This is a genomic window from Pseudoalteromonas sp. NZS100_1 (assembly GCF_015864285.1).
Lineage (GTDB): Bacteria > Pseudomonadota > Gammaproteobacteria > Enterobacterales > Alteromonadaceae > Pseudoalteromonas > Pseudoalteromonas arctica.
On record NZ_JADYXN010000007.1, the window covers coordinates 115,344 to 173,014 of the forward strand.

Annotated in this window: 50 protein-coding genes (2 of these 50 cut by a window edge); 21 read left to right on the forward strand and 29 right to left on the reverse strand. The window is 38.6% G+C overall.

The genetic code is table 11. The features are described from left to right. Positions 1-2,594, forward strand: partial view of an immune inhibitor A domain-containing protein gene (locus I6F66_RS07120; protein ID WP_197208994.1) — the 3' portion only. 403 nt of this gene lie to the left of the window's left edge; only the last 2,594 of its 2,997 coding nucleotides appear in the window; its start codon lies beyond the left edge, outside the window; its stop codon occupies positions 2,592-2,594. 57 nt (positions 2,595-2,651) lie between these two features. Here I6F66_RS07120 and I6F66_RS07125 read toward each other — a convergent pair whose 3' ends face one another. From I6F66_RS07125 to I6F66_RS07150, 6 genes are all read right to left on the reverse strand, one after another. Continuing rightward, positions 2,652-3,659, reverse strand: a complete 1,008-nt coding sequence (locus tag I6F66_RS07125) for an isocitrate dehydrogenase (RefSeq protein WP_007580684.1) — start codon at positions 3,657-3,659, stop codon at positions 2,652-2,654. 206 nt (positions 3,660-3,865) lie between these two features. Next, complete coding sequence (locus I6F66_RS07130; RefSeq protein ID WP_165728002.1) at positions 3,866-5,554, reverse strand: hypothetical protein; 1,689 nt, start codon at positions 5,552-5,554, stop codon at positions 3,866-3,868. Positions 5,555-5,565: 11 nt separating this feature from the next. Then, positions 5,566-5,949: a DUF3192 domain-containing protein gene (locus I6F66_RS07135; protein WP_024591078.1), complete on the reverse strand. Its 384-nt coding sequence runs from the start codon at positions 5,947-5,949 to the stop codon at positions 5,566-5,568. Between the two features lie 69 nt (positions 5,950-6,018). After that, positions 6,019-6,792 carry a flap endonuclease Xni gene (gene xni, locus I6F66_RS07140; protein WP_197208995.1) on the reverse strand — a complete coding sequence of 258 codons (774 nt, stop codon included), beginning with the start codon at positions 6,790-6,792 and terminating at the stop codon, positions 6,019-6,021. 10 nt (positions 6,793-6,802) lie between these two features. Beyond that, positions 6,803-8,146 (reverse strand): nucleotide 5'-monophosphate nucleosidase PpnN, encoded by a 1,344-nt coding sequence (gene ppnN, locus I6F66_RS07145; protein ID WP_007580678.1) that lies wholly within the window; start codon positions 8,144-8,146, stop codon positions 6,803-6,805. Positions 8,147-8,211: 65 nt separating this feature from the next. Next, the gene (locus I6F66_RS07150; protein ID WP_197208996.1) at positions 8,212-9,747 is read right to left on the reverse strand and encodes a GGDEF domain-containing protein; all 1,536 of its coding nucleotides are present in this window, start codon (positions 9,745-9,747) and stop codon (positions 8,212-8,214) included. A 204-nt stretch (positions 9,748-9,951) separates the two neighbouring features. Here I6F66_RS07150 and I6F66_RS07155 point away from each other — a divergent pair, with 204 nt between their 5' ends. The 3 genes from I6F66_RS07155 (at position 9,952) to I6F66_RS07165 (ending at position 16,280) form a co-directional block, all read left to right on the forward strand. After that, positions 9,952-11,739: a M61 family metallopeptidase gene (locus tag I6F66_RS07155; RefSeq protein WP_197118953.1), complete on the forward strand. Its 1,788-nt coding sequence runs from the start codon at positions 9,952-9,954 to the stop codon at positions 11,737-11,739. Positions 11,740-11,919: 180 nt separating this feature from the next. Further along, a complete protein-coding gene (locus tag I6F66_RS07160) occupies positions 11,920-14,010 on the forward strand; it encodes a bifunctional diguanylate cyclase/phosphodiesterase (protein ID WP_197208997.1) in 2,091 nt (696 codons plus the stop codon). Positions 14,011-14,108: 98 nt separating this feature from the next. After that, positions 14,109-16,280: a S46 family peptidase gene (locus I6F66_RS07165; RefSeq protein ID WP_197208998.1), complete on the forward strand. Its 2,172-nt coding sequence runs from the start codon at positions 14,109-14,111 to the stop codon at positions 16,278-16,280. 127 nt (positions 16,281-16,407) lie between these two features. Here the strand turns inward: I6F66_RS07165 and I6F66_RS07170 are convergent, their stop codons facing one another. From I6F66_RS07170 to I6F66_RS07180, 3 genes are all read right to left on the reverse strand, one after another. Beyond that, on the reverse strand, positions 16,408-16,584 hold the full coding sequence (locus I6F66_RS07170) for a hypothetical protein (protein WP_165722958.1): 177 nt from the start codon (positions 16,582-16,584) through the stop codon (positions 16,408-16,410). 432 nt (positions 16,585-17,016) lie between these two features. After that, a complete protein-coding gene (locus I6F66_RS07175) occupies positions 17,017-18,108 on the reverse strand; it encodes a PIN domain-containing protein (RefSeq protein WP_197208999.1) in 1,092 nt (363 codons plus the stop codon). A 26-nt stretch (positions 18,109-18,134) separates the two neighbouring features. Beyond that, a complete protein-coding gene (locus I6F66_RS07180; RefSeq protein ID WP_197209000.1) occupies positions 18,135-19,007 on the reverse strand; it encodes a hypothetical protein in 873 nt (290 codons plus the stop codon). A gap of 373 nt (positions 19,008-19,380) precedes the next feature. On the opposite strand from I6F66_RS07180, the gene I6F66_RS07185 reads away from it, so the two are divergent. Beyond that, positions 19,381-20,652 (forward strand): O-acetylhomoserine aminocarboxypropyltransferase/cysteine synthase family protein, encoded by a 1,272-nt coding sequence (locus I6F66_RS07185; RefSeq protein ID WP_197209001.1) that lies wholly within the window; start codon positions 19,381-19,383, stop codon positions 20,650-20,652. 225 nt (positions 20,653-20,877) lie between these two features. Then, the gene (gene gntR / locus I6F66_RS07190) at positions 20,878-21,888 is read left to right on the forward strand and encodes a gluconate operon transcriptional repressor GntR (protein ID WP_197209002.1); all 1,011 of its coding nucleotides are present in this window, start codon (positions 20,878-20,880) and stop codon (positions 21,886-21,888) included. A gap of 109 nt (positions 21,889-21,997) precedes the next feature. Here the strand turns inward: gntR and gntU are convergent, their stop codons facing one another. Then, a complete protein-coding gene (gene gntU / locus I6F66_RS07195; RefSeq protein ID WP_010552956.1) occupies positions 21,998-23,341 on the reverse strand; it encodes a gluconate transporter in 1,344 nt (447 codons plus the stop codon). A gap of 149 nt (positions 23,342-23,490) precedes the next feature. Here gntU and I6F66_RS07200 point away from each other — a divergent pair, with 149 nt between their 5' ends. After that, positions 23,491-24,024 (forward strand): gluconokinase, encoded by a 534-nt coding sequence (locus I6F66_RS07200; RefSeq protein ID WP_197139402.1) that lies wholly within the window; start codon positions 23,491-23,493, stop codon positions 24,022-24,024. A gap of 55 nt (positions 24,025-24,079) precedes the next feature. Here I6F66_RS07200 and I6F66_RS07205 read toward each other — a convergent pair whose 3' ends face one another. The 10 genes from I6F66_RS07205 to hisG form a co-directional block, all read right to left on the reverse strand. Continuing rightward, positions 24,080-24,268 (reverse strand): DUF1289 domain-containing protein, encoded by a 189-nt coding sequence (locus I6F66_RS07205; RefSeq protein WP_002960277.1) that lies wholly within the window; start codon positions 24,266-24,268, stop codon positions 24,080-24,082. A gap of 2 nt (positions 24,269-24,270) precedes the next feature. Continuing rightward, a complete protein-coding gene (locus tag I6F66_RS07210) occupies positions 24,271-24,828 on the reverse strand; it encodes a hypothetical protein (RefSeq protein ID WP_165727993.1) in 558 nt (185 codons plus the stop codon). A gap of 118 nt (positions 24,829-24,946) precedes the next feature. After that, entirely contained in the window at positions 24,947-25,561 is a 615-nt protein-coding gene (gene hisIE / locus I6F66_RS07215; protein ID WP_165727992.1) for a bifunctional phosphoribosyl-AMP cyclohydrolase/phosphoribosyl-ATP diphosphatase HisIE, read from the reverse strand. Beyond that, positions 25,552-26,331, reverse strand: coding sequence for an imidazole glycerol phosphate synthase subunit HisF (hisF, locus tag I6F66_RS07220; RefSeq protein ID WP_165727991.1), 780 nt, complete (start codon positions 26,329-26,331; stop codon positions 25,552-25,554). Before hisF ends, hisIE begins: the two co-directional genes overlap by 10 nt. Further along, on the reverse strand, positions 26,313-27,047 hold the full coding sequence (locus tag I6F66_RS07225) for a 1-(5-phosphoribosyl)-5-[(5-phosphoribosylamino)methylideneamino] imidazole-4-carboxamide isomerase (RefSeq protein ID WP_010552951.1): 735 nt from the start codon (positions 27,045-27,047) through the stop codon (positions 26,313-26,315). Before I6F66_RS07225 ends, hisF begins: the two co-directional genes overlap by 19 nt. A 33-nt stretch (positions 27,048-27,080) precedes the next feature. Further along, a complete protein-coding gene (gene hisH / locus I6F66_RS07230; RefSeq protein WP_197139404.1) occupies positions 27,081-27,671 on the reverse strand; it encodes an imidazole glycerol phosphate synthase subunit HisH in 591 nt (196 codons plus the stop codon). Then, positions 27,668-28,729: a bifunctional histidinol-phosphatase/imidazoleglycerol-phosphate dehydratase HisB gene (hisB, locus tag I6F66_RS07235; RefSeq protein ID WP_197118966.1), complete on the reverse strand. Its 1,062-nt coding sequence runs from the start codon at positions 28,727-28,729 to the stop codon at positions 27,668-27,670. The genes hisH and hisB overlap by 4 nt, the downstream gene beginning before the upstream one ends. After that, positions 28,726-29,835 (reverse strand): histidinol-phosphate transaminase, encoded by a 1,110-nt coding sequence (hisC, locus tag I6F66_RS07240; protein ID WP_197209003.1) that lies wholly within the window; start codon positions 29,833-29,835, stop codon positions 28,726-28,728. Before hisC ends, hisB begins: the two co-directional genes overlap by 4 nt. Next, positions 29,825-31,126, reverse strand: coding sequence for a histidinol dehydrogenase (gene hisD, locus I6F66_RS07245; RefSeq protein WP_197209004.1), 1,302 nt, complete (start codon positions 31,124-31,126; stop codon positions 29,825-29,827). Before hisD ends, hisC begins: the two co-directional genes overlap by 11 nt. A gap of 5 nt (positions 31,127-31,131) precedes the next feature. Next, complete coding sequence (gene hisG / locus I6F66_RS07250; RefSeq protein ID WP_165727987.1) at positions 31,132-32,031, reverse strand: ATP phosphoribosyltransferase; 900 nt, start codon at positions 32,029-32,031, stop codon at positions 31,132-31,134. Positions 32,032-32,451: 420 nt separating this feature from the next. Between hisG and I6F66_RS07255 the strand changes: the two genes are divergently transcribed. Further along, entirely contained in the window at positions 32,452-32,688 is a 237-nt protein-coding gene (locus I6F66_RS07255) for a hypothetical protein (protein ID WP_165727986.1), read from the forward strand. A gap of 90 nt (positions 32,689-32,778) precedes the next feature. Here I6F66_RS07255 and I6F66_RS07260 read toward each other — a convergent pair whose 3' ends face one another. Both I6F66_RS07260 and I6F66_RS07265 read right to left on the reverse strand, forming a co-directional pair. Further along, complete coding sequence (locus tag I6F66_RS07260; RefSeq protein WP_197209019.1) at positions 32,779-34,635, reverse strand: cytochrome c/FTR1 family iron permease; 1,857 nt, start codon at positions 34,633-34,635, stop codon at positions 32,779-32,781. A 283-nt stretch (positions 34,636-34,918) separates the two neighbouring features. Further along, the gene (locus I6F66_RS07265) at positions 34,919-36,202 is read right to left on the reverse strand and encodes a sodium:proton antiporter (protein ID WP_197209005.1); all 1,284 of its coding nucleotides are present in this window, start codon (positions 36,200-36,202) and stop codon (positions 34,919-34,921) included. 344 nt (positions 36,203-36,546) lie between these two features. On the opposite strand from I6F66_RS07265, the gene I6F66_RS07270 reads away from it, so the two are divergent. From I6F66_RS07270 to I6F66_RS07280, 3 genes are all read left to right on the forward strand, one after another. Then, entirely contained in the window at positions 36,547-38,463 is a 1,917-nt protein-coding gene (locus tag I6F66_RS07270; RefSeq protein ID WP_197118971.1) for an ATP-dependent DNA helicase, read from the forward strand. A 9-nt stretch (positions 38,464-38,472) separates the two neighbouring features. Next, positions 38,473-39,174 carry a tRNA (adenosine(37)-N6)-threonylcarbamoyltransferase complex dimerization subunit type 1 TsaB gene (gene tsaB, locus I6F66_RS07275; protein ID WP_166420524.1) on the forward strand — a complete coding sequence of 234 codons (702 nt, stop codon included), beginning with the start codon at positions 38,473-38,475 and terminating at the stop codon, positions 39,172-39,174. Between the two features lie 83 nt (positions 39,175-39,257). Then, the gene (locus I6F66_RS07280; protein WP_197118972.1) at positions 39,258-39,587 is read left to right on the forward strand and encodes a hypothetical protein; all 330 of its coding nucleotides are present in this window, start codon (positions 39,258-39,260) and stop codon (positions 39,585-39,587) included. Positions 39,588-39,682: 95 nt separating this feature from the next. Here I6F66_RS07280 and I6F66_RS07285 read toward each other — a convergent pair whose 3' ends face one another. Further along, positions 39,683-40,972, reverse strand: coding sequence for an alkaline phosphatase (locus tag I6F66_RS07285; RefSeq protein WP_166420523.1), 1,290 nt, complete (start codon positions 40,970-40,972; stop codon positions 39,683-39,685). Between the two features lie 415 nt (positions 40,973-41,387). Between I6F66_RS07285 and I6F66_RS07290 the strand changes: the two genes are divergently transcribed. The 3 genes from I6F66_RS07290 (at position 41,388) to rnd (ending at position 45,189) form a co-directional block, all read left to right on the forward strand. Beyond that, a complete protein-coding gene (locus I6F66_RS07290; protein WP_165727985.1) occupies positions 41,388-42,239 on the forward strand; it encodes an alpha/beta hydrolase in 852 nt (283 codons plus the stop codon). A gap of 115 nt (positions 42,240-42,354) precedes the next feature. After that, positions 42,355-44,007, forward strand: coding sequence for a long-chain-fatty-acid--CoA ligase FadD (gene fadD, locus I6F66_RS07295; protein WP_165727984.1), 1,653 nt, complete (start codon positions 42,355-42,357; stop codon positions 44,005-44,007). 51 nt (positions 44,008-44,058) lie between these two features. Further along, positions 44,059-45,189 (forward strand): ribonuclease D, encoded by a 1,131-nt coding sequence (gene rnd, locus I6F66_RS07300; protein ID WP_165727983.1) that lies wholly within the window; start codon positions 44,059-44,061, stop codon positions 45,187-45,189. Positions 45,190-45,337: 148 nt separating this feature from the next. Here rnd and minE read toward each other — a convergent pair whose 3' ends face one another. Genes minE through minC form a run of 3 tightly spaced genes read right to left on the reverse strand, consistent with a single transcriptional unit; the run spans position 45,338 to position 47,122 of the window. Next, positions 45,338-45,601, reverse strand: coding sequence for a cell division topological specificity factor MinE (minE, locus tag I6F66_RS07305; RefSeq protein WP_007377619.1), 264 nt, complete (start codon positions 45,599-45,601; stop codon positions 45,338-45,340). Between the two features lies 1 nt (position 45,602). After that, positions 45,603-46,412: a septum site-determining protein MinD gene (gene minD / locus I6F66_RS07310; protein ID WP_165727982.1), complete on the reverse strand. Its 810-nt coding sequence runs from the start codon at positions 46,410-46,412 to the stop codon at positions 45,603-45,605. Positions 46,413-46,417: 5 nt separating this feature from the next. After that, entirely contained in the window at positions 46,418-47,122 is a 705-nt protein-coding gene (minC, locus tag I6F66_RS07315; protein ID WP_165727981.1) for a septum site-determining protein MinC, read from the reverse strand. Positions 47,123-47,277: 155 nt separating this feature from the next. On the opposite strand from minC, the gene I6F66_RS07320 reads away from it, so the two are divergent. After that, positions 47,278-47,565, forward strand: a complete 288-nt coding sequence (locus I6F66_RS07320; protein ID WP_165727980.1) for a YcgL domain-containing protein — start codon at positions 47,278-47,280, stop codon at positions 47,563-47,565. After that, positions 47,558-48,574: a lytic transglycosylase domain-containing protein gene (locus I6F66_RS07325; RefSeq protein WP_165727979.1), complete on the forward strand. Its 1,017-nt coding sequence runs from the start codon at positions 47,558-47,560 to the stop codon at positions 48,572-48,574. Before I6F66_RS07320 ends, I6F66_RS07325 begins: the two co-directional genes overlap by 8 nt. 40 nt (positions 48,575-48,614) lie before the next feature. On the opposite strand, the gene I6F66_RS07330 is transcribed toward I6F66_RS07325, so the two are convergent. Further along, complete coding sequence (locus I6F66_RS07330; RefSeq protein WP_165727978.1) at positions 48,615-49,160, reverse strand: GbsR/MarR family transcriptional regulator; 546 nt, start codon at positions 49,158-49,160, stop codon at positions 48,615-48,617. Between the two features lie 204 nt (positions 49,161-49,364). Between I6F66_RS07330 and adhP the strand changes: the two genes are divergently transcribed. Further along, positions 49,365-50,375, forward strand: coding sequence for an alcohol dehydrogenase AdhP (adhP, locus tag I6F66_RS07335; protein WP_076924691.1), 1,011 nt, complete (start codon positions 49,365-49,367; stop codon positions 50,373-50,375). Between the two features lie 79 nt (positions 50,376-50,454). On the opposite strand, the gene I6F66_RS07340 is transcribed toward adhP, so the two are convergent. Continuing rightward, positions 50,455-52,875: a TonB-dependent siderophore receptor gene (locus I6F66_RS07340; protein WP_197209006.1), complete on the reverse strand. Its 2,421-nt coding sequence runs from the start codon at positions 52,873-52,875 to the stop codon at positions 50,455-50,457. A 244-nt stretch (positions 52,876-53,119) separates the two neighbouring features. Continuing rightward, complete coding sequence (locus I6F66_RS07345) at positions 53,120-54,391, reverse strand: amidohydrolase family protein (RefSeq protein WP_197209007.1); 1,272 nt, start codon at positions 54,389-54,391, stop codon at positions 53,120-53,122. Positions 54,392-54,545: 154 nt separating this feature from the next. Here I6F66_RS07345 and I6F66_RS07350 point away from each other — a divergent pair, with 154 nt between their 5' ends. The 4 genes from I6F66_RS07350 to I6F66_RS07365 form a co-directional block, all read left to right on the forward strand. Next, positions 54,546-56,387 (forward strand): DUF885 family protein, encoded by a 1,842-nt coding sequence (locus I6F66_RS07350; protein WP_197209008.1) that lies wholly within the window; start codon positions 54,546-54,548, stop codon positions 56,385-56,387. A gap of 98 nt (positions 56,388-56,485) precedes the next feature. Continuing rightward, positions 56,486-56,998, forward strand: coding sequence for a YcgN family cysteine cluster protein (locus tag I6F66_RS07355; RefSeq protein WP_197209009.1), 513 nt, complete (start codon positions 56,486-56,488; stop codon positions 56,996-56,998). Continuing rightward, the gene (locus tag I6F66_RS07360; RefSeq protein ID WP_101163498.1) at positions 56,998-57,516 is read left to right on the forward strand and encodes an RNA methyltransferase; all 519 of its coding nucleotides are present in this window, start codon (positions 56,998-57,000) and stop codon (positions 57,514-57,516) included. The genes I6F66_RS07355 and I6F66_RS07360 overlap by 1 nt, the downstream gene beginning before the upstream one ends. Positions 57,517-57,590: 74 nt before the next feature. Further along, positions 57,591-57,671, forward strand: partial view of an ABC transporter substrate-binding protein gene (locus tag I6F66_RS07365; RefSeq protein ID WP_197209010.1) — the 5' end (the start) only. The gene runs 813 nt beyond the window's last position; 81 of the gene's 894 nt are visible here — the first part of the coding sequence; the start codon lies at positions 57,591-57,593; its stop codon lies beyond the right edge, outside the window.

A 57,671-nucleotide genomic window follows, 5' to 3' on the forward strand; every position in this document is an offset into this window, starting at 1 on the left:
CTGATTATTCAACTGAACACTATCAGCAAATGCTTTTTAATACTCAAGGTTATGCGGGCCCTGATGGACAAAGCTTATCAACGGCTGCAGATTATTATAAAGCAGCGTCTGGTAATAGCTTAAACTTTAACGGGCAAGTATATGGCTGGGTAACCGCTGATAGTAATGCAAAAACATATGGTGAACGCCAAGGCAGTACGCGTGATAAAAATGCGCCCGCTTTAGTCAAAGAAGCGGTAGAAAAAGCCGTTGCACAATTTAATATTAATTTAGCCGATTATGATTTAACCGATTTAGATGATATTGATGGCGATGGAATTATTAACGAACCCAATGGCATTATTGACCATGTAATGATTTTTCATTCAAGTATTGGCGAGGAAGCGGGTGGTGGCTACCTAAGCACCGACGCTATTTGGTCGCACCGCTACTATGTATTTGATGAAAGTAGCGGGCCGAGCGAGATTGCAGGCAGCAATATAAAGCTCTTTGGTTATACAATTAATCCAATTGATGCTGGGATTGGCGTGGTGGTACATGAGTTTGGGCATGACTTGGGATTATTAGATGAATACGACTTACAATCTAACACGGTAGGTGAGCCTGTCGCGTCTTGGTCAGTTATGTCGACAGGAAGTTGGGCAGGTTCTCCACGAGGCTCAGAGCCTGTTATGTTTAGCCCTTATGCGCTTGAATATTTACAAAATCGATACCAGGGTAATTGGGTTAATCAGCTCACGCTTGATATGGATGAGATAGATGCTAACGCACAGCAAACATTAATTAATACTGCGAGTACTTCACAACTACAAAGCCAAATAAAAATAACACTGCCATCTCGACTCGAAAAATTTAAAACGCCAGTAGAAGGCGATTTTCAATACTATTCAAATACGGGCGACAATGTTAGTAACAGCTTAGTTAATACAGTAACGCTACCAAACACAACTGAGGCACTTACTTTAAGCTTTATTGCTTATTACAGTATTGAGCGCGACTATGATTTAGTACAGGTAAAAGTAAATGGGGAGCCTATTGCTAGTAATTATACGCAAGCAATTAACCCATACTATGGTGACATTGGTCCGTATATATCAGGTGATTCATTTTTTAATAGTGATGCTAAGCAACCTAACGGCTATTTAACTCATAAGTTTGATTTATCAGCTTATGCTGGGCAAATCATTGATCTAAAAATTGAATACATAACAGATGCGAACACACATTATTATGGTTTTGTTGTGGATGATATGCGTATTGTGCAAAGTGATACTTTAATTTGGCAAAATAATGCACAAGATCAAATTAACACCGAGTTTAATGGCTTTGAAAAAATAGGTAGTTACACATATGCATCGCCATCACATTACTATTTACAATTGCGTTCATACACAGGCGTTGACAGTAGTTTGCAAGCAGAGCAGTACTCACCGGGATTATTATTGTGGTATAGCAATGAATCTCAAGCAGATAACAACACGACAGAGCATCCAGGTAGTGGTTTTGCATTAGTGGTAGATGCTGATCAGCGCTCGATAAATAAAGGCAGTACGCAAACTCCGGCTGCTTCAGCAATTCAAATTCGTGATGCTGCTTTTAGTTTATATCCACAGCGAGCTGGATTAGGTGATGATGATTTATCTGCTATTACAGAGTTTACTGATAAAACCGACTATAGCTTTTCAGCGCAACAGTCATCGGGCGTTGCCCTCCCACAGGTTGGCTTTGGGTTTAATATTATAAGCCAGTCAGCTGATAGTGAAGATATAGAAGTAGAGCTTAATTACGATGTTACTAAAGGTATTAATTTTACCAAAACAGGTTTAATCGTTAATTTTAATGTAGAAGGTTTTGCACTCACGCCTGCGGATAAATTCACGTGGAGTTTTGACGATGGTAGCTCAAGCACAGAGTTAACGCCTACTCATGAATATCAAGACTATGGCACCTATAGCGTTGAGTTTATGGCAAGTAATGATACTTCACAGCAAGTAGCTATAGCTCAAGTTACATTAGTTGAGCCATTATCTGTAAATGAAATTGAATATGAAATAAACCAAGGAATATTAACAGCTCAAGCTTCGTTTACAGGTGGAGTCGCACCGTATACCTATAATTGGCAGCTAGGGGATGGAAGTACTTTAACGACGCAATCGCTCACTTATAATTATTTATACTCTGGTGATTACCAAGTAACGCTTACAGTGACAGATAACGAAGGCACGGAGCAAACTAAAGCGGTTGATGTAACGGCAACTGTTCCGCTTAGCATAGACGCAAACGTTACAGTAAATGATTTAAGCGCTCAATTTAATGCGCAAGTAACTGGCGGCTTTAATAGTTATACTTACAGTTGGGATTTTGGTGATGGCAGTGCGGTATCAAACTTACAAAACCCAAGGCATACTTATCAGACTGGCGGTGCATTTAGTGTAACGTTGAATGTTACTGATACTCAAACAAATGATACTTTTACTAAAGAGTTATCTCTTACAGTGCAAAAGCAACAAAGTAGTTCGGGTTCAAGTGGCGGATCATTGGCAGGTTTATTAGTGTTATTACTTTTATGCTTATCTAGGATAAAGCGCAGCTAGCAAATAAAAAAAAGCCCGCTAAATTAGCGGGCTATTTAAATTAATAACAAATATTAATTATAAACGGTCAATTACTGATTGAGTGAAATCAGTTGTACCGTGGCTGCCGCCTAAATCGCGAGTTGTACGGTCGCCTGATTTAATTACATCAGCAACAGCACTACGAATACGCTCTGCTGTATCGCCCATATCTAAATGCTCAAGCATTTGGATAGACGCTAAAATTACAGATGTTGGGTTAGCTAGGTTTTTGCCAGCAATATCTGGTGCACTACCGTGTACAGCTTCAAAAATTGCAGCGTCTTCACCAATGTTAGCACCTGGAGCCATACCTAAACCGCCAACTAAACCAGCACAAAGGTCAGATAAAATATCACCAAATAAGTTAGTCGTAACAATTACGTCAAACTCTTCAGGTGTCATTACCAGTTTCATACACGTTGCATCAACAATCATTTCATTTGATTCAATTTGTGGGTAACGCTCAGCTACTTCACGTGCTACTTTTAAAAACAAACCAGATGTTGATTTTAAAATGTTAGCTTTATGAACAGCAGTTACTTTTTTACGACCTTCACGTACCGCTAGCTCATATGCAAAAGTTACGATTTTTTCTGCGCCTTCACGCGTAATTATCGATTTTGCTTCTGCTTCATTACCGTCTTCACTTACTATTTGGCCTGCACCTGAGTACATACCTTGCGTATTTTCACGAATAGTAATGATATCAATATCGTCGTAACGCGCTTTAGTGCCAACAAATGATTTAACAGGGCGTACGTTAGCGTATAAACCAAATTGCTTACGAAGTGTTACGTTAATAGACGTAAAACCTTCACCTACAGGCGTTGTTAATGGGCCTTTAAGAGTGATTTTGTTTCTAGCTATTGTATCAACCGTGTCTTGTGGAAGTAACTCACCTGTTTTTTCAAGTGCAGCTAGGCCAGCATCAACAAATTCATAATCAAAGTCGCAACCTGCGGCTTTTAATATTTCAAGTGCTGAGTCGATAATGCTCGGACCGATGCCGTCGCCTTTGATCACTGTGATGGTTTGTTTGGCCATTGACTTTTCCTTTAAAGAGTTTGATTTGCACATAAATTATTACCCTGAGAGGGTAATCGCTTGTTAGATCATTTATGTGAACGTGCTTGAAAATTTAAGGGCGCATTTATATCAACTTATCACCCATTTTGCTAGTTTATACAAGAAATACTGGGTATACACCAAAGTTATAATGGGTATAAAGACGTTAAATAGGTTTCCATAAATTAAATACTATTAAATAACGCGAGAGATTCTAATTTTTGATTAAAATCAGTTGGGTTTTGCCAATTTAGTATTTTCAGTTGTTCGTTTAATGTTTGCAGTTGCCACGCTGTTAGCGCGAGTTCTGGTTTAAAAACACTCTGGGCAACAATTTTAAGTGTGATCCAGAGTTTATGAGAATCAGTTAAGTGTTTTTTAGGTGTTTGCTCTGCTTCTAAAAGTGCCGTTGTCCATGGGTTGTCACTTAATAAATGAGTAAGCTGTTGCGTTAGTTGCTCGTTATTAATTGAATCTACTCCAAAAAATGAGCAAATAGGGGCACTCAATGTTTTATTTGGTGTGTCGTCAATCAGCGTTTTACGAGAAAGCTGTGTACTGCATTGCGTTAATAAAAAATGAGCATAAGCATATAAAGGTAATGTAATGTGTTCAAACTGGTCGTGTTTATTTTTACTGACTAATAAGGCCATTATTTTCACTAAACCATTTAATCTGTTAGTAACGTAGGCTTGCAGAGGGTGTGGGGTAACATTAACTAATTGCTCAAAAACAACTCTTTGAATTATCGCAGGTGCATTATAATAACCGACCATCGATAAACTATGCTTTAAGTCTTTAGCGGCCTGATGCTCCTTATTATAAGGTTTTACTGCCTCACATAAATTAGCAACTACCTGAGGGTGAGCCGCCATTAGCTGGCTTAGCCCTTTATAGCTATATTCGTGCTGTGACTTAATATTACTTATTAGTTCAAGTAAAGACTGTGCTTTATCAACGCCAACCACACTTTTTGACTTAACATGTTCACTGTTAAACACTTTGAAGCTAATGGTTTTATCAGCGCAATGCCATTGTTTTGGGTTGTCGTTAAGGGTTGCTTTAACGCTAAACCAAGCTAATTTATTTGGATTAGTGTTACTAATTAAAATATGTTTTTGCTGCGCATCAGTCGCTAAATAAATCATGGTTTGCTCGGCATAAAAAACGCGGCTTCCCGGTAATAGTGGCCCCAAATGGGCTATAAGTGATTTGATTAGCTGCAGTGCAAACAAATTTGGTGTGCGAATATACAAGTCAGTAAGTGCTTTAAATAAACTCATGTGTTTATTAGCCGTATTACTAGTAATGTTCATACTAATAATATTTGCTAAAGCAATTAGTGTTATGCCCCCATCGTAAAGCATTATTTTAGGAGCACTTACCAATGCTTGTTTATATTTACTTAACTTAGCTAATAATTGCGTAACGGGTTTGGCAGAATCGCCACTGGATAACATTACTTTAGCAGCTAACTGATGACGCATTTTCCATATGTTTTTATCAGAGTCTTGAAAAGGTGTTTGCTCACAGAGCTTGTTTAATTGCGCTCCAACACATAAATGCTCAATGAGTGAAGCCGCTATGTATAGCTCGCTTAGGGCATTGTTATAGTGTTGAGATTTACAAAGTGCAGCGGTTATTACACTCTGACTAACTACTAAGTTGGTGGCATAAGAATAATTAGGATTATAAAGTGTTAAACGAGCTTGTAATGCGAATGGCTGTTCACTATAGAGCACTCTATATTGCTCAGCTAGCTTACTTGCCATGGGGTATAAGGCTGTCCATTTTTGTTTATTGTTATAATAGCTTAAAAACAGCTGCGTATTATTAAGCAGCTGCTCTAAAGTAGTTGAAACAGCTTCATCCATTAAACCTTCACCTAATTTTGTTCTTGATATTTATTATATGCACTAGGCCCCCATAAAAATAGCTGCCCATTTTTAAATAATAACCCAGTACATTCATCCATAGTGGTTATACCGTCAGATGTTTTATGCTGTGTACGGTAAAAAACAATCTGAAATACCTGTTCACCATCTCGTTTGGCATAAGTAAGGTCGGGGCTGCCTAAATAATCAAGCACAGTATTTAGTGTTGTTGGCTGCTCAAGTGACAGTTTTTCGATATAACGTTTATTAAAAGCTTCTCGGTCTTGCCAGATCATAGCCTGAGGATCGTCTTTATAAAAAGTGATCACCAACGCTGCTATCAATGCATATAGCCCTAAACCTAAAATTAAATATCGGATAAATTTTTTCAATATGGTTTACTCTAACTCCGGTAACTAATAATAGTATACGTTTTGTAATGTTTAGAGGCTATTAACTTGCGACTAATTAAGTCTTAACTGCTTTAAACTAAAGCCTAAATTTATATCGGTGCGTAAACTAACCAAGTGCTTTGAGATTACGTACATATCCATATTAGCGGCTAACTTTGCTTTAATACTCGGGCTTAGAGACTCATCTTCGGCCGCATGCTCAATAGAATGATAGTTATTAACTATTTGCTGCGCAGACTTAGTACCTATTCCTTTTACTCCCGGAATATCATTTGTTTTATCACCAGCCAAAGCCCAAAAATCAACGAGCTTATTTTGCTCAACACCAAAACGCTCTTTTATACTTGTCTCATCTAAATAGAGTTTTTTAAAGTAATCATAAACTGTAATGTAGGGGCCTAAATAGGGTAAAAAGCCTTTATCAGTAGAGACAACAGTATTAGCTATTTGATTATTTGATGCCTTAAACGCAAGCGTTGCAATAATGTCATCGGCTTCATCGTTAATAGGCTCAAATACAACAATACCGGTTTCTTCTATTGCGGTTTTAAAGTGCTCTAAGGCACCTTTTAGCACTTGAGGCATTGGGGCACGGGAGTGTTTGTAGTCTTTATAAAAATGATAACGCCAGCTTTTGTCACCATCAAATACCGCAATCGCATGGGTTGCATTGCTTGTATCTAAAAGCTTTTTGCACGCATGAGCTACACGTGCACAGCACGTTTGTATCATTTGCTCATCACTGTGATGTTTTTGATTTGCGTCAACGGCGTAAATGCGCCTAATTAAATTAAGCGCATCAATAAGAAGTAAATGGGGTTTCAAACTATAAAACTCATGCTTTTATTTTGTAACACGGAATATATTTGCTGCCAGGGAGTTTCATACGGCCTTGATCAACAAATGCTTGTAATAACGTATCCATATTTTCCATAAGGGCAGGCTCGCCACTTAAAATGTATGGACCGTTTTGCTTAATGGCTTTAACGCCTTCGTCTTTTACATTTCCAGCTACAATACCTGAAAAAGCTCTGCGTAAATTAGCCGCTAATAACTGCTTTGGTTGATCAAGATGTAAATCAAGACTTGCCATATTTTCGTGTGTTGGGGCAAAAGGTTGTTGAAAATCGTTATCGATTTTTAACGTCCAGTTAAAGTAGTAGGCATCGCCTTCACTTTTACGGTAATCACGAACATTGGCCATAGCCGATCTTAGCTTTTGTCCAACTAACTCAGGATTATCAATAATAACTTCAAACTTATCTAATGCTTCTTTACCAAGCGTCATTTCAACAAATTCACACAGCTCTTTAAAGTACGCTTCACTTTCTTTAGGGCCAGTTAAAATCACAGGCAAACATTGTTTGGTGTTATCTGGATGAAGTAATATGCCTAATAAATATAGCAATTCTTCAGCAGTACCTGCGCCACCAGGAAAAATGATAATAGCGTGAGCTGTTCTTATAAAAGCTTCAAGGCGCTTTTCAATGTCAGGTAAAATAACTAATTCGTTAACAATAGGGTTTGGTGGCTCTGCAGCAATAATGCTTGGCTCTGTTAGGCCTAAGTAACGGTTATTGGTATTGCGCTGTTTTGCATGGCCAATAGTGGCACCTTTCATTGGGCCTTTCATGGCACCAGGGCCACAACCAGTACAAATATTTAATCCACGTAAGCCAAGCTCGTAACCCACTTGTTTTGTGTATTTATATTCAACTTCGTTTATTGAGTGTCCGCCCCAGCAAACAACCATACTTGGCTCGCTATTAACACGCAAAGCACCGGCATTTCTGAGCATATCGAATACCATATGAGTAATGGCTTTTTGCTCTTTTAAATCTTTTTCGTATTTTTGACAAATAAACAAAATATCGCGAATAACAGAAAATATATGCTCGTGAATTCCGGTAATTATTTCGCCATCAACAAATGCGGTTTCGGGTGGGTTTTCAAGCTCAATTTTAATGCCTCGTTCGCGGCTTACTAAACGAATATCAAAATCTTTGTATTTGTCGTATATATCGCTACTTTCGTCGGTATGGCTACCTACATTAAGCACTGCTAGTACGCAGTTTCTAAATAACTTATAACGCTCACTAGCAGAAGATTGCTCTAATAAATCAACTTCTAATTGCGACAGTAAATCTAAAACCCCAGTTGGGTTTAACTGTATTAACATAGACGTTCTCCTTACTGCTAAATCGTAAAAAACTACTTGTCATAAAATTTATAATGGCTATGACATTATTTACTGGTACAAAGTCTATCTCGTCCTGAATTTTTGGCCTCGTAAAGAGCATCATCTGCTCGATCAAATGCCTTTAACAGAGTATCGCCTTTTTTAAACTGAGTTGCACCTACCGAAATAGTGATCTCAATTTGTTTTTCTCTAAATTTAAAAGGTATATTTTTAATTACCTTTCTTACTTTATCCAGAGGTAATGTTGCGTTTTCAAGCGACACACCTGGCATTAACAATACAAATTCTTCACCGCCGTAACGCGCTATAAAATCGGACTTTCTTACCGATTTTTGCAACGCTTTTGATATAACCTGTAAGGTAATGTCACCTGCGGTATGGCCAAATCTATCATTGATAGATTTAAAGTGGTCAACATCAATAACCGCAAGCGTAACATCTGATGGCTGCACATTAAACAAATGCATTTCGTGATTGTAACGTTCATCAAATGCAGCTCGGTTAGGCAGTTTTGTAAGCCCATCAAGTAAACTTTTAAAGCGCTGTTCGTTTAAACGTTTTTTATACGTTGTTAACTTATCTTCTAAAGTAACAATTCGTTTGTTTATTTCACTAAAGCTAGTGCTAAGCATTTCTCTATCTTTTCGTTCTAACTTTTCTTTTGCTAGAAAATCTTCGCTTAGTGATTTTAATTCGTTATCTACAAGTTCTTTTAAAGATGAGATTGACGTTGCTTTTTGTGTTTGTTCGTTGAGGTTTTTTATTTTTAGTTCAATGCTTTTATTTAACGAATCAAACTCAATACTCATCGATTCTGAGTGTCTACTAGTAGAGACAATAGAATTATGTAGATCTTCGAGGGTTTGATTTAATGAAACTAAAAAGCTTTGTGCAGATTTACGCTCTTTGCTAATGTTTTTTACTACGACTTCAATTATGTTAATCGCAACATCGAGTAATGCATCGATTGTGTCACTTTCTGTAATATTATTTTTTATACTATTAATTTGTAGTGTAGCTTCTTCTTCAAGTATAAGTTCGTTAGCTAGCTCAAGTAGTTTTTTTGCACGAGCCTGTTTTACAGGGCGCTGATTATCGGCTTGAGGGTCTTGCTTAGTTAGCAATGCTTCATGATAAAAAAGAATAAGTTGATCAAGTAGCGGAATATAACCATGGGTTGACTGAACGTTATTAATCTCTTGATCGAGTAAATTTCTCAGGGCTCTGCGAGTATCGTCAGGTAAACCTTTAGTTTTTTGTAACTGTTTACCTGCATTTTGTACACTGTTGAATAAATTACGTTGCTGAGCTTGCTGAATCGATTCTTGATTTTTAAGTAATATCAAAGTTTCACTAACAAGGGGGGAGAGGTCTTCAAAGCTCATACCTTTATTGAGTGCACTTCTAAATTTAGCAAGGCGATTATCTAACTCAATATCAAGCCCTTTACAGCTTAGCGAAAGTTTAGCTGCAAAGTCGCACAAAATATCCACTTGATGTTTGCGTGCACTCTCAATAGCCATACGAGCATCAATTGCTTGTTTGAGTTTTTTATCTGTTGGATTAGATCTTTCAGACACCTAAGCGTACCGCCATCAAATTAATTTTATTATCTTCAGTTTACAACAAATTTTTATTATGTGTAGTTATCTAGTAAAAAACTTAGAAATTTTAATAAGCTACTACGTATAAACTCGTATACGGGGCAATTTGTCGTATTTAATTCACTTTTAAATAGGGGCTTGCTAGTCTTGCAGGCAATTAAGTTTCCACTAAGAGTTTCTATGAAAAAGTTATTAGCCCTATCTATTTTAGCTGCATGTTCAGCACCTGTATTTGCCGATGTAAATTATTCTTTAGAAATTTCGCAACCACAACATCATTTAGGCGATGTAAGTGTTGAGTTTCCAAAAACAGCGCAAGCACATCTTGATATAAAACTTCCTGCATGGCGAACGGGTCGCTACGAAATGCTAAACCTTGCCAATGGCATTCGTTACTTCAAAGCTAAAGATGAAGATGGTAAAGAGTTAAAATGGGAAAAAATTGATCACAGTACATGGCGTGTACACCTTAATGAGCCAACAGAAGTTAATGTTGACTACCAGGTGTATGCAAATGAGCTTGGTAAGCGCGCTCGCCACATTGACGACAGCCATGCATTTATAGATGCATCAGGCTTTTTTATGTTTAGTGAATCATTTCGCCAAGAGCCAGTAACCGTTAATTTAGAAGTGCCTAAAAAGTGGCGCTCTGTATCGGGTATGGATAATTTAAAAGGCAAAAATTCATTTAAAGCAGCAGATTACGACGTACTTGTTGATTCACCAATCGAAACGGGTATTAACCAACTACACACATTTGAAGTAGATGGCCGTGAATACGATTTAGTTATATGGGGCGACGGTAACTACGATGTAGAGCAAATGCTTACCGATCTTAAAAAATTAGTTGCTACTGGTAATGTAATTTGGGATGGCTATCCATATGAACGTTATGTATTTATGGTTCATGCTACGTCGGGTGCTGGTGGTGCAACAGAGCATTTAAACTCAACAATTATTCAACGTCCACGCGATAGATTTGGTAGCCGCGAAGATTACCTAGCCTTTATTAGCACCGCTGCGCATGAGTTTGTTCATACGTGGAATGTTAAAGCATACCGCCCTCAAGGTTTAGTGCCGTACGATTACACTAATATGAATTACTCTAAACTGCTTTGGATTGCAGAGGGTTCAACAAGTTATTTTGAAGATCATTTAATGGTTCGCTCTGGTATTGAAACCACAGATGAATTTTTTAAAGTGATGAGTAAAACCATTAATCGTCATTTACAAACACCGGGCCGTGAAGTGCAAAGCGCAAGCGAAACAAGCTTTGATAAATGGATTAACCAAGGTGGCGATCATGCACGTAACTACAGCACTAATATTTATTCAGAAGGTTCATTACTTTCATTAGTTTTAGATATCGACTTGCTAGAAAAAAGCCAAGGTAAAATAAGCTATCGCGACGTACACAAAGCACTTTATAACAATCATAAAATGCCAGCTGGTTTTACAGATGTAGATGTACTTAATATCTTAAAAGATTTAACAGGGCGTGATTACTCAAGCTGGTGGCAAGAAAATGTTGAGTCGCCTGCAAGTATTAACTTTGACGACTTACTTACTAAAGTAGGCTTGAAATTTGAACGTCCTGAAAAAGCAAAAGCGCTTGCAAGTATTGATGCTACCGCTAAAAACACAGGCGAGTTACTTACGTTAAGTTACGTTCGCCGTGGTGGCAGTGCGTGGAAAGCAGGTTTAACTACCGATGATAAAATTGTCGCTATAAACAAACATCACGTAGGTAAAGATTTAAAAACCAGCTTAGAAACGTTTAAAAAAGGCGATAAAGTAACCATTGACTATCTTCGTCGCGATGCTCTTGAAAGCTTAACATTAGTATTATCAGAAGATTTTGATAAGCCTAAAAAAGTAGTTGCTGATAAAGAGGCAACGCCTGAGCAAAAAGCACTATTCAAAGCATGGATTGGCGTGGAACATCCAAATGATGTGACAAAAAAATAAATTCAGTTTTTATAGCGTTTAAATATAGTTAACAATTATTAAAAAAGAGCTTCGGCTCTTTTTTTGTTTTGTATAATGGCGTATATAATGTACATGGAAATTTAATATTAAAATTAAATTTAATTATTATTTAGTATTTCTCTATTATTAAATAAAATTATTTATGGATATAGCCTCAAAATGAAATTAGATAACCCGACTTCAAACTTAACCCATCAATTTGTAATTAACGACTATTTGCATCAATTATTTGATGCGGTAAATGTTATTTCTGTTCAAGGTTATGACAATGAACGTCGTGTTATTTATTGGAATGAAGGCAGTGAGCGACTTTATGGATATACCAAAGAAGAAGCCATAGGACAAAAAATAGAAGACCTTATAATTCCAGAGCCAATGTGTGAGTTAGTTATTAACGCACATAGTGATTGGGTAAAAAAAGATATAGAAATTCCAGCATCTGAAATTATCTTACAAGACAAAGATGGAAACAATGTATCGGTTTTTTCCAGCCATGTTATGTTTACAAATCAATATAATACAAAACAAATGTACTGTATTGATATTGATTTATCTGAGGTTAAAAAGGCACAAGCGGATGCGTCATTTAATGAGCATATGCTAAAAACTATTTTTGGAGCAATTCCTGACTTATTTTTCTTGATGGAAAATGATGGAACTATTATTGAGTATCATGCCAGTAATGAGACCGATCTCTACACCAAGCCAAAGCAATTTATTGGTAAAAAAATGGGTGATGTACTCCCTCAAGATGTAGCCAAAAAATTTGAAACCTATATCAGCCTTGTATTAGAAAAAGAGCAGATGATGAGCTTTAAATACGAGCTAGCTTTGCCCCATGGGCTCGTTTTTTTTGAAGCAAGAATAAATAAAATAACAGAACATAACCAGTTAATGGTTATTATTCGAGATATTACAGAACAGCATAAATCAGATGAAATAATTAGACATCAAGCGTATTATGATAGTCTAACTTTACTCCCAAATCGTTTTTTAGCACTTGATCGTTTGTCGCAATTACTTATTGAAGCACAAAGAAATAACGAGAAAGCGGCAGTACTGTTTTTGGATTTAGATGATTTTAAAAAAATAAATGATTCTTTAGGCCATGAAACAGGAGACAAACTTTTAATTGAATCAGCGCAAAGGCTGCAAGAGGCACTGCGAAAAGACGACACGGTAGGGCGCCTAGGTGGAGATGAGTTTATCGTATTACTACGAGGTATGACTGATCACCATGCAGCGCTAAAAATCACTGAAAAATTGGTCAATAACTTTAGAGCCCCTTTTAAAATTGATGGCCGGGAACATATACTAACAGCGAGTATTGGTGTAGCCATATACCCAGAAAATGGTACAACCGTTGCTGATTTATTACGAAATGCTGACACTGCAATGTATCAAGCAAAATCATATGGTCGTAATACTTATTCATTTTTTACTAAAAAGATGAACGTAATTATTCAGCGCCGACTAGTAATAGAAGAGCAGATGCGTGGCGCCCTTGAGCGTAATGAATTTGAGTTATTCTACCAGCCCCAATTTGACGCCAAAAATAAACACATCATTGGTGCAGAAGCGTTATTACGCTGGCATAACCCTGTGCTAGGTAATGTAACACCCGATGAGTTTATACCTATTGCCGAAAATACAGGATTAATTGTACCTATTGGCAAGTTTGTAATTAGCCAAGCATTACACTTTTTAAACACATGGCAAAGTACCTGTAAACGCCAACAAAAATATACAATGGCTGTTAACTTATCTCCTCGCCAATTTAGAGACGTAGGGCTGCTCAGTTTTATTCAAAACTCATTGAGTGAAGCAAACGTAAACCCCGAAAGTTTAGAGCTTGAAATAACTGAAGGTGTATTGATGAGTTGCCACACTAATGTTGTTGATATACTGACTGAAATTACTGCATTAGGCATTAACTTATCAATGGATGACTTTGGTACAGGTTATTCATCATTAAGTTATTTGAGAGAATACCCTTTTAATGTACTTAAAATAGATAGAAGTTTTATTGATGGTATTGTACTAAACAATGAAGACCGTAATCTCGTAAAGGCAATTATTGCCATGTCGCACAGCTTAGGACTGACAGTGGTAGCCGAAGGTGTAGAAACAAAAGAGCAGCATACATTATTGAACGAATTGGGTTGTGATTTTATGCAAGGCTTCTATTTTAGTAAACCAATACCAGCAAAACAGTTTCTTGATTTTTCGATGAATTTTGATAAAAAGTAAGATTAAACACTCGATTGTAACAATTTATTGCACGGCTATTGACCTTATTGTCCCATCGCGAGTAACCTGTTATAGAAACAAATAAAAAGGATTCTATAATGCGTTTAAAACCTCTTGTAGCTACATTAGTAGCCACATTTTCTTTATCACTTTCAAGTAGTGCCATAGCCGACGAAGGCATGTGGCAACCACACCAACTTCCAGAGTTAGAATCAATTTTAAAAGCCAAAGGGCTTGAAATTGATGTTGAATCTATTTCTAAATTAACCGAATTCCCAATGAATGCGGTAATTAGCCTAGGTGGCTGTACAGCATCGTTTGTATCGCCTAAGGGTTTAGTTGTGTCAAACCATCACTGTGTTTATGGCTCGGTACAATACAACTCAACACCTGAAAACAATATTTTAGAAAATGGCTTTTTAGCTAAAAGTCCTACAGAAGATTTACCTGCAGCGCCGGGCTCACGCGTCTATGTAACAAAAACGGTTACCAACGTAACAGATGAAGTAATTAAAGGTACTAACGAGTTAACAGCAAAAGCACGCTACGACGCACTCGAAAAAAATGAAAAAGCGCTAGTAGCCCAGTGTGAAGCCGACGAAAGCTATCGTTGTAATGTGTATTCGTTTCATGGTGGTTTAGAGTTTTACCTAATTAAGTCACTTGAAATTAAAGACGTACGCTTAACTTATGCACCGGCAATGGGCGTAGGTAAATACGGCGGCGATATAGATAACTGGATGTGGCCGCGCCACACAGGCGACTTTGGTTTTTACCGCGCTTATGTAGGCAAAGATGGAAAACCTGCAGAGTACAGCGAAGACAACGTACCTTACGTACCTGACTCTTACCTAAAAGTAAGTGCCAAAGGCGTGCAAGAAGGCGACTTTGTAATGGTTACAGGCTACCCAGGGCGTACTAACCGCTACCGCATTGCAACAGAGGTAGATAACGTATTTAACGACAGTTACCCTAAAGCACGCGTTCATAACTCAAAATACGTGTCGCTTATTGAAGAAAACTCAGAAGACGGCAGTAAAGCGCGTATTGCTTACGAAAGCACCATTGCAGGTTATAACAACTATATTAAAAACTATGGTTCGATGATCGAAAGCTTCAAAAAAGGCACTATGCTTGAGCGCAAAAAACAGTTTGAGCAAGACCTAACACAATGGATCAATAGTGACGGTGAGCGTAAAGAGCAATACGGAAGCGTATTAGGTGAGCTATCTGAGCTAATTGCGCAATCACAAGAGCACAGTGAACGCGACCGTATGTTAGGTTATGTACATCGCTCACAAATGATCAGCACAGCACGACGTTTATACCGCTTAGGTTATGAAAAGCAAAAGCCAAATAGCGAACGTGAATCTGGTTATCAAGAACGTGACTTACCTCGCATTAAAGCAGGGCTTGAGCGCATGACGCGCCGTTATGATAGCAAAGTAGACAAAGCTATTTTACTGCACTTTTTAGAACTGTATGCAGCACTTCCAAAAGAAGATCGTTTTAGCGACGTTGATAACGTATTTAAAGTACAAAATGGGTTTGATAAAGCAACCCAAAGCGCGTTACTTGATAGCATGTATGAGCAGTCAAGACTCGATAATGCCACTGTTCGCAATTCATTATTTGAGCAATCGTTTAGCCAGCTAAATCAAAGCCAAGACCCTTTTGTGCAGTACGCTAAAGCAATCTTTAAAGTAATGAAAGCTGAGGAAGATAAATCAAAAGCACTTGCAGGTAAATTACAAGCAGCTCGCCCAGAGCTAATGAGCGCAATAATTGCGTTTAACAAAGCTAAAAACAAACCTGTATACGCCGATGCCAACAGCACATTACGAGTAACCTATGGTACCGTAGGCGGCTACTCACCTCAAGATGGCTTGGTAGCAACACCCTTTACATCGCTTGAAGGGTTACTAGCTAAAAACACCGATGTTGACCCATTTAATGCACCTAAAAAGTTACAAGAGCAAATTAAAGCCAAGCTTTACGGTGATTACACGGGTGGCATGAATACAGTACCCGTTAACTTTTTATCAAATGTAGACACTACCGGTGGTAACTCAGGTTCACCAACACTTAACGGCAAAGCAGAACTTGTAGGCTTACTGTTTGACGGTGTTTACGAAAGTATTATTGGTGATTGGGATTATAACCCAGAGCTTAATCGCTCAATCCACGTTGATTCACGCTACATGCTGTGGGTAATGGATAAAGTAGATAATGCACAAAACTTATTAGACGAAATGACAATCGTAAAATAAGTAATTAGTGAGATAAGAGAAGGGCGCTTACCGTAAAGGAAGCGCCTTTTTGTTGGTGTTTGATTCGCTTATATATGACTGGTAAGTGCCATGATCGGATAATCGAAACCTTAGTCGCTTGTTATATTTAAATTTTACGCTCAAAGGCTAGATATAAAGTTGCAAATAAAAAACCACTAAAGCCTTTTTCCATTTTTGATAACACCCACCCATCTCTTGCCAACTCGTTTGCTTTAGCGTTTGCTCTATTTAACATACCACCTGTAGCCCAGATTTGAGAAACTGCAATAAACTTATACTCCATGTAACACTCCTTTAAATATAACTGCTTTATCAGAGGACTCTTTCTCTATTTTTAAGCGAAAACGTCCTTATTTTATGAGCTTCTATTAATAGCAAAAAGCATAAGTTATTGCTAGCTATATATATTATGCTTATGATGGGTTATTTGAACATATAAAAAAGGGGGGAAGTAGTCATTAATTAATTACTCACTCAATGACTGATTCTCGCCCACAGCACGCTTCAGCAAAGTACCACTTGCTGTCATATAAATAGAAATTAGCAAAGGTGACCTCATTTTCTTACCTTTTTGTTGGTGTTTGATTCGTATATTTATGGCTGCTAAGTGCCAATTGCAGACATTGGTAACGCCTTAAGCGGTGAGAAACTGTTTGCTAAAATGTGAAACGAAGTGGAGCCGTGTAAACTGTTACGAATCCGAATTTAAGGTTTTTTAGCTCTTTGCCATTATTTGCTCAATGGTCAAGTTTGAACCCAACTCAGATTCGGTATCATATTCTAAGCTTGCATCTATATATAGACGGAAAATGAATGATAATTTCACAACATCGCCATCTATTTCAATGTTATAAATAGATTTGATGGATTCTATTTCATCTATGTGTTGCTTAAACTCTATTAAGTCAATCGTAACGACCAAATCAACTCTTCGCATTTCATAGAAGCAGCTAATATAAACACTTTTTTCAGGAAGACGGCTGACATAATGAACACTCGGATCCTCTAATCCCTCAAAAATATCAGGAACAATTTCGATAACATCCGTTAGTTTATCCGAAAATACAGATGCACCTAAAAGTCCACTAATATCAATATTTTTCATATTTTTAAGATAATTTTCTGTTTCTTCAATCAGAAAATATTCTAAGTCATCAAGTATTTCTTCACGACTAAAAGCATTTTCAACTTTATCAACATTATCTTTGATAAAATCAAAAATATTTAAGTACGGTTTTATAATTGCTGAAATACCCATTTCATCAATATCTTTTTGCAAATCTTCGTTAAAAGATAACTTCTTGTTTTTCTTTTCAAAAAAATCATGTTTATTATTTGTGATGAAAGCTATTTCACCTTCAACATTCTGGGCTTTTAAATAACTTAAAAGTGAAAGCCAGATCAAAGTGTCACGATAACCTTTCTCTTCACCAGTGAATGGTTTGACTAATCTTAATGCTCTATCAACAACCTGTTTATGTGGCACTTCATCATATGGAATATTTTCAATACTATTAACTTTATATTTTAAGATCGCTTGAACGTCATATTGCGCTATTCCGATACTTTCAACAGTGAAATCAACACATTGTTCGTTAAGTTTATTTACCCTATTAATCAACCTATCAATTTCTGTTGTTGCTTCAAATAGCTCTCTCTCACGAATGTTATTAACTTCCTGAGCGACTAACTTTGATAATAAAAGGTCGAGTTGTTCATTATTTAAGTAATGAAACAATAGTTTAAAATTTGCATTGTCCACGAACCAGTTGTTGTAAAATGCATTTGTGTCTAGAAATACTTTCATGAAAATCTTCTTTTCTTTAAGTGAAACTAAGTGTCCAACATATCCCAATCTTCACCAAGTACCCAGCGTAATGCAGATACTTTTCCATTTAGCATTCCCCACTCAAAGTCATCCCATCCAAGGTTTTCTTTACCAAATTTTGCTTCCACTTTTTTTGCAGATGCTAGAGCACCTTTCCAGATTTCAGGATCAACTTTTTCACCTTGGAACTCAATTTTGTACTTCAAGTTTAAGTGACGGTTGTACCAGACCTTTTGAATCATATCGTCTAATTCTATTAGAATTTCATCTATGCTCCGATCATAATCGTGTTCGTGCATATTTAGAGTGTAATTTTTGAACTCTCCATAATCAGCAGCTAATAAATCTAACTTCTCAGTATAAAAATTTAATTTATGCTCCTGTTGTGCAAAGAATGCTAATTGCTCTTCCTTTGTTAATTCTAAGTCCAGATACTCTAACCTTATGCCATAATTTGACGGCTGATCAAGGATGCTACTTATTCTCTCAAGGTGATAGACCGTGACATCAAAATCAACGAGATTCTCTAACTCATGACGTTGAGACAAAGTAAGTTCCTGATTTGTTATAAATACGAGACCTTTAGCATCGTTTTTTATTACACCATCAGTATCTCCCATAAATTTATTTTTTATTTCAGAGAGCGACTTTTGTCCACGAGGAAAATATACTGCACCGACATATTTGTTGGAGTTTTTAGCACATAAGATATCTTTACCACCATCTCTACCATCTAATGGATGAGAGGGATCAACTGAGTGGTACTGCTCAGATTTAAGGATATGAGCAGAAATTCTTTCTGCTGCTTTCTGACCTTTTGTCCAATTTAGTAAACGGAACCAAGTTTCGTCTCCTTCTGACGATCTTCTATTACTCAACGGTGACTCCAATGTATGAATGTAGTGCTAACAGCTTATAGAACACCATTTTGGTGGTCTATAGCACACCAAAACGGCGTATATTACATACCCTGATAATTTCACCAATAATTACCTTTGTAAACAAGTAATTAAAACAGCTAGGAATTAAGCATGTTATTTTGCCCCAAAACGGCGTTTAATAATGTTATCGGACAAAATTAGGCTTCAACTCAAAGAAGTAGGAATAAATTTAACTTTTTCAATGACCGCTTCTCGCTCTGAGCTGCCTTTAACTTAAATCAAATCAGCTCAACACCCTTTAATATATTTCATGTGCATTTTATAACCAAGAAGTGCTAGGTTAGTGGTAAATTAATTGAAGGAAATAATTATGAAATTAGAGTCATTAGCACTGCACCACGGTTACGAATCTGAGCCTACGACCAAATCGGCAGCCGTGCCTATCTATCACACTTCTTCTTATACATTTGATAATACGCAGCATGGCGCTGATTTATTCGATTTAAAAGTACCTGGAAATATTTACACCCGCATAATGAACCCAACTAATGCCGTACTTGAACAACGTATTGCCGCGATGGAAGGGGGCATTGGTGGGCTAGCTGTTGCCTCTGGGATGGCTGCTATTACCTATGCTATTCAATGCTTGTGCGAAGTAGGCACTAATATTGTAAGCACCAGCCAAGTATATGGTGGTACGTATAACTTATTTGCTCATACACTACCTAGGCAAGGTATTGAAGCACGCATGATTAAAGCTGATGACTTTACCGCGTTCGAGAATGCAATTGACGACAACACCCGCGCTGTTTTTTGTGAATCTATTGGTAATCCTGCAGGTAATATTGTTGATATTGAACGTTTAGCACGTATTGCACATAGCAAAGGTGTGCCGCTTATTGTTGATAATACCGTGGCTACGCCGTATTTATGCCGCCCATTTGAGCTAGGCGCCGATATAGTGGTTCACTCGCTGACAAAGTATATAAACGGGCACGGTACAGCCATTGGCGGCATGATTGTCGACTCAGGAAAATTTGATTGGAAAGCCAACGCCACGCGCTTTGCAATGATGAACGAGCCCGATCCGTCGTATCACAATGTGGTTTATACCGAAGCTTTTGCTGAAGCTGCATTTATCGGTCGCTGCAGAGTAGTGCCACTTAGAAATACCGGCGCAGCGCTTGCCCCTAAAAACGCATCTGACATTTTAATCGGCCTTGAAACCTTAGGCTTAAGAATGGATCGCCACTGCGAAAATGCACAGCACTTGGCTGAGTATTTAGAAAATCATCCAAAAGTGCTTTGGGTTAATTACGCAGGGCTTGAATCAAGCCCGTATAACGAAATGAGTCAAAAAATTACCAGTGGTAAAGCATCCGGTATTTTAAGCTTTGGTATTGCGGGTGGGTTAGAGGCTGGTACTCGTTTTATTGATGCATTAAACATGATTTTACGCTTAGTTAATATTGGCGATGCCAAGTCGCTTGCGTGTCATCCTGCGTCAACTACACACCGCCAATTAAATGATGACGAATTAGCAAATGCAGGCGTAAGCCGCGATTTAATTCGTTTGTCAGTCGGTATTGAAAACATTGTAGATATAATGGCAGATGTAAGCCAAGCGCTCGATAAAGCTTAAAATTACATTAATTAGAAATGCTTGTTCAGCTTTACTGTAAATACAGTATCGTTTGCTAAAAAGGTTTAGGTTTTCTAAACCTTTTTAGACATTCATTTAGCAACAGTGTAAATACAGGCAGTAGGCTAAATATTTATTACTTTAACCCAAATAAAAAGGGCTAAAAGTAGTGGTTTTTCACAATAGTTGGTATGTTACAAGTAACATTTTATTTAATTGTGTGTGATGAAAAAAAACAAACGTTCTTCTCTTCAAGATATTGCCGATGCGGTTGGTGTAACCAAAATGACGGTGAGTCGTTATTTACGTAATCCCGAAAAAGTATCAGGGTCTACTCGCACTAAAATTAGTGCAGCTATTGATACGCTAGGCTACATTGCAAATAAAGCCCCTGATTTACTCTCTAATGCTAAAAGCTACTCTATTGGTGTACTCGTTCCATCGTTAACGAACCACGTATTTGCTCAGGTGATAAGAGGCATTGAAGATGTGACAGGGCCTGCAGGATACCAAACAATGTTGGCCCATTATGGTTACAACCCTGAAATTGAAGAAAAACGGGTTGAGTATTTATTGTCGTACCACGTTGATGGTTTAATTTTATCAGAAACCACACACACAGACAGAACGCTAAAAATGATTGAGATGTCAGGCGTACCTGTGATTGAAATAATGGATACTCATCACTCTCCTATGCAGCAAGCGGTTGGTTTTGATAACGTTAAAGCAGCTTTTGATATGACGACAGCGCTTTTAAATAAAGGCTATCGCAATATTGTTTATATAGGTGCAAGGCTCGATGTACGAACACGCCTAAAATTTCAAGGTTATTCAGATGCTATGTTAGCTAAAGGCTTTATGCCTAAAAGTGTGATGACTGATCAAGCTTCATCTTACAGTTTAGGCGCTGAACTTTTACAAAAAGCGCGTACTGACTACCCAAATACTGACTGTTTGTTTTGTACTAATGATGATTTAGCAATTGGGGCTATTTTTGAGTGCCAGCGAAGCAACATTTTAGTGCCTAGCCAAATGGGGATTGTGGGTTTTCATGGTCATGATATTGGCCAAGCAATGGTGCCTCAATTAGCAAGTGTGATCACCCCTCGTTATCAGATAGGTAATGTTGCGGGAAGAGAGTTGTTGAGCCGGATTAATTCCGATTTGGATACTAGCATGAATTATAAGCAAGTAATTGATACTGGTTATATAGTTCATCTAGGTGAGAGTGTTTAAATACTCAAATTACATGAGCTTAATTACATGATCTTAATTACCTGAGCCTAAATAACAAAAGGCTCAGGTGATTTTTATATGTGTGATGATAACTCTACACACTGTAAATTTACAAAAACAGAGAAATAATCATAGCGACAAGTGCGCCAACAGTACCAATAATGGTTTCCATTACTGTCCATGTTTTAAGAGTTTGCATTTCGCTCAAACCGAGATAGCGACTTGCTAACCAAAATCCTGAGTCGTTTACATGGGAGAGCACAATAGAGCCCCCACCAATAGCGATAGTGACAGCGGCAAGCTGCGCTCCATCAAGGCCTAAAGGCTGAAGCATTGGAATAATTAAGCCACACGCTGTAAGCATAGCTACTGTCGCAGAGCCTTGAATGACCCGCACAGCGGCTGATAATACAAAAGCGAGTATTACAATCGGTAAGCCTGAGCCAGCTAAGTAATTACCCAGTGCCGTACCTACTCCTGAATCAACTAATACTTGTTTAAATACCCCACCGGCACCAGTGACAAGAATAATAATTCCCGCAGGTTGTAAGGCACTACCACAAATTTCCATGATTCTAGCATTAGGGACACCGCGCCTTGCGCCGAGCAAATAAAATGCCATTAGGCAGGCAACTAAAATTGCAGTAAATGGATGACCTATAAAGGCTAACCAATTATATAAATCAGAGTCTTTTTCAACAAAGCGACTACCAATAGTATTTAAACTAATCATAATTAATGGCAAAGCAATCAAACCTAATGCTAATCCAAAACTAGGTGTGCCTTTACCAACTCTTTGGTTATCGTCGATTTGTTCGTGCTGTGGGAGTTCTACATGAATAGATTTAGAAATAATAGAGCCCCAAATTGGACCTCCTATAATCATTGCCGGTATGGCAGCAATAAGGCCAAATAAAATCATATAACCATAGTCAGCGCCTAATTGAGAGGCAACCAAAATCGGCCCTGGCGCAGGAATAAGAAACGCCTGACAAGACGCTATCCCAGCAAGTAGCCCAATACCAATTTTAACAACGCTGCCACCGCCTTTTCGTACCACAGCAAAAACAATACCGATTAAAAGTACAACGGCTACATCAAAAAACAGGGGGAGGGCACAAATAAAGCCCGTAAAGGTAAGCGCCCAATTAGCGTTTTTTTCTCCAAAACGGTGTAAAAGTGTGTGGGCAATACGATCCAGCGCGCCGGTTTCTTCCATTACTTTGCCAAACATGGCACCTAAAGCGACCACAACCGCTACAAAGCCTAGTGTTCCGGCCATTCCCTTTTGAATTGTAGCGGCAATTATTTCAGGGCTCATTCCTGAAAATAATCCTGCAATCATAGAAACAAGGATCAAAGAGACGACAGCATGTAGTCGCACTTTCATTACTAAGAAAAGCAATAAAAATATGGAGCCTGCCGCGGTTAGTATTAATGATAAATCTGACATTTTTCCCTACTTATATTCAGTGTGAATTATGATGTTTAGTGTGTGTTTAACTTCACTTTCGCATTTGTTACGGGTAACATGTTACCCGTAACTCAATATAATATATACATTGAAAATAATTAATTATTAAATTAAGGCGAGGGTAATACATGAGTAACACAAATGTAGGTCGTGTTTATATTGTAATGGGGGTTTCAAGCACAGGAAAGTCAAGTGTGGGTGATGCATTAGCAAAGCGCATTGGCGCTAAATTTATCGACGGAGACGACTTACATCCCAAGGCTAATATATTAAAAATGTCATCTGGGCAGCCTTTAAACGATTCTGATCGTGTGCCTTGGCTAGAAAGAATACGTGATGCTGCATTTAGCATTGAAAAGAAAAGTGAGATTGCGGTAATAGTCTGCTCTGCATTAAAAAAGAAATACCGAGAACAAATATGTGACGGAAATATAGGTATTACCTTTTTACATCTTTATGGTGATTTTGAGCTGGTTAAAAGCCGTATGCAGGACAGAAAAGGGCATTTTATGCCTGTTGATTTACTCAAAAGCCAATTTGAAACGCTAGAAGTACCAAAAGAAGATGAGCCCAATGTTATAAATATAGATATTAATAACTCATTTGAGCAAGTAGTCAAAAGTTGTATTAGCGCAACTAAAATGAATAAGCACAACAAGTAAAAAGTTTTTAGTTAATCAGTTAACTGTTACTTTTAACATTTAGGGGCTTTATTTGTTATGAGTTAGCATCTGCTCGTGGTGTTTCTAAAATCGCTTTTTTTTCATCTTCAGATAATATAATCCAATCAAAAATTTCTTCGTTGGTACGCCCGCAACCAGTGCAGTAACCGCTGCGCCTTTCGCATATTCCTAAGCAATCGGTTTTAAATTTAGATGGTTTTTTGTTTTGATTTAATTGGCGCATTATTAAAGTCCTAACGGTGGTGCAATTTCAAAGCGGGTAGTGAAGCCATTACCTTCTTGATTAGTTGAAAGTGTAATCACTGGGGTTTTAGTATCAAGTACAAAGGTGCTATAAATTGAACTTGCTGTTTCTTTTTGGCTTTCAAACCAGCCTGTATTGGTTAAGCATTGGCGTAATTGTAGAGCTAGTTTTTGATGAGATGTTATTGTTTGCGTTTGTGTTTTAACAGGCGTTTGGCATTGGTAGCTTGCTTGCTCTGACTTATTTAAAGTAACCGTACAGGTTGCTCCAATAATATGAGTATTAGTACGCCATTTATTAGTAAACTGGTTATTTACTTTATCTGTTTTTATTGAATTAAAACCAGATTCATAACCATTTATTAGGTTATTTATGGTGCTGCATTCATCGAGTGTTACTATGGTTTTTACAGACTGATTCGTTGTAGTAGTAGTTGCTGTAGTTGTAGCAGTCTGATTAGTTTTGCCCGTACAGCCCGCTAAAATAAACGCGACAACTAAAATAAATGCGACGAAGGAAGGAGTTATATAGTTTTTCATAGTTCACAGTAACCGATTAATTGAGCCTCGCACTATACCATACATAATTTACTCAACTAAAAGCGAAAAACAAAAAGGCCCATATAAATATGAGCCTCCTTGTTAATCACAACTAATGCTATTTATGGCGACCTTGCAAGCATTTAACTACATCTTCAAGGGCTAAGCCTTGGCGTTGTAGCAATACAGTAAGGTGATAAATCAAATCAGCAGATTCGTTTGTTAGCTCATCGTTATCGTGTTTCATAGCGGCAAGGGCTACTTCTACGCCTTCTTCACCTACTTTTTGACAACTACGGCTTAAGTCTTTTGCAAACAATGACGCTGTGTAGCTTTTTTCAGGGTCGTCGTTTTTACGCGCAACAATCACATCTTCTAACTGTGCTAAAAAGCTTAAACTTGGTTTTGCATCATCACCAAAACAGCTTTGTGTGCCTAAGTGGCACGTTGGGCCTTCTGGGTTGGCAAGTACTAAAATTGAATCGTAGTCACAATCTGTATGAACAGATACTACGTTTAAGTAGTTTTCTGATGACTCGCCTTTAGTCCATAATCGTGATTTTGAACGCGAGTAAAACGTCACTTTATTGCTCTCAAGCGTTACATTTAGTGCTTCGCTGTTCATAAAGCCTTGCATTAAAATAACACCAGAGCGGGCATCTTGAATAATAGCAGGGATCATTTCACTTTTAGCGAAATCGACTTGAGCTTGGTTTTGTTGTGTTACTTGCATAATCTTGCTGCCACTTGGTTATCTGTTAAAAATTGTTTAAGTTCGCCAATGTTAATCACATTTTTATGAAAAACGCTGGCGGCTAATGCACCATCTACTTTACTTTGTTTAAATACATCAACAAAATCTTGCATAGAGCCCGCACCGCCTGAGGCGATTAAAGGAATGTTACATAGCTCGCGAATTTTACTGAGTTGCTCGTTGTCGTAACCGTTACGAACGCCATCTTGGTTCATGCAGTTTAATACAATTTCGCCTGCACCCAAGTCTTGTACGCGTTTAACCCATTCCTCGGTTTTATAACGCGTACGGCTTGATGCATTAGGATCGCCAGTAAGCTGATAAACTAAATACTCGCCAGTAGTTTCATCAAAAAAGCTGTCTATGCCGACTACTACACATTGCTTACCAAACTCATCGTGTAATTCTTTAATAAGTTCAGGGCGTGCAATAGCAGGGCTGTTAATACTTATTTTGTCTGCGCCGTGCTCTAAAACACGCGCTGCATCAGCAACCGATTTAATACCGCCGGCTACACAAAATGGAATATCGATATTACGTGCAATGTTCTCTACCCAATTTACATCAAGAAGGCGTTTTTCAACGCTTGCACTGATCTCGTAAAAAACCAGTTCATCTGCGCCGGCTTCGCTGTAGGCTTTAGCCATTGTTAAAATGTCGCCAACAACTTCATGGCCTTTAAACTTAACGCCTTTAACTACTTGGCCGTCTTTAACGTCTAAACACGGAATTATGCGTTTTGATAACATGCCAATGCCTCCTCAACGCTAAATGCGCCATCAAGCAATGATTTACCTAAAATAACGCCGCCAACACCGAGCTCTTTAAGTTTTTTAATGTCGTCAAGTGAGCTTACACCCCCTGAGGCTTGCACTTTAATTGTGCTGTTGTGGCGAGTTAGATCTTCGTAAAGCTCAAATGATGGACCCGTCATGGTGCCATCTTTACTGATGTCCGTGCATAAAAAGTCAATAACACCTAAGCCCACATAAAAATCAACCAGTTCAAGTAAACCAAACTCAGATTCACTTAACCAACCGTGCGTAGCAGGTGCCCAGCCAGTGGCTGTTTTATTTACATCAAGAGCAATAACAAAGTGCTCTGCGCCAAATTGTTCAATCCAGGCTTTTACTTGTTCGCGTTTTTCTACTGCCATTGAACCAATAACAACTTGGTTTGCACCGGCTTTTAGCCAATCACTTACATCTTGCTCTGAGCGAATACCGCCGCCCACTTGGTACGGTACGTTAAGTGCTTTGGTTGCAGCTTGAATATGTTTCCACTGTTTTTTACTTGGATCGCGTGCACCTTCTAAATCAACAAGGTGCAGTTTACCTGCGCCGCTGTCTGCATATTCTTTTAAACGCGCGCCAAGCTCGAAAGGGTAAAACTGTGCTGTGTCGTATTTACCTTGGTACAAGCGCACAATTTGATTTTGTAATACGTCTAATGCTGGAATAATCACAACTAATCTCTTTTTTGTTAGTTAATGGGCAGCTTACAACTGCCAATCAACAAAATTTTGTAATAAACGTGCGCCAACTTTTGCGCTGCGCTCTGGGTGAAATTGCATGCCCGCGTAATTGTCTTTAGCAACAATGGCTGAAAAGGTTTGACCGTACTGGCCGCTAACTAGTGTGGCGTCGTTTACGGTGTGCGCAAAGCTGTGAACAAAATACACTTGCTCATCAAGCGTTAGCCCTTTAGTTAACGCATGCTCTTTGTTAACGCTTAAGTTATTCCAACCCATATGCGGCGACGTTAAATTGCCTACATCAAGCGCTTTTACTTGCCCTGGTATTTTACCTAGGCACTGTACGTTACCTTCTTCGGTGCTTTCGCACAGTAACTGCATACCTAAACAAATACCCATAAGCGGGCGCTGGTATTCGTTTATAGCTTGTTGCCAGCCGTTATCGACTAGGCGTTTCATAGCAACCGATGCATGGCCAACACCTGGCAATATAGCGCGCTCAAAACCCGCTAATTGCTCTGGTGAAGTAATTACTGTTGGCGTTTGGCCTAAGCGTTCAAACGCAAAGCGTACTGAATTTATATTGGCACAACCGGTATTAATTATGGCAATCATAAACATCCCTTAGAGCTGGCTGTTTGTTGGGTCGTGTCTTGTGCTACTGCCATACGAAGAGCACGTGAAAACGCTTTAAATAAGCCTTCTACTTGGTGATGACAGTTACCATCGCTTACCGATAAAATAAGGCTAATAGCGGCATTATCACTTAAGCTTTTGAAAAAGTGCTCAACCATTTGTACATCTAAATCGCCGGCTTTTTCGCGGCTAAAGTTAGCGTTTAATACAAATGATGCTCGGCCCGATAAATCAATTTGCGCTTCGGCTTTACACTCATCCATAGGAAGAGCAAAACCATAGCGTGCAATTTGCGATTTAGTACCTAGAGCTTGTTTTAGTGCTACACCGAGTGCAATACCAATGTCTTCAACAAGGTGGTGCTCATCTATGTGTAAATCGCCTTTGGCTTTAATGTTTAAACCAATGTTTGCGTGCGTGCGAATTTGATCAAGCATGTGATCAAAAAAGCCAAGGCCGGTGTCAATGCTGCCATTTTTAGTTTGATCTAGGTTTATTGCCACATCAATTTGGGTTTCTTTGGTATTGCGTGTAACACGACCTTCGCGGTTTGCGGTGGTCAATTTAGTTACTATTGCACTCCAATCGCCGTCGTATAAAATACCTTCACAACATAAATTTTGAGCAAGACCAATATCTGTTTCACGGTCGCCAATAACAAAAGAGCGTGCTAAATCAACTTTGCCTGAGCGCATAAGCTCGGTAAGTAAGCCTGTTTTAGGTTTACGGCAATCGCAGTTTTGCTCGTTAAAGTGTGGGCAAATTAATACGGTCTCAAAGTTAATACCTTGGCTTTGCATTATGTCCATCATTTTGTCTTGTGCTATGTCAAAGTCAGCAGTAGGAAAGCTGTCTGTGCCTAAACCATCTTGGTTAGATACCATAACTAAGCGGTAACCTGCGGCTTGTAGTTGCAATAAAGCAGGGATAACGCCAGGTAAAAATGCTAGCTTTTCAAGGCTATCTACCTGTTTGTCGGTAATTGGCTCTTCAATAATAGTGCCGTCGCGGTCGATAAATAAATAGGGGTTACTCATGATACTTCGTTTCCTGCTAAAGATGCTGTGGCCGCTGGCATTTGTAAGCCATCTAACCAAATTTTTACTTGTTCAAGTTCTTGTTCACTGCCAATTGAAATTCGTAGCCAGTCGTCTTCACCGTATAGCGTAAAAGCGCGCATAACTAAACCTTGCTCAAGTGCAATTTTAAAGTAGTTTTTATCGGCTAATTTTAAAGTAACAAAGTTACCTTCACCAGTGAGAATTTTTAATGCAGCAGGGGAGGCGTTGAGCCAATCCACTAATTTAGCTTTTAAGCTATTTAAAATAGTCACTTGGCGACGCATTGATGTAATTGCATCAGGTGCAATTGCTTGCGCTGCAATGCTTGCTACTACGCCAGATACCGGATACGGCGCAATGACTTTACGAATTGGCGCAAGAGTTGCTGCTTGTGCAAGGGTAAAGCCTGTTCTGAGGCCCGCTAGTGCAAAGGCTTTAGAAAGCGTACGCAAAACCACTACATTACTAAACTCATTAATAAGCTTAGTCGCGCTTTGCTCTGGGCAAAACTCTATATAGGCTTCATCAACAATAACTAATGCAGAACCCGCAAGTGCTGTAGCAATCGCTTTGACTTTATCAAGTGGTGTTAGGCTGCCCGTTGGATTATTTGGGTTACAAATAAATACCAGTTTTGAGTTACCCACAGCTGTTACTATTTCGTCAGCACTGCCACTTAATAACAATTCTTGCGTAAGTGCATTAATGCCAACGTTGTGTGTATCGGCGGTTACTTTGTACATACCGTAGGTGGGTAAAAATAACGCGATGCTATCTTTAGCTGGCTCACAATATGTGCGCACTAAAAGCTCAATGCCTTCATCTGCGCCACGCGTCATTAATACATTTTCGCTTGCAAGCTCTGTATAAGCGGCGTAGCGGTCAATAACCAGCTGCGGCTGTGGATCAGGGTAGCGATTTAAATCTTCAATACTCAGTTCAAGATTTTTAGCATACGGGCTTTCGTTAGCATTTAGCCACGTAGTACCGGTTAGCTTTTCACTTTTTGCAGAGCTGTAAGCAGCAAGGGCTGCAATATTTTTAGGTAATAAGCTAGACGCTTGTGCGCTCTCATTGCTCATTTTTAATTGCCTCTAAACGAATTGAAACCGCATTAGCGTGGGCATCAAGGCCTTCTGCATCTGCAAGTGGTAAAATAGCTTTTGAAAGCTCAGTTAATCCACTTTTACTTATTGTTTGTACGGTATACGTGCGGAAAAAATCAAGCAAGTTTAAGCTTGAGTACGTTGCACTGTAGCCATACGTTGGTAATACGTGGTTAGTACCCGATGCGTAATCGCCTGCAGATTCTGGCGTGTAGTCGCCTACAAATACTGAGCCTGCATTTTTAACTTTATCTAGGTATGGTGTTGCATCAGCTAACTGTAAAATTAAGTGCTCTGGTCCGTACTGCGCCGATACGTCAAATGCTTGCTCAATTGAATCAACTAAAATAAGCGATGAATTAGCGAGCGCTTTTTCGGCCGTGTCTTTTCGGCTTAAGTTAGCTAGTTGCCGTGTAAGCGCCTGCTGTGTTTGTTCTATAATATTCTCGCTGTTACATAATAAAATAACTTGCGAGTCTGCACCGTGCTCTGCTTGTGAGAGTAAATCGGCGGCTATAAATTCTGGGTTCGCACGTTCATCTGCAATAACAAGTACTTCAGACGGACCTGCTGGCATATCAATTGCCATACCCGGAATAGTTTGCGCAACAAGCTGTTTAGCCATTGTTACAAAGCTATTACCTGGGCCAAATATTTTGTTCACTTTAGGAACCGATTCGGTGCCATACGCCATTGCTGCAATTGCGCCTGCGCCACCACTTTCTATTAAAGTAGTAATACCGCATAACTTAGCTGCATATAAAATAGCAGGGTTAATGGCTTTATCACCTTGTACTGGTGTAGCAAGTACAACGGTTTTTGCGCCGCTTAATTGCGCCAATACACCCTGCATAATAACCGACGATGGCAGTGGAGCACTGCCACCGGGTACATAAATACCGACTGCTTCGATGGCTTGATATTTCAGTTCACATACAACGCCTGGTTGGGTCGATAATTTAATATCTTTTGGCAATTGCGCTTCGTGAAAACGTTTAACGTTTGCATAAGCGGTATCAATTGCGTATTTAAGCTCTGCACTTAGTGATTGCTCTGATGCGTTAATTTCATCAAGCGGAACACATAAGCGAGGGTTAGATCTATTATCAAACTCTTTAGCCATGCTAAGTAAGGCTTTATCGCCTTGCTCTTTTACGTTAGCTAAAATAGTTTTGCATATAGCTTCAACCTTGGCACTGGCAGAAACTGCAGGGCGCATTAGCGCCGCTGCTTGTACTTGTGAAGATTCCTCATTCCAACGAAGCATGGCACTTACTCCATCATTTTTTCAATTGGCATAACTAAAATAGAGTTAGCGCCTAGGGCTTTTAACTGCTCCATTGTTTCCCAAAATAATGTTTCGCTGCTTACCATGTGAAGTGCTACGTATTCATCGTTACCCGCAAGGGCAAGTAGAGTAGGTTGACCAGAACCTGGTAAAATTTCACAAATTTCATCAAGTTTGTTTTTTGGTGCGTGTAGCATGATGTATTTGCTTTCTTTAGCTTGTCTAACACCACGTAGGCGCGGCATAAGCTTATTGATTAGTGCTAGTTTGTCAGCATCTTGAAGATCTTTATTTTGAATTAAACACGCGTTTGATTCTAAAATTGTTTCGCCTTGAATTAAGCCGTTAGCTTCAAGTGTTGCGCCAGTAGATACTAAATCACAAATTGCATCAGATAAACCCGCACGCGGTGCTACTTCAACAGAACCCGTAAGCATTACTGTACTTGCGTTAATGCCTTCGCGCTTTAACCACTGAGTTAAGATTTCTGGGTAGGTAGTCGCAATACGTTTGCCTTCAAACCAGCTCTTATCGCGAGTGCCAAGCTCTTGTGGCCATGCAAGTGCAAGACGACAGTAACCAAAGTCTAGTTTTGAAAGTTTAGTTACTTCACTTGGAACACCTTGTCGTTCACGTTCTGCTTGAACTTCTACTAGTACGTTTTCGCCAACTATGCCTAAGTCACATACACCGTCCATTACTAAACCCGGAATATCGTCATCGCGCACACGTAGTACGTCAATTGGCATATTAGTTGAGTGTGCAATTAAGCGTTGTTCACGAAGGTTAAGTTTAACACCTAACTGTTTTAGCAGATCTTGACAATCTTTAGATAGGCGGCCACCTTTTTGGATGGCGATACGTAGACGATTACTGTTGTTCATTATTCATTTTCCTTTAATTTAAAAACTAAAAACCCCGAGGGGAACCTCAGGGCGAAAATGAATCAATGTTATTTGAATCGCCAGAGGTTCCTTTTAGGAATAACCTCTCAGCGAAAGACCTGACAGGTTATTCCGGTGAATGGTGGTGATGATGTACTGTTGTCAGGTTTAAGCGCATTTTTTATCCTATGTAACTGCCCGTTGTTTTGTTAACGTGCAGTTGTTATCTGTTTAAATAAATTTCGCATTCATAAAAACATAAACAGCTATATTATGGCAAGTTTTTTTTAGCTTAATTAAAGCATATGTTATAACTGTCGATAATATTAAGGTAATAAGCGCAATTTTAGCGAACAATTGTTTGTTTATTATTCAAATTAAGCATTTTGACAATCAAACAGTTAAAATAAGGAAGTATGTATGGATATTATGATTCCTTATTTAGGAAGAATAACTAGGCTAGAAGTTGAGACAAAAAGTGCTTTTCATATTGCGGGTGTGCAAAGTGGCGCTGCGGCTGAAAAAGTTGAACTAGAGAATAAAAAAAGGCGTGAGTTACAAAAAAAGAAAAATCTCAATATGCTTGATGATCAAAATAATAAAAAAAAGTCTAACTTAGATGATGACGAAAATCCCCATTTAGATACATGGGCATAGGTTACAGTTAATAGTTTAAAGTTATTTGTAGATTGCTAGAATTCAAAAAGGGAAGCCTATTTACTAGGCTTCCCTTTTTTGTTGAACTAATTACTTCTGGCTTTTACTTTTGAATATATAAAAGCTAAATATAGCGAACACACATACTTGAGCCACAATACCTTGCCATGTCGATTTTATACCAAGCCATGCAATATCAAAGCTCATTGGTAGTGACGCAATACCTATTATGTCGGCCTCTTGTAATGCAATAACAGCTTTGCCCATAAGCACAAACGAGAGTGCAAATAATAGGTAAGTGGTAATGGCAAAAAACTTAGCAACCGGTAATTTAATTGAGTACTTAATTAATACCCACGTAATAATAGCCAGTATTGCTACAGCTATCGCAAAACCCGAAGCAATAGATGAATATTGAGCAGGCGAGCTTTGCGTTAATAAAGACTGATAGAACAGTACGGTTTCGAATACTTCACGGTATACGGCTATAAACGAAAGCCCTGCTAAACCCCATAATGTACCCGACTCAAGACGCTTATCTATATTGTCTTTGATGTATTTTTGCCATTGCTGCGCACTGGTTTTACTGTGCATCCATACGCCAACATACAGTAAAATTATAGCGGCAAACAATGCACCAGCACCTTCCATAACTTCGCGACTTGCACCACTTATTTCTATTAATGTTTGCGCCGCAGCCCACGTTAAACCACCTGCAAGAAGTGCGGTTACCCAACCAATATGTACATATTTAAGCGCGTCTTGGCGTTTAGTTTTAATAAGTACGGTCATAAGGGCAATAATAACTAAGAGTGCTTCTAGGCCTTCGCGTAGTAATATAACTAAACTTGCTGAGAGGAGTGCACCATCAGTTAGTTTGGTTTCGTTTAGCATGCTATCTGCTTTAGCGAGTTGAGCTAGCGCTGCACTTACTTTTTCGCCAACGATTGCAGTATCTTTCTCGTTTTTAAATGTTTGACGCAGGTTCATCAGTTGTACTTCGATGTTTTTACGCAAAGTTTCGTCGTAAGCATTTAAGTTGTTTTCAACAAGCTCAAAGCCATCTAGGTAAGCGCTAATTGCTAAATCACTTGCTTGTGAGTAATTGCCTTTAGCATGCGCGGCTTGCGCTGCAAGCAACTGTGTGCGAGTAACCGTTATCGGATTCTTTTTACCGGTAAATAGTTGCTCTGGATTACCACGAAGCCATTTAACGTAATGTGCTTGTGCTTCACTTTGACCTGCCGATAATTGTGCAGGGTTTAAGTTTACAATCTGCGAAGCGGTAATGTTTTGCTCTAGATTTTGTGGTTTTTGAACATCTTTAAATGCCAAGCTACCTACATAAAAAGCTAAAGACCAACGTTGTTGTTCATTAAATTGAGTAAAAGCAACCATTGGCGTGTCGTTAATACCGTTACTTACAGCGTCAAATAAACCCATTAATGAGCGGTTAGTTGCGCGTTCTTCATCGGTAAAGTTGGTAGGCTCTGGCGATAAGTTTTTTGCAAGCGGGCCGTCGCCTTGACCACTTGGGCCGTGACACATTGAACAGTTAGCAGCAAAAAGCGCTTTGGTTTGCTCAACAGGTAGTAGTGACGTAGGTAACGATAGCTGCGGCATAAAGACAAGAAGTGATTCACGAAGCGCAGAGCTTGCTGCGCGTACATCGGCAACGCTTGCTTTATTGGCAATCGCTGAATGCAAGGCTTTAGCTTGTACCTTTACTGTGTCGAACTCATTTGTTTGGCTTGATAGCTGTCCAGCTTGCTCAATAATAACGTGCGCAAATTCAGTCATTTCTTGATATTCGTCGGGGTCGAGTATTTCACCATTCCCAACAGCTGCTACGTAATCAACACCTACGTACTCTGCAAGCTGTGCAATTTGCTTTATTTTTATTTGTTGATCGGGTGAGGCAGAAACGCTAAAGCTTGCCGTCATCATGATCAAAAGTGCAAAAATGAAATTAAGCTGACGCTTGCTTACAGACACAAAGTTAATAAACATGTGAGAATTATTTATGGACATTGAAAAGCCCTGCAGAGGAAAAACCAAAATTATAATTGTTTTCATTTGCATTTCAAGCAGATTAATTTAAACAAAGCAGATAAATAAAAAGGATAACAATTTATATAACTTTAAAGTGTTTTTGTAACACGAGAGTAACAGTAACCAAGTGATTTTTATAATAACTTGGTTACTGAATGTGTTGCAGACAAAGCATTTATTATTTGGCTTGCTCAGCTGACTTAATGCTGCTTTGAATAAGCGGCGAAATAGTTAAGCCTTGTACAATAATAGAAAATATAACCACAACGTAAGTAACAATAACGATTAAGTTATGTAGGTCTGAACCGCCTACAAAAACTTGCTCGCGTGGTATAGCTGCGGCCATTGCCAGTGCAAGGCCACCACGTAGTCCACCCCAGGTTAAAATTTTAACACTGTGTTTATCGTAAGTCCTAAAGCGTTTAAAAATTACAAATGGTGCGCCTACACTTATAAAGCGTGCAAGTAATACCGCAGGTACCATTAATAAGCCTAAACCTATTTCGCCAATAGTGATTGGCATAGTAACTATCAACATACCTATTATTAAAAACAGTAGGGCATTTAAAAAGCTGTCGGTTGCATGCCAAAAGTCTTTTACGTAGCGTGTGTCTTCAGGGCCTGTGCGCTCAGTTGCTTTAGTGCGGGTGATATTACCCATTAATATGCCGCTCGTTACCATAGCAAGTGCGCCAGATATTTCCCAAATATTTGCAGCAGCAAAACCTGCGGTAGGAATCGTTAAGGTAATTAATAAGCGAATGTTTACATCGCGGCTATTAATAATTAAAAAGTGGCCAACTAATGCAATGACTAAACCAAATGCAATACCCCCTATTGCATCAACAAAGAATAGCTCTGCTATGTCACCAAATTGTGCATCTGTGCCATAAAAAGCAACAGAAAATATAGTGGTAAATATAACTAAACCAATACCATCGTTAAATAGCGACTCACCTTCTACTTGAACTGAGATGCCTTCTGGCGCTCGCATTTGTTTAATAATAGCAAGTACAGCGATAGGGTCGGTTGGGCTAATAAGCGCGCCAAACAGTAAACAATAAATAAAAGGGACATCAAAACCAAAAACTGAAAATAAATAAAAGCTTAAATAACCCACTATAAATGTGGAAGCAATAGTTGAAAACAATACCAGGGCAGTAATTTCCCACCGCTGCTTACGCAGGGCAAGTAGGTTTATTTCGAGCGCACCCGCGTAGAGTAAAAACCCCAACATGCCTTTAAGTAGTAACTCGTTAAAGTTAATACTGGAAACAATTTGGGTCATTGCTAATGCATTTTGATCGCCTAATAATTTAACTGCAATGATCAGCAATAAAGAAATAACCACAGAGCCCGTTGTAATGGCAATAGTAGTTTGCATTTTGAGGATGTACTGGTTTGCAAAGGCTATAAATATTGCAATTGCAGAGAGAAAGCAAATGAGGTACCAAGCATTCATTGATTAACCTTAACTATTTTTTAAACGACACACAAAAAGGAGGATTATAAACCCGCGTATGGTACTCCTGTAATATTTGAGAGTCACAGTATTTATACCTTTATATCGCTTTTAATAAGGATTATTTTTAGTAAGAGTTAATAACAAATTAGGCTTTGTAAATATTGTCATCAATAAATTAAATGTACGTTATAAATACAGAGTGTATTGTAAAATCGAATAATGAATCACTCCCTAAGCTCGAATAATAAAACGCACGTTAACCCATAAAATAAAAGTGCGTTTTGTAATTACTTGCCCTTAATGGTTTGCTTACGTAAAATCCCGCTATTATTTATTTTAAAGTGATTGGTATTATCAAACAGCTGTTTAGTGCAACCGGACCTTTGGCGTCATCGTTAGATGGATATACGCCTCGCCAACCACAAATTGATATGGCTGTAGCCGTTGCTGATGCATTAAAAAACAGTTCGCAATTAGTTGTTGAAGCAGGCACGGGTACTGGTAAAACATTTGCCTATTTAGCGCCCGCACTCAAATCAAAAGGCCGAACGATAATATCGACTGGCTCTAAAGCCTTACAAGAGCAGTTATACCACCGCGATTTACCTCAATTAGTAAAAGCGCTTAGTGCTTCTAAAAAAACCGCCTTATTAAAAGGGCGTGCCAATTACTTATGTACTTACCGACTAAACCAGCATGTTGCGCATGTACCTACTGACGACTCTGATGTAATGCACCAACTAGCCATGGTGGCTAAGTTTGCCAGTGAAACGCAGTCGGGCGATTTAGCCGATTGTATTGGTATAGAAGATGATGCCAAAGTGCTGCCTTATGTAAATTCAACAGCCGATAACTGCTTAGGCAAAGAATGCCCAGATTTTCAAAGCTGCTATATACGCAAAGCACGTTTAACAGCAGCAGATGCTGATGTGGTTGTTATTAACCACCATTTGTTTTTTGCCGACATGGCCGTAAAAGAAAGTGGCTTTGCTGAACTTATGCCAAAAGCCGATGCGTATATATTTGATGAAGCCCATCAGTTAAGTGAAATTGCCAGTGATTATTTTGGTGAGAGCATTAGCACTAAAAAGCTGGTGGATTTAATTAATGATTTACGTGCTATATATAGAGCCGAAATTCCCGATATGCTGCAGCTAGGTAAAAGCTTAAATAAGCTTGAAACAAGCGTTGCTGATTTACGATTACAGTTTGGTGTTGATGGCAGTAGAGGCGATTGGCGAGAAAAGCTCAGCGACAAGCAAATATGTGCGGCGCTTCATCGCGTCATCAGTGATTTAGACTTTGTTTATCAAGTACTTAAACTTTGCCTAGATAGAAGCGATAAAATAGAGCATCCGTTTGAGCGTGCCTTGGCATTTAAAGGGCAGTTAGAACGTGTTTTTGATACGGCTCAAACCGGCTTTAGTTACTGGTATGAAACAACGCGCCGTTATTTAACAATCAATATAACCCCACTAAATGTATCAGCTAAATTTGCTCAAATGATGCAAGACACGGGCGCAGGCTTTGTATTTACATCAGCAACACTTTCGGTCGACAACAAACTCGAGCATTTTAATGCAAGCCTTGGTTTAAAACCAAAGCAAAGCATGATGGTAGATAGCCCATTTGATTACCCTAATCAGGCGCTGCTGTGTTTACCGCGTTACTTACCCGAATCGCACGCGGATAATATGCCCCACGCAATAGTAAAATTAACACTTGAGCTTATAAAATCAGCACAAGGGCGTTGTTTTGTGTTATTTACGAGCTATCGAATGATGCACTTAGTTGCCGAAGGACTCACCACGCAAATAGACTACCCAGTTTATATGCAAGGGCAAATGTCTAAGCGTATTATTTTAGAGAAATTTACGCGCCATGGAAATGCGGTATTACTCGGCACGGCTTCTTTTTGGGAAGGCGTTGATGTACGCGGCAGTACGTTAAGCTGTGTTATTATAGACAAATTGCCATTTGCAGCCCCTGACGATCCATTACTACAAGCTAAAATGCAAGATTGCCAAATGCAGGGTAAAGACCCTTTTTCACACATACAATTACCACAAGCTGTTATTGCACTTAAACAAGGTGTTGGGCGTTTAATTCGAGATAGTAAAGACAAAGGCGTACTTGTAATATGTGATAATCGCTTAGTTACACGACAATATGGCCAAGTATTTTTAAAAAGCTTACCGCCGATGCGCCGCACGCGAAGCTTAGAAGATGCCAATACATTTTTAAAACAAATTAATTAGAGTAATAAAATGATCAAAAGTAATATTCTTGCCCTTGATGCTTCAACAGAAGCACTTTCAATTGTTTTACATTTTCAGGGCCAAACATTTCATCATTTTGAAGAATGTCCGCAGCAGCACAGTCAAAAAATATTGCCACTTGTGGATGAGCTATTAACTAAAGCAAACTGTAAATTAAAAGACTTAGATGTCATTGGTTTTGGCCAAGGCCCGGGCAGTTTTACTGGTGTGCGTATTAGTGTAGCAATAGCACAAGGTTTAGCGTATTCAACTAACTTGCCGCTTGTAGGTGTGTCTACTTTGGCTATTATGGCGCAACAAGCGTTTGAACAAAACGGCAGCCTGAGTGTTTACCCAAGTATAGATGCGCGTATGGGTGAGATATACTTTGCACATTACCAAGCGCAAAATAATCTAATGCTTTTAGTTAACCAAGAATGCGTTATAAAACCTGATTTACTTAATAATGATTATATAGCGACTACAGAGCCATCTGTAGCGGTGGGCACGGGCTTTAAAACCTATCCTGATGCGCTTAATGACTTTGAAAACGTGACAATTAATACTGATATTACATTGCCTGATGCGCGTTATATGTTAGCGCATGTTGAAGCCGCGTTTTTAGCGGGTGATGTTGTAAAAGCGAGTGACGCTCAACCTAAATATGTGCGCGATACGGTAACGTGGAAAAAGCTACCAGGTCGTGAGTAATCATATCTTGAATTCAAGTATTATTTGCAAATTGGTTGTTTTTAAATCATAATTTTATGCATTATTAAGGTTGGAGACGCGTAATGACGCTGCCTATTGGTTCAGGTTTTTTTACCGGAGATATTCCTGGTAGGGTTAGCTCTACCAAAGTTGTTACTAATAAACCACAGGGTTTATTAGACCAGCCGGCTGCTCAAAAAACGAATACCGATTATGTAAAAAGCAGTGTTGAGGGCGTCGAACTGGCTAATCAACTGTTTAAAAGCAGTGCTAAAAGCAATGAATACAGCCAAACAATTTACGACCAACCGACTGCTCTAGTAAGCAAAGCGATTTCTACTTATACTGAATTTGCTAATTTAGAACGCAGGGCAGAAGTACAAAATTTAATAGGCGTTGATATATACGCTTAAAGCTCATTCAAACGTTTTAGATAAATACAGCGATAAAATTTAATAAAAAGCCCGAACATATGTTCGGGCTTTTTGTGTTCAAAACGAAGCAAAGATTACTGTTCAATAAAGCCGATTAGCTTATCTGCAATATCAGTATTATTTTGTGAACCAATAAATTGATCACTGCCTTTGCCATAAGCAAATACTTGAACGTCTACAGCGGTGTGTCCGCCGGTTGTCCAGCCAGTAAAGCTCGCATCACTAATAATACTTTTAACAGCTAAATTAAGCGCTTTTTCGCCCATTTTTTTAGCTTGCTCAAGTTTGATTTGGTTTTCAGTTGTAAATTCAATATTGGTGTTAGCAGTCCATACTGGTTTTAAGTCTTTAGACTCCATAAGTTTGTCTGTTAACTTACTAGCCGTTGCCTTAACACCTTTAATTACGTCTGTTTCCCATTTAAATTGGCCGTGCGAACCAATAGTTAGGCCGCCCGTTGAGTGATCGGCTGTAACAACAAGTATAGTGTCTTTATTTTTATCAACGTATGCTTTTGCTTTTTCGATTGATTTAGCAAAGTCGTCCATTTCAGCCATCGCACAGGCTATATCGTTAGAGTGACCACACCAATCAATTTGGCTGCCCTCAATCATTACAAAAAAGCCTTCTTCGTTTTGGTTATCTAGTAAACCAAGTGCTTTAGATGTTAACTGAGTAAGGCGAGTTGGGTTTATATCAAGTGCAAATGGCAGGCCTTTGCTTGCATACAAACCTATGGCAGGTATTTGTGTAATTTGGCCCAGATTATTAATATCGTCGCCATATTGGTAACCTGCCGCTTTAAATTCTTCAACTAAATTACGGTCATCTCGAATAAAATATTTAGTACCGCCACCAAGCATTAAATCAACGGGTAATTTACCAGCAATCTTATTATCAATATAATCGTTGGCAATATCATCGTAGTTGTAACGAGATTCATTGTGAGCTGTAAAACTCGCTGGTGTTGCATGGTTTATTTGTGACGTTACAACAAGCGCTGTTGTCATACCGCGCTCTTTTGCTATTTCGAGCATGGTTTTAACTGGTTTTTTGTCTGTATCTACAGCAACTGCGCCATTATAACTTTTATGACCGCTGCTAAGCGCTGTAGCACCCGCTGCGCTGTCTGTTACATAAGTATGGTCGTCAGGGTAGGTATGCGCCATGCCTTTTAAAATAGTGTCAAAAACCGTGCCTTCGACTTCTTTTGTTGCAGGGTCATCTTTAAAATAGCGATAAGCCGTGGTGTAAGCCGGACCCATACCGTCACCAATCATATAAATTACATTTTTAGGTGCTGATTCTGCGTAAGCACCAGAAGCGGTGCATAAAAGTGCCAATAAGCTGATCTGTTTTTTCATGGTTGTACCTTATGAGTGTACCTTATTTAATAGCCGCTGATATTGTATACAGATAGGATGATAAATAAATGAATATCTGAGATATTTATAATTTATACTTTGATTTTATATACATAGAATTGTAGTTAACGCTGTTAGTTCTATTTATTTAAATTATACTAGTTATAAGCTATCTATATATGGTGCTCTCACCTTTTATTTGTTTAAAAGGTACTCAATATTAATATGTTAAAAAACCTTTGCTTATCAAACTATTTTTAAGTAATTGAAAATATTGAGTTTGGTTTTCTACTCAGTGCTATATTTGATACCAGGAAGATAATTAAATCGTGAATTTCGCACCATTTCCTAAGTTAGTGGTCTGACAACTTGTATGCTATAAATAATGATGCTCTAAATTAATAAAGGACTTACCATGCAGCCGTTTAATATTGAAACCAATAATTTAAATATTCATGGCTTAAAAGTAGGTTCAGGGAACGAAATAGTAATAGCGCTACATGGGTGGTTAGACAACTGCCATAGCTTTATGCCAATGTTAAACAACGTTAACCCAAAGCACACTTGGTACTGCATTGACTTTGTTGGGCACGGTTTATCGAGTTGGCGAAGTGATGACGCACACTATTATTTTATTGATTATATTGATGATGTGTACCAACTTATAAATGCGCTTGGTGTTAAAAAAGTACATTTAGTGGGTCATTCAATGGGGGCTATGGTTGCAGGACTTTTGGCTAGTTGTTTTGGCGATTATGTTAAGTCTGTTACCTTTATAGAGGGTATTGGTTGTGTTACAACGCCAAGTGAAGGTGTATGCGAACAGCTAAAAAGTGCGGTATTAAATAGAGCGCGTTTAAAAAATAAAAAGTCGAGAACTTATAAATCGAAAGAACTTATTTATGAAGCACGTGCTCAAACAACCGATTTAAATAGTGAGCTTATTACGCTCTTAATGCAGCGAAATATAAAACAGACTTCAGATGGTTTTACGTTAACAACAGATCCAAAGCTTAAAAATCACTCAGGTTTTAGGTTTGATGAAGCGCAATGTATTGGTGCAATAAAAGATTTAGCTGCACCATGTCAATTAATTTTAGGTAACGAAGGTTATTCGTTTGTAAAACAAAATTTGGCAAAGTATATTAGTTATTACAATAACTTGAAGGTAATTGAAGTAGAGGGTGGGCATCATTGCCATATGCAAAGTAGTGAGTTATGTTTTGAGCATATTCAAGACTTTATGCTGCAAAATGGTGCATGTTAATTGTAAGTTTACGTGAAATGTGGGATTATTCCTGCATTAGAGTATTTGCTCAATTGTTAAAGCGCCTTACTTAGATTAAGGTTAATAAAAATATAATTATAAACAGGGGCTAAGAGTGGAAAAAATCTGGCTTAAGCGCTACCCAGAGGGTATGCCTGAAACAATCGATCCTGAGCATTACAACTCGTTACTCGAAGTGTTCGAAAAAAGTTTTTCTGATTACAAAGATCTACCTGCATTTACTAATATGGGTAAAACGTTATCGTATGACGAAATTGACACCGCAACCAAAAAAGTTGCTTCCTATATTCAAAATGATTTGGGTCTTAAAAAAGGTGACAAAGTTGCCGTAATGATGCCTAACTTACTGCAAACACCAGTCACAATTTTAGGTGTTTTGCGTGCAGGTTGTGTGGTTGTAAATGTTAACCCACTTTATACTGTGCGCGAATTAGAGCATCAGTTAAAAGATTCCGACACTACCGCTATTTTCATTCTAGCAAACTTTGCTGACACGCTCGAAAAGTCACTTGCTCATACCGATGTTAAACACATTGTAGTAACGCAAGTAGGCGATATGGTTGGCGGGCTTAAAAAGCATATAGTTAACTTTGTTGTGAAGCACATTAAAAAAATGGTGCCAAAATTCAACTTACCGAACACAATTAACTTTTCAGACGTTTTAGCTGCGGATGAAGCTAAATACACGCGTCCTGAAATGAGCTTGTCTGATCTTGCTTTTTTACAGTACACCGGTGGCACAACAGGTGTATCTAAAGGTGCAATGCTTAGCCACGGTAATATGGTCGGTAACCTTGAGCAAGTTTCAGGTTGTTTAGATAAAGTGTTAAATCGTGGTACAGAAGTCGTTATTACTGCTTTACCGCTTTATCATATCTTTGCTTTAACAGCTAATTGCTTAACGTTTATGAAATACGGTGGCTTAAACGTACTTATTACTAATCCACGTGATATGCCTGGGTTTGTTAAAGAGCTTGGCCAACATAACTTCACCGCTATTACTGGCGTAAACACACTATTTAATGGTTTATTAAATACTCCAGGTTTTGCTGATCTAGATTTTAGCCACTTAAAAATGTCGTTAGGCGGTGGTATGGCGGTTCAACGTCCTGTTGCCGAAAAATGGCAAAAAGTGACTGGTTCAAAACTAATGGAAGGCTACGGACTTACTGAATGTGCTCCTTTAGTTACTATTAGTCCTTTTGATTTAAAAGCATACAATGGCTCTATTGGTTTACCTGCGCCTAATACCGATATTAAGTTAATGCTTGATAATGGTGAAGAAGCCGCAAAAGGCGAGCCAGGTGAGCTTTGGGTTAAAGGCCCGCAAGTAATGGTTGGTTATTACAAACGACCAGATGCAACCGCTGAATGTTTAAAAGACGGCTGGTTTGCTACAGGTGATATTGCGACTTATGATGATGAAGGTTTCTTCTTTATTGTAGATCGTAAAAAAGACATGATCATTGTATCTGGCTTTAATGTTTTTCCTAATGAGATTGAAGAAGTAGTGGCTATGCACGAAGGTGTACTAGAAGTAGCCGCTATTGGTATTCCTCATGATGTAAGTGGTGAACAAGTTAAAGTTTTTGTTGTGAAAAAAGACCCTTCTTTAACTGAAAAAGATATAATAAGTCACTGTCGTGAAAATTTAACTAATTACAAGGTCCCCAAACTGGTAGAGTTTAGGGATGAGTTACCTAAAACTAACGTAGGTAAGATACTCCGAAGAGCCTTGAAAGATTAGCAACCTATAAAAAAGCCGACATATGTCGGCTTTTTTATTGTAGGAGATTAAGTGCAATACCAATTGATCGAAACCCAAAATCAACTGAACACTTTTGTTGAACAAATAAAAAACAAACCTATTTTAGCTATCGATACTGAGTTTATGCGTCGTCGTACTTTGTATCCTGAAGTTGCACTTATCCAAGTTTTTGATGGTGAACACTTAGCACTTATAGATCCATTAGCTGAGCTTTCACTATTTGATTTTTGGGAAATACTAAAAGATCCCGCAGTTTTAAAAGTACTGCATTCTCCTTCAGAAGATATTGAAGTTTTTCAAAAGTACGCAGGCTTTGTTCCAGCCCCGTTATTTGATACACAATTTGCATTACAATTACTTGGTGAAGGCAACTGTATGGGTTTTGCCCTTATGGTAAAAGAGCTGCAAGGTATTGAAATAGATAAAAGTGAGTCACGTACTAATTGGCTACAACGCCCGTTAACTAAAAAACAACTAGATTACGCTGCCGCTGATACATTTCATTTATTACCATGTTTTGAGCTGATTATCGATCGCATTAATGCCGCTGGCTTTTTTGATATTGTAATAAACGAGAGTGAGCTGATTGCTAAAAAACGTGCATTTCAGACCCCAGACGAGCTTTTATATAAAGATATTAAAAATGCATGGCAACTTAAACCGCACGAATTAGCGGTGTTAAAAGAGCTTGCTGTATGGCGAAGAAACAAAGCCATTAAGAAAAATTTGGCACTTAATTTCGTGTTAAAAGAACATAACATGACTGAAATTGCTAAGCGCGGCCCTTCAAGTTTAAACGCTCTTAGGCAAATTCCAGGTGTTGAGGCTATTGAAGTTAATCGCTCTGGTGTAGATATAATAAAGTGTATTGAAGTTGCTAAAGAAGTCCCAGATGCTGAGCATCCAGATGTGCTTAAGCGCTTAATTGATTTTCCTACCTATAAAAAAGTAGCGAAAGATATAAAACAAAAAATCACTAAAGTAGCTAAAGAGCACAATATACCAGAAGACGTTATGGCCTCTAAAAAGCAAATCAATCAATTGATTAGTTGGAATTGGAAGTTAACGCCTGATCAAAAACAGAGTCATATAAAGCCTGACTTACTGAGCTCTTGGCGATATACCTACGTTAAAGATGCTTTAAAAGAGTGGGATACTTAACGCTAAATATATACCTTTAACTGTGTGATAAGGGTCTTTTGATTCATATTACATGGTTAAAAAGTTTTAGTTGAGCGTAGATATTCATAGTAATTATTAAAAAGTAAACACAAATAAAGAGGGCGCTAATAAAGCGCCCTTTCTTCGATTACTTCTTTTCTTCATCAGGTAGTGTAACGTTTAGCTCAAGTACGGCTAAATCGTCTTCGTTCTGATCGAACTGAACCTGAACTGCATCGCTACTTACGTTCACGTATTTACGGATCACATCTAAAATATCTTGTTTTAATTGTGGTAAGTAATCCGGCGTTCCTCGTTGAGAACGCTCGTGCGCGACAATGATCTGCAATCGCTCTTTTGCTAATGACGCACTGTTTTTCTTTTCTGAGCGGAAGTAGTCAAGTAAAGACACGTTAACCTCCAAAAATCCGTTTAAATAAGCCTTTTTTCTCAACGTCTAAGAAGCGAAAATCGACAGTTTCACCTAGTAGGCGATTAATTGCGTCAGAGTAAGCTTGGCCTGCATCAGATTCTGTATCTAATATAACAGGTTGGCCTGAGTTTGAAGCACTTAACACCGCTTGCGATTCAGGGATCACACCTAGCAGTGGAATAGATAGAATATCTTGTACGTCTTCTACCGATAGCATTTCACCTTTTTCAACACGACTAGGATTATAGCGTGTTAATAGTAAGTGTTCTTTAATGTTTTCTAGGCCTTCTTCAGCTCGTTTTGATTTGCTGTGTAGAATACCTAAAATACGATCAGAATCTCGAACTGACGACACTTCTGGGTTTGTTGTCACAATTGCTTCGTCAGCAAAGTACATTGCCATCATAGCGCCAGCTTCAATACCTGCTGGTGAATCACATACTATGTAATCAAAGTCTTCTTTTAATTCGTTTAGTACGCGCTCAACACCTTCACGGGTTAATGCATCTTTATCACGAGTTTGTGAAGCGGGTAGTAAAAATAATTTATCTACACGTTTATCTTTAATTAGCGCCTGGTTAAGTTTTGCCTCACCATTTATTACGTTTACAAAGTCATAAACAACACGGCGTTCACAACCCATAATTAAATCTAAGTTACGTAAACCAATATCAAAGTCGATAATAACTGTTTTATAGCCTTTTAACGCTAAGCCTGTGCCAATTGCAGCACTTGATGTTGTTTTGCCAACACCGCCTTTACCAGAGGTAACGACAATTACTTTTGCCATGAGATTTATCCTTTAACCAAAGCTGAAATTTCTAATGATTCGTCTTTTTGTTGTATTTGCACTGCATTTCCCCAATGTTCACCTTGTAGCGAATCACTGATCCAGTAGTTACCATCTATTGAAACTAGTTCGGCTTCAAGTTTTTGGCAAAAAATGTGTGCTTCTTTAAAACCTTTTGCGCCTGCAATAGCGCGGCCGCGTAACGTGCCATATATATGTACATTACCATCGGCAATAACTTCAGCGCCGTGACTTACTGCACCAAGCACGATTAAATCGCGGTCTTTAGCATAAACTTGCTGGCCAGAGCGAACGGTACCGCTAATAATTTGCGCCGGCAAATGCACTGTTTTTTCTACAATAGACGTATTAGCCTCTTGTTTAACAGGTTCGCTCTTAACGTCTTGTGAATAATTTAAAACAGATAAGCCAGCCGCTTTAGCTTGGGCATGTTGCTCATCAGAGCCATTACACACACCAACTGCATTAAAGCTCATGCGCTCAATCAACGATTTTAAGTGTACAAAATCGAGTGAACTGTTTTTAACTTCAAGTAAATTAACAACAATAGGGGCACCTTCAAAAAACCTAGGTGCTTGGGCTATTTTTATATACAACTGTTCTGCTAGAAGGGCTATATCAGTACTATAAAGATGCAAAACTGATAACGTAAAAAGATTCCCTTTTAACTCAAAAATTTGGTCCGACATACACGCTCAATTGAATTGTCTGATTAAAAATCAATATTAGATAAACGTAGGCTGAATAAGGCCTTTATTGAAATTTCTAATCTAAATTTTCTAACTTATTATTACTCTCATGTTATAGTGTGCAGCATTGTTAAGCAAGAATTTATAGGGTCATAATGCTCACTGCTGTATATAAAAGTAAGAAAAAAGCGGATACCTTCTTATTTGTTGAAAAAAGAGATGATTTTAGTAAAGTTCCGGAACCTTTAATGGTCATGTTTGGTCAACCTCATTACGTTATGATCATAAACTTAGCTAAACGTGAACATTTAGGTGGAGCCGATTTAGAAACTGTAAAAGCAGCATTATCAAACCCTGATAAAGGCTACTACTTACAAATTCCACCGCCAGAGGAAAACTTGCTAAGTCAATTACGAAAAGAAAATGGAGTTGATAGTGATTAAAAAACTGACCGTTTTATTATGTGGAGTTTGCTTAAGCGGCTCTGTAATGGCTAAAACACAAGCTGAGTTTCAAACATATTTAACTGATTTAAAGCAAGAAGCGATATCTAAAGGTTACGAAGCGAAGCTTATTGATGATGCTTTTGCAACAGCAACCTATAAAGAGAAAGTGGTGTCGGCTGATAAAAACCAGCCAGAAGTAAAAGAAACACTTGAAACGTATTTACCAAAACGTGTACCTCAATGGAAAATTGATCGTGCACGTAAGCTCTACGCAGAAAACAAAGAGGTACTTGAACAAGTAGCTAAAGAGTTTGGCGTACAAGCTCGTTTTATAGTGGCACTTTGGGGACTTGAAAGTAATTTTGGTACCATTCAAGGTGGCCATAATGTTATTTCATCTTTAGTGACGCTTGCTTTTGATGGACGCAGAGAAGCGCTTTATAAACGCCAGCTTTGGGCAGCACTGGATATTTTAAAATCGGGTCACATTACCTTAGATAAATTTAAAGGGTCGTGGGCTGGTGCTATGGGGCAAACACAATTTATGCCTACATCGTTCAACGCTTACGCGGTTGATTACAATAACGATGGTCGTAAAGACATTTGGACCACAAAAGAAGATGCTTTTGCTTCAATTGCTAATTATTTAAAGCAAGAAGGGTGGAACGATTCGCTTACTTGGGGACGCCAAGTTCAGTTACCTGAAAACTTTGATAGTAAATATGTTTTAGTACGTGGTACTAAAACACGTAAGCAGTGGTTAGAGTATTGGAATGACTCAGAGCGTTCATTAGCTGATTGGCAAGCACTGGGTGTTCGTAAAGCCGATGGTTCTGATTTACCTAATGTAGACGTACGTGCTGCACTGGTTATGCCTGATGACATAAATGGACGCATGTACTTAGCGTACGATAACTACAAAGTGTTTATGCACTGGAATCGCTCGTATTACTTTGCCACCAGCGTAGGTTATTTGTCAGATAGAATTGGATATCCAAAAATCTAATTATTAAAATATGTATATAAATAAAGCCGCAATTGCGGCTTTATTCTTTCTTAAAAATCTTATCTTTTAGGTCAATAACTTTTCCAATACCAGAGCCTAGCTTCATCAGCTTATTGAGTTGTTCTGGCGTTAAACGTTGTAGCTCTGATGACCATTTTGTTACGGTTTCAAGCAGGTTATGAATTTCACCCATTTGTTTTTGCGCGTATAGTTCGTCGTCGTTACTGGCTTCGTCTAATAAGTTATCGCGCAGCAATGTTAGGGTGGGCTCAACTTCGCGTTTTTTACGTTCTTCAAATACACGATTAGCCATATCCCAAATATCGCCAGCAGGGGCGTAGTACTCTTTTCGATCGCCTGGAATATGCTGTACTTTAATCAATTGCCACGATTGCAGTTCTTTAATACCCATACTTACATTACCGCGAGAAATACTAAGCGCATCAGCAATCTCGTTGGCTGTCATCGGGTTTTTAGTAATAATCAGCAAACCACACATTTGCCCGATTGTACGATTAAATCCCCAGCGGCTGCCCATCTCACCACAATGCATTACGAAGGCAAAATTCTTTTCGGATAAACTCATTGCTTAATAACTTTCAGTAATTTCAGAAACTAAATGCTAGCACGCTCATTTTGGATAGCAAGTTCTTAGCCACTTTATAAATCAATTTAAACGACTAAAGTATGATTTAGATTAATATTCATACATCTATATTGGGATATGTTGTACACACAACAGTGCGTAAATAAATCCTTTTTTTATTTTTTCAAATACGATGGAATGACTATGAAAGCTGCAATTAATAATGAATACAAAGGTAAATTACAAATAACAGACTTACCAATCCCTGAGGTTGGAATAAATGATGTTTTAGTTAAAATAGCGGCCTGTGGTGTTTGCCATACTGATTTACATGCCTGCCATGGTGATTGGCCAGTAAAACCTAAAATGCCATTAGTACCAGGGCATGAAGGTGTTGGTGTTATTGATAAAGTTGGTAGCAACATAAAGCATTTAAAAGTTGGCGACAGAGTGGGTGTTCCTTGGCTTTATAGTGCATGCGGACACTGTGAGTTTTGCTTAGATGGTAAAGAAACACTGTGTTTATCGCAGCATAATACTGGCTATTCTATTGATGGTAGTTATGCAGAGTATTGCTTAGCGCATGGTGATTACGTTGTAAAAATACCAGAAGGACTCGGGTTTTCTGAGGCTGCTCCATTATTTTGCGCAGGTGTTACAACGTATAAAGCATTAAAAGTATCCGGTGCTAAACCGGGGCAATGGGTTGCTATTGTTGGTGTAGGTGGGCTTGGTCATTTAGCAGTACAGTACGCTAAAGCAATGGGCTTTAATGTAATAGCTGTTGATACAGGTAAAGAAAAGCTCGCACTTGCTAAAGAGCTTGGCGCAGATATAACCCTCGACTTTAAAGAAGTTGTTCCTAGCGAAGCTATTTTTGAACAAGTTGGTGGCGCGCATGGCGTTGTGTGTACTGCGGTATCTAAAGCTGGGTTTGAACAAGCTTATAAAAGTGTACGCCGTGGTGGTAAATGTGTATTAGTGGGATTACCTCCAGAGGATATGCCACTGCCTATTTTTGATACCGTACTTAATGGCGTATCAGTAGTGGGATCTATTGTCGGTACACGTAAAGATTTACAAGAATGTTTAGAGTTTGCCGCTCAAGGTAAAGTAAAAGCGATTATTGAAGAAAAGCGTTTAGAGGACATTAATGAAATTTTTGATGATATGCTCAAAGGTGAAATTAACGGCCGCATAGTAGTTACTATTTAATCTAAATTAAGCGTTTATAAAACACAAAAAAAGCACGGCTTCTAAATTAGAAAACCGTGCTTTTTAAATACTAAACCAATTAAAGTGTGTAACTAAAACTTAGTTTTGCATTACGCTCTTCGCCTGGCATACCACCTAAAAACATTGCTTTTGAGTAATATTTTTTGTTGAATAAGTTATTTAAGTTTAACTGCATATGCCATTTATCAGTTGTATACGATACCGCTGTATCGTAAATCGTGTAACTTGGTACATAACCATCAGGAATCGAGAATGAACTTGAATTAGTACTTCTGTTATCTACAAACGTAATACCACCACTTATATTTACAGCTTCAGGTAAGTTAAACATATCTGCGTAGTAAGTTACCCACGTGCTCGCTGTTACGTAAGGCACACCTTTTTGGCGTGTGTCGTAACTGCTGCTATTAGGATTACTTTTGTCACGTGCATCTTGATAAATACCGTTTATGTTTACTTTCCACTTATCATTTAGGTAAGCATTTAAATCAAGTTCTATACCTTTGGTTTCTTCTTTACCGTCATAAAAGCTCTCAACTACGTTGTCGGCAGAAACACCTGCTTCATATAATGGATTGCTATACTCTAAATTTGTACGCGAGCTTTCAAATACAACAATTGAAGCAAGTAGCTGATCGTCAAACGCTTTAAATCTAAAACCTAAATCGTTACTTAATGACTCAGAATCTTCTCTGTCGGCTTCGTTACCTGCAACAGAGCCTAAAACACTGTAAGCAGTACGACCTTTTGAATGATTTACAAATACAGATAAATCTTCAGTTGGCTGATACGTTGCACCTAAATTATACGTTAAACCGCTATCTGAAGTATTCGCTTCAGGTGTTGGGTCTGCATTGCTTGAACTATAGCGCTCATCTACACCAAAGTGCTCGTAAGTTTGCTCAATACGGTTATAAGCAACACCTACGCGCGTTGTAAGCTCTTCAGTTATATAACCTACGTGTTGAATGCCTAAGCCCCATGCTTGTACTTTTTTATTGTAGTCACTTGTTTTAAGCGGATCGTAATCTTCAAAGCTGCCAGATGGCCAATTTGGCTCTCTGATATCGTAAATGTATGGCAATGTGCCTTGGTAAAGTAAGTTACCATCACTGTCGTTAATTACTTTATCAGCGTCATAAATTGAGTATTGTTTAAAACGAATGTCTCTATCTTCGTAGTTTGCGTTTACAAGTAATTCGTTATCTACGTCGCCTAACATAAAGTCATAACGTAAATCTAAAAAGTACTGCCACGACTTTTCATCGGCTTCTACTTGGCGATATTCTTGTCGGCGTGCTGCATACGGATAAAGAACACCGTCTTCAACTAAAGGCGCTCGAGGGTCGTTATTTATAATTGAATCGCGCGTTGAATACACGTAGTTATAAGCACCTGTTTGGCGCGCAAAGCTTGAAGTGTAATTACGGTACTGTAGTTGCTGGTTTAAAAACAAATCGTCAGTAATGTAATAGTTATGCGTTAATTTAAAACGCAGCTCTTCACCTTCGTTATCATCAGCCATTGGTGAAATAATACCGTTTGTGCCAAAGCTATAAGGTGTTAAACCATCAGATGCAGATAGCGAATTAGCTAGCTGGTCACGCTGTGCGTCACTTAACTGTACGCCACTTCCTGTCGGATCGTTTACTAAATCAGCCCCCGTTACTTCACCCGCACTTAAACCGTTTGCAGTTTCTGCATTGTAAATACGAATAGGGTGACCAATAGAATCAACCGCTATTTCATCTTTAATGTATGCAGCAGAAAGCATGATGTTTTGTCTATCGTTAAGCACGTACTTAAGCGAGGTGTAAATTTCGTCGCGATCTTCTTTTAAATCACGAAAACCGTCACTTGACGCTGTTTTAGCCATTACACGATATGCTAAATCATCTGTTATCGCGTTAGTGCTATCAAACGATAACGAGTAGCTGTCCCACTGGCCAAGCTCAGCCGATACTTTGTGTTTTTCTTCAAACTCTGGCTTTTTCTCAATTAGGTTAATTACGCCACCTGCACTACCAATGCCATATAAACCGGTTGCAGGGCCTTTTAAAACCTCAACAGATTCAACATTTGTAAGCGAACGAGTTGGATTAAATGTATTGCCTAAACCAGCACCACCATACATACCATCGTAGGTATAGTTTGCGTCTAAGCCACGAATTACTAAGTTATCACCAATACCGTAGTTATTACCTGCTTGTGTTAAACCACTTACGTTTCTAACTAAATCTTGTAGGCTATCTACACCTTGAGATTCAATAAGTTCACGGTCAATAATAACAACCGGTGCAGGTGTTTCCATTAAAGACATGTCTGATTTAGTCGCAAGACCTGAGCTCATCACCACGCGATTTTGTTTTTCGTATACGCTGATACGTTCAATATCAGAGTCAGCTATAGTATTTTCGGCAAATGCCATATTTGCATTTAAACAAGCAAGAGTAATAAGAGAGTACTTAAACGTTTTCATAGAGTGATAACTATTCGCGTTATTGAATTTGCGCGAATGATAATGGTTATTGTTTTTAAAGTGAATAAAAAGTTCATTTTTTTTGATTAAATAGAACTGTTTGGATGATTAATAATCAAAAAGAAGTTTTATAAGGTTATCTCGTTCCTTTTATGGGAATTAAGGGGGCTAGTAAGACTAAGTAATCTTAGCCTTACTAAATAAAATTTTAACCCCCAAAGGTCAACTTGTTTAGCATTTACTATTATTTTTTATAAACGACACCGGCTTTCATTACAAAGGGTACTGACTCTAAGGTTTTAATGTTTTTAAGCGGGTTTTCTTTCACAGCAATTATATCAGCAGCAAATCCGGTTTTAATTTGCCCTAACTGATCGTCCATTTTTAATAGCTTTGCACTATTAATAGTCGATGCTTGAATGGCTTGCAGCTCTGTCATACCAAATTCAACCATGCGGCTAAACTGTTTTGCATTATCTCCGTGCGGGTAAATTGCTGCATCCGTTCCAAAGACCATTTTCACACCCGCTTTTACAGCACGGCTAAAGCTATCACGTTGCCTTTTAGAAACTTGGCGTTCTTTATTTAGATTTTCTTCGCCTACGCCGTTTTGCTCGCCATAAGTTAGCGTGTATTCGGTGTTATAAATATCCATAGAAAGCCAAGTTCCATGCTCTTTGGCAAGGGCTATGGCTTCGTCATCTAAAAAGCTGGCGTGCTCTACGCTATCAACACCTGCTTTAATGGCTGTTTTAATCCCGCTTGTACCGTGTGCATGAGCTGCAACAGGTAAATCTCGCATATGGGCTTCATCAACAATGGCTTTCATTTCTTCAAAAGAATACTGCTGTGCACCTACTTTAGTCCCTTTTGAAAATACTCCACCTGTGGCGCAAAACTTAATAGCGTTTGCCCCGTATTTAATGTTTTCGCGTACTTTTATACGCGCAGCCCATGGACCGTCTGCGACGCCACTTGAAGTATATTTAAGCTCAGGAGGTAGGCGGTTGTTATCACAGTGCCCGCCGGTAATTCCGAGTGATGGCCCCGCAGCCCAAATACGAGGGCCAACTATGTCACCCGCATTTATGCCGTCACGCACCGCTATAACGCTGTAACCTTCTGCGCCAACATTACGAACTGTTGTAAATCCGGCTTCTAAGGTTTTTTTAGCAAAATAAGCCGCTTTAATTGCCATTCTAGGAACTGACTGGCCTAAACGTTCACTGCGTGGAACCGTTGGATCGCTGGTTAAATGCACATGCATATCCATCAAACCTGGCATAAGGGTTAAATCAGGTAGTTGAATATATTTATCATCTTTAGTCAGCGTTGGTTTTTTATTTTGTTCAATGTTTGTAATTACGCCATCATTAATAGTAATTAAGGGGGATTTAATGAGCTTGCCATCTTCAACATCAACCATGGCTTTAGCCGATAAGTAAGTAACGGCATGGGTATTAAAAGTGGTTAAGCAAAGTAAGGCAATAGAGGTACTGAGTAGTCGTTTTTTCATTTTATTTTTCTTTTAAATCATATTTGAATTAATAGAAATGTAACAAGTTCAGATAAAAGTGCAAATTTAATACGATGAATGCAATCTATCGTAATTTCTTTATTAAGCACGATTTAATGCGCATAATTGAACAACGATATTAAAAAGGATTATCATGAAATCAATTAAATTAGCATTAGTTGCCAGTGGCGTTATGTTTGCTTTAAGTGGCTGTATGAATACTGAGCTTAGTACACACACTAACACCAGTGCGCAGCTAAACACAGTTAACGCATCGGCAGGTATTGTTTCAGAGCTTTCGGCAGAGCAACAGCTCGATGTACTTGTTGCACAGTATTACGATGAATCGCTTACATATAGCCCTATAAGCGCAACGTATAGTGGCCGTAACGAGTTTAACGATCAATTTACGCCAGAAATCTCAAAAGAAAATAGAGCTAAAAAAGCGGCTTTTTATAAAAAATATCAACAGCGTTTAAACTTTATAGATAAAGCACAGTTAACAGGGCAGTCGCTTTTAAGTTTTGAAATATTAGAGCGCGACCTTGCACTAAAATTAGAGGGCATGCAGTTTCCTGATTATTTACTACCAATTAACCAAATGGCGGGTGCGCATAACACCTTTGCAGGTTTTGGTTCAGGTCAAAGTGCTCAGCCGTTTAATACAGTTGAAGATTACACTGCTTTTATGTCGCGCAGCGAAGGTTTTGTAAAGTGGCTAGCTAGTGTAGAGCGTTCAATGGCGCAAGGCATTAAACTAGGTATTACGTTACCAAAACCACTTGCTGAAAAACTGCAGCCACAATTTGCAGCTCATGTAGTTAAAAATGCTGAAGACTCACTATTTTGGGGACCAATTAAAAAATTACCAGACTCGTTTAGCGCACAGCAAAAGCAAAAAATTACAGCGCAGTATCGCGAACTGATTATGCAGCACTTAGTACCGGCTTATAAAAGCATGAGTGACTTTTTAGCTAATCAGTATATTGTAAATAGCCGTGAGAGCGTTGGTTATAGTGATTTACCAAACGGTAAAGCATGGTACGAATACCAAATTAAGAAAAACACGACGCTTAGCTTATCTGCAGACGAAATTCATGAGATTGGTTTAAGTGAAGTGTCGCGCATTTTAAGCGAAATGAAAAAAGTAAAGGAAACCGTAGGCTTTAAAGGCGAGTTATCTGAATTTTTTGACCACTTACGTAATTCAGACGAGTTTTACTATAATACGCCTGAGGAGCTAATTGCGGCATATGAAAACGTTAAGAAAAAAATAGATGCGCGTTTGCCTCTGCTTTTTAACATAGCACCAAAAGCACCTTACGTTGTAAAAGCGGTTGAAGCTTACAGAGCGCAGTCGGCTGCAGGTGCGTCGTATGCATCTCCTGCACCTGATGGCTCTCGCCCAGGCATTTTTTATATCAATACCTATAACTTAAAAGCACAGCCGAAATTTTTACTCGAAACCTTATCTATTCATGAAGCAGCGCCAGGTCATCACTTTCAAATAGCCCTGCAACAAGAAATAGACGGCTTACCTGACTTTCGCAAATTTGGTGGTTACACCGTATTTGCAGAAGGTTGGGCACTTTACGCAGAAAGTTTAGGCAAAGAGCTAGGCTTATTTACCGACCCATACATGTGGTACGGGCGTTTATCAGACGAGCAATTACGTGCAATGCGTTTAGTGCTTGATACTGGTTTTCATGCAAAAGGGTGGACGCGTCAGCAGGGTATTGATTACATGCTTGCTAACTCATCTATGGCTAAAAGTGATGTAATTGCTGAAGTTGAGCGTTATATTGCATGGCCAGGCCAAGCGCTTTCTTACAAGTTAGGTCAATTTAAAATTCAAGAACTACGTGATTATTCAAAAAAAGAACTCGGCAATAAATTTGATATTAAAGCGTTCCACACGCAAATATTAATTGATGGCGCATTGCCAATGCCAATCCTTGAGGAAAAAATTAAGCGTTGGGTTAAATCTCAAAGCTAATTTGTAGCGCAAAGCCTGTACTTTGAAAGGGTATTGGCTTTGCGCCATTTACAGCAATACGGTAGAATGCGCGCTCTTTAGCGGGGCACGAGTAAACTATGTTTGATCAACAATTAGCAAATACACAATTTTGGCTTAAAAAAAGCTTAAGCGACATGAGTCAAAACGAATGGGAAGCCATTTGTGATGGATGCGGAAAATGTTGTTTAAATACGTTTATTGATAGCGAAGATGAAGACGAATTTACCGCCACCGATCAGTTACGCGAAGGTGAGCAATTAATATTTACTAATATTGTATGTCAGTATCTTGATAACAACACCTGTGGTTGTAGCGAATACGAAAACCGCCAAACGCTTGTTCCTTCTTGTGTAAAACTCACAAAAGAAAACCTTAAAGACATCTTTTTTATGCCACAAAGCTGCAGCTACCGTCGTTTACATGAAGGCCGGGGTTTGGCTTCTTGGCATCCGTTATTAAACAATGGCGATAAAACAAAAATGCACGAATTAGGGATTTCTGTAAAAGACAAAACAGTAAAAGATTGCGATGTAAAGCTAGACGACTTTGATTTGTACATTGCAGAGTGGCCAACAAAGGACGCTGAGTAATGAGCAAACAACAAGCGGTAATTGGTTTAATCAATCCTAAAAGCCCGACTAATGTTGGCGGTGTATTGCGTGCAGCAGGGTGTTACGACGCCAAACAAGTGTTTTTTACCGGTAACCGTTACTTAAACGCTAAAAAGTTTCATACCGATACTAAGAACGCACTTGAGCGTATCCCTTTAACTGAAACCAATAGTTTAGAAGCGGTAAAACCAGAGGGCGCAACGGTTGTTGTTATTGAGCTTATTGAAGGTGCAACACCTTTACCTGAGTTTAAGCATCCTGAAAATGCGTTTTATGTTTTTGGCCCTGAAGATGGCTCTGTGCCAAAAGACGTTTTAAAGTGGTGTGATGAAGTGGTATATATTCCAACTATTGGCTGCATGAACTTAGCGGCTACCTGTAATGTTGTTTTGTATGATCGCTTAGCTAAATTAGGCGGCGTTGAGAGTAGTGACGATACTATTATTAGCTCTCGTGATACGAACAATAAAATGAAATGGCAAAAAGCATCTGATTAATTGAGGTTTATTTGTGCAAAAATGTTAGTTTTGGCTAAACTTAAAAACATTATAAATCATAAATAGATACTAGAATGCGCTTGTTTTATTTTATATTATTACTGACAAGTAGTAATTGTTTTGCTGAAACATCAGTTGAGTATTATCAAAATGGT

Coding starts and splice junctions, on each gene's coding strand:
- I6F66_RS07125 (WP_007580684.1), bottom strand. CDS start 3,659: ATGGCCAAACAAACCATCACAGTGATCAAAGGCGACGGCATCGGTCCG.
- I6F66_RS07130 (WP_165728002.1), bottom strand. CDS start 5,554: ATGGATGAAGCTGTTTCAACTACTTTAGAGCAGCTGCTTAATAATACG.
- ppnN (WP_007580678.1), bottom strand. CDS start 8,146: ATGTTAATACAGTTAAACCCAACTGGGGTTTTAGATTTACTGTCGCAA.
- I6F66_RS07155 (WP_197118953.1), top strand. CDS start 9,952: ATGAAAAAGTTATTAGCCCTATCTATTTTAGCTGCATGTTCAGCACCT.
- I6F66_RS07160 (WP_197208997.1), top strand. CDS start 11,920: ATGAAATTAGATAACCCGACTTCAAACTTAACCCATCAATTTGTAATT.
- I6F66_RS07165 (WP_197208998.1), top strand. CDS start 14,109: ATGCGTTTAAAACCTCTTGTAGCTACATTAGTAGCCACATTTTCTTTA.
- I6F66_RS07170 (WP_165722958.1), bottom strand. CDS start 16,584: ATGGAGTATAAGTTTATTGCAGTTTCTCAAATCTGGGCTACAGGTGGT.
- I6F66_RS07175 (WP_197208999.1), bottom strand. CDS start 18,108: ATGAAAGTATTTCTAGACACAAATGCATTTTACAACAACTGGTTCGTG.
- I6F66_RS07185 (WP_197209001.1), top strand. CDS start 19,381: ATGAAATTAGAGTCATTAGCACTGCACCACGGTTACGAATCTGAGCCT.
- gntR (WP_197209002.1), top strand. CDS start 20,878: ATGAAAAAAAACAAACGTTCTTCTCTTCAAGATATTGCCGATGCGGTT.
- gntU (WP_010552956.1), bottom strand. CDS start 23,341: ATGTCAGATTTATCATTAATACTAACCGCGGCAGGCTCCATATTTTTA.
- I6F66_RS07200 (WP_197139402.1), top strand. CDS start 23,491: ATGAGTAACACAAATGTAGGTCGTGTTTATATTGTAATGGGGGTTTCA.
- I6F66_RS07205 (WP_002960277.1), bottom strand. CDS start 24,268: ATGCGCCAATTAAATCAAAACAAAAAACCATCTAAATTTAAAACCGAT.
- I6F66_RS07210 (WP_165727993.1), bottom strand. CDS start 24,828: ATGAAAAACTATATAACTCCTTCCTTCGTCGCATTTATTTTAGTTGTC.
- hisIE (WP_165727992.1), bottom strand. CDS start 25,561: ATGCAAGTAACACAACAAAACCAAGCTCAAGTCGATTTCGCTAAAAGT.
- hisF (WP_165727991.1), bottom strand. CDS start 26,331: ATGTTATCAAAACGCATAATTCCGTGTTTAGACGTTAAAGACGGCCAA.
- hisH (WP_197139404.1), bottom strand. CDS start 27,671: ATGATTGCCATAATTAATACCGGTTGTGCCAATATAAATTCAGTACGC.
- hisB (WP_197118966.1), bottom strand. CDS start 28,729: ATGAGTAACCCCTATTTATTTATCGACCGCGACGGCACTATTATTGAA.
- hisC (WP_197209003.1), bottom strand. CDS start 29,835: ATGAGCAATGAGAGCGCACAAGCGTCTAGCTTATTACCTAAAAATATT.
- hisD (WP_197209004.1), bottom strand. CDS start 31,126: ATGCTTCGTTGGAATGAGGAATCTTCACAAGTACAAGCAGCGGCGCTA.
- hisG (WP_165727987.1), bottom strand. CDS start 32,031: ATGAACAACAGTAATCGTCTACGTATCGCCATCCAAAAAGGTGGCCGC.
- I6F66_RS07255 (WP_165727986.1), top strand. CDS start 32,452: ATGGATATTATGATTCCTTATTTAGGAAGAATAACTAGGCTAGAAGTT.
- I6F66_RS07260 (WP_197209019.1), bottom strand. CDS start 34,635: ATGATGACGGCAAGCTTTAGCGTTTCTGCCTCACCCGATCAACAAATA.
- I6F66_RS07265 (WP_197209005.1), bottom strand. CDS start 36,202: ATGAATGCTTGGTACCTCATTTGCTTTCTCTCTGCAATTGCAATATTT.
- tsaB (WP_166420524.1), top strand. CDS start 38,473: ATGATCAAAAGTAATATTCTTGCCCTTGATGCTTCAACAGAAGCACTT.
- I6F66_RS07280 (WP_197118972.1), top strand. CDS start 39,258: ATGACGCTGCCTATTGGTTCAGGTTTTTTTACCGGAGATATTCCTGGT.
- I6F66_RS07285 (WP_166420523.1), bottom strand. CDS start 40,972: ATGAAAAAACAGATCAGCTTATTGGCACTTTTATGCACCGCTTCTGGT.
- I6F66_RS07290 (WP_165727985.1), top strand. CDS start 41,388: ATGCAGCCGTTTAATATTGAAACCAATAATTTAAATATTCATGGCTTA.
- minD (WP_165727982.1), bottom strand. CDS start 46,412: ATGGCAAAAGTAATTGTCGTTACCTCTGGTAAAGGCGGTGTTGGCAAA.
- minC (WP_165727981.1), bottom strand. CDS start 47,122: ATGTCGGACCAAATTTTTGAGTTAAAAGGGAATCTTTTTACGTTATCA.
- I6F66_RS07320 (WP_165727980.1), top strand. CDS start 47,278: ATGCTCACTGCTGTATATAAAAGTAAGAAAAAAGCGGATACCTTCTTA.
- I6F66_RS07330 (WP_165727978.1), bottom strand. CDS start 49,160: ATGAGTTTATCCGAAAAGAATTTTGCCTTCGTAATGCATTGTGGTGAG.
- adhP (WP_076924691.1), top strand. CDS start 49,365: ATGAAAGCTGCAATTAATAATGAATACAAAGGTAAATTACAAATAACA.
- I6F66_RS07340 (WP_197209006.1), bottom strand. CDS start 52,875: ATGAAAACGTTTAAGTACTCTCTTATTACTCTTGCTTGTTTAAATGCA.
- I6F66_RS07345 (WP_197209007.1), bottom strand. CDS start 54,391: ATGAAAAAACGACTACTCAGTACCTCTATTGCCTTACTTTGCTTAACC.
- I6F66_RS07350 (WP_197209008.1), top strand. CDS start 54,546: ATGAAATCAATTAAATTAGCATTAGTTGCCAGTGGCGTTATGTTTGCT.
- I6F66_RS07355 (WP_197209009.1), top strand. CDS start 56,486: ATGTTTGATCAACAATTAGCAAATACACAATTTTGGCTTAAAAAAAGC.
- I6F66_RS07360 (WP_101163498.1), top strand. CDS start 56,998: ATGAGCAAACAACAAGCGGTAATTGGTTTAATCAATCCTAAAAGCCCG.